52 protein-coding genes and 1 tRNA gene (1 of these 53 running past the window's edge) are annotated in these 56,492 nt (G+C 63.1%); 27 read left to right on the top strand and 26 right to left on the bottom strand.

Annotation, left to right across the window (positions count from 1 at the left end; all coding sequences use genetic code 11):
* Positions 1-459, bottom strand: the 5' portion of a protein-coding gene (gene ugpQ, locus OIN59_RS18695) for a glycerophosphodiester phosphodiesterase (protein WP_274112643.1). 327 nt of this gene lie to the left of the window's left edge; only the first 459 of its 786 coding nucleotides appear in the window; its start codon is at positions 457-459; its stop codon lies off the left edge, out of view.
* A 162-nt stretch (positions 460-621) separates the two neighbouring features.
* Between ugpQ and OIN59_RS18690 the strand changes: the two genes are divergently transcribed.
* A complete protein-coding gene (locus OIN59_RS18690; protein WP_274112641.1) occupies positions 622-1,812 on the top strand; it encodes a GGDEF domain-containing protein in 1,191 nt (396 codons plus the stop codon).
* A 10-nt stretch (positions 1,813-1,822) separates the two neighbouring features.
* Here the strand turns inward: OIN59_RS18690 and OIN59_RS18685 are convergent, their stop codons facing one another.
* From OIN59_RS18685 to ugpB, 4 genes are all read right to left on the bottom strand, one after another.
* Positions 1,823-2,836: a sn-glycerol-3-phosphate import ATP-binding protein UgpC gene (locus OIN59_RS18685; RefSeq protein ID WP_274112639.1), complete on the bottom strand. Its 1,014-nt coding sequence runs from the start codon at positions 2,834-2,836 to the stop codon at positions 1,823-1,825.
* A 61-nt stretch (positions 2,837-2,897) separates the two neighbouring features.
* Positions 2,898-3,749 carry a sn-glycerol-3-phosphate ABC transporter permease UgpE gene (gene ugpE / locus OIN59_RS18680; RefSeq protein WP_274112637.1) on the bottom strand — a complete coding sequence of 284 codons (852 nt, stop codon included), beginning with the start codon at positions 3,747-3,749 and terminating at the stop codon, positions 2,898-2,900.
* A 1-nt stretch (position 3,750) separates the two neighbouring features.
* The gene (ugpA, locus tag OIN59_RS18675) at positions 3,751-4,632 is read right to left on the bottom strand and encodes a sn-glycerol-3-phosphate ABC transporter permease UgpA (protein WP_274112635.1); all 882 of its coding nucleotides are present in this window, start codon (positions 4,630-4,632) and stop codon (positions 3,751-3,753) included.
* 120 nt (positions 4,633-4,752) lie between these two features.
* Complete coding sequence (ugpB, locus tag OIN59_RS18670; protein ID WP_274112633.1) at positions 4,753-6,066, bottom strand: sn-glycerol-3-phosphate ABC transporter substrate-binding protein UgpB; 1,314 nt, start codon at positions 6,064-6,066, stop codon at positions 4,753-4,755.
* Positions 6,067-6,373: 307 nt separating this feature from the next.
* On the opposite strand from ugpB, the gene serA reads away from it, so the two are divergent.
* The 14 genes from serA to nudB all read left to right on the top strand — a co-directional run bounded on the left by serA (position 6,374) and on the right by nudB (position 23,145).
* On the top strand, positions 6,374-7,603 hold the full coding sequence (gene serA / locus OIN59_RS18665) for a phosphoglycerate dehydrogenase (protein ID WP_274112631.1): 1,230 nt from the start codon (positions 6,374-6,376) through the stop codon (positions 7,601-7,603).
* Positions 7,604-7,702: 99 nt separating this feature from the next.
* Positions 7,703-11,620 carry an FAD/FMN-binding oxidoreductase gene (locus OIN59_RS18660; RefSeq protein WP_274112629.1) on the top strand — a complete coding sequence of 1,306 codons (3,918 nt, stop codon included), beginning with the start codon at positions 7,703-7,705 and terminating at the stop codon, positions 11,618-11,620.
* Positions 11,620-12,051 (top strand): HIT family protein, encoded by a 432-nt coding sequence (locus OIN59_RS18655; protein ID WP_274112628.1) that lies wholly within the window; start codon positions 11,620-11,622, stop codon positions 12,049-12,051. The genes OIN59_RS18660 and OIN59_RS18655 overlap by 1 nt, the downstream gene beginning before the upstream one ends.
* Before the next feature lie 82 nt (positions 12,052-12,133).
* On the top strand, positions 12,134-12,556 hold the full coding sequence (locus OIN59_RS18650) for a DUF971 domain-containing protein (RefSeq protein ID WP_274112626.1): 423 nt from the start codon (positions 12,134-12,136) through the stop codon (positions 12,554-12,556).
* 218 nt (positions 12,557-12,774) lie between these two features.
* On the top strand, positions 12,775-13,506 hold the full coding sequence (ubiE, locus tag OIN59_RS18645) for a bifunctional demethylmenaquinone methyltransferase/2-methoxy-6-polyprenyl-1,4-benzoquinol methylase UbiE (protein WP_274112624.1): 732 nt from the start codon (positions 12,775-12,777) through the stop codon (positions 13,504-13,506).
* 36 nt (positions 13,507-13,542) lie between these two features.
* On the top strand, positions 13,543-14,580 hold the full coding sequence (locus OIN59_RS18640; protein ID WP_274112622.1) for a Tim44 domain-containing protein: 1,038 nt from the start codon (positions 13,543-13,545) through the stop codon (positions 14,578-14,580).
* 60 nt (positions 14,581-14,640) lie between these two features.
* Positions 14,641-15,297 (top strand): hypothetical protein, encoded by a 657-nt coding sequence (locus OIN59_RS18635; RefSeq protein ID WP_274112620.1) that lies wholly within the window; start codon positions 14,641-14,643, stop codon positions 15,295-15,297.
* The gene (gene ubiB, locus OIN59_RS18630) at positions 15,294-16,859 is read left to right on the top strand and encodes a ubiquinone biosynthesis regulatory protein kinase UbiB (protein WP_274112617.1); all 1,566 of its coding nucleotides are present in this window, start codon (positions 15,294-15,296) and stop codon (positions 16,857-16,859) included. Before OIN59_RS18635 ends, ubiB begins: the two co-directional genes overlap by 4 nt.
* 166 nt (positions 16,860-17,025) lie before the next feature.
* Positions 17,026-18,477: a sodium:solute symporter family protein gene (locus OIN59_RS18625; protein ID WP_274112615.1), complete on the top strand. Its 1,452-nt coding sequence runs from the start codon at positions 17,026-17,028 to the stop codon at positions 18,475-18,477.
* Between the two features lie 87 nt (positions 18,478-18,564).
* Positions 18,565-18,915, top strand: coding sequence for an FmdB family zinc ribbon protein (locus OIN59_RS18620; protein WP_274112613.1), 351 nt, complete (start codon positions 18,565-18,567; stop codon positions 18,913-18,915).
* Positions 18,916-18,923: 8 nt separating this feature from the next.
* Positions 18,924-19,544, top strand: coding sequence for a DUF502 domain-containing protein (locus OIN59_RS18615; RefSeq protein WP_274112610.1), 621 nt, complete (start codon positions 18,924-18,926; stop codon positions 19,542-19,544).
* Positions 19,545-19,589: 45 nt separating this feature from the next.
* Complete coding sequence (aspS, locus tag OIN59_RS18610) at positions 19,590-21,407, top strand: aspartate--tRNA ligase (RefSeq protein ID WP_274112609.1); 1,818 nt, start codon at positions 19,590-19,592, stop codon at positions 21,405-21,407.
* Positions 21,408-21,549: 142 nt separating this feature from the next.
* Entirely contained in the window at positions 21,550-22,380 is an 831-nt protein-coding gene (locus tag OIN59_RS18605; protein ID WP_274112607.1) for a CsgG/HfaB family protein, read from the top strand.
* Between the two features lie 291 nt (positions 22,381-22,671).
* Positions 22,672-23,145 (top strand): dihydroneopterin triphosphate diphosphatase, encoded by a 474-nt coding sequence (gene nudB, locus OIN59_RS18600; RefSeq protein ID WP_274112605.1) that lies wholly within the window; start codon positions 22,672-22,674, stop codon positions 23,143-23,145.
* Positions 23,146-23,208: 63 nt separating this feature from the next.
* On the opposite strand, the gene OIN59_RS18595 is transcribed toward nudB, so the two are convergent.
* The gene (locus OIN59_RS18595; protein ID WP_274112603.1) at positions 23,209-24,978 is read right to left on the bottom strand and encodes a response regulator; all 1,770 of its coding nucleotides are present in this window, start codon (positions 24,976-24,978) and stop codon (positions 23,209-23,211) included.
* Between the two features lie 355 nt (positions 24,979-25,333).
* Between OIN59_RS18595 and OIN59_RS18590 the strand changes: the two genes are divergently transcribed.
* The 8 genes from OIN59_RS18590 to OIN59_RS18555 all read left to right on the top strand — a co-directional run bounded on the left by OIN59_RS18590 (position 25,334) and on the right by OIN59_RS18555 (position 31,659).
* Complete coding sequence (locus tag OIN59_RS18590) at positions 25,334-26,071, top strand: endonuclease/exonuclease/phosphatase family protein (protein ID WP_274112602.1); 738 nt, start codon at positions 25,334-25,336, stop codon at positions 26,069-26,071.
* A 58-nt stretch (positions 26,072-26,129) separates the two neighbouring features.
* Positions 26,130-27,362, top strand: a complete 1,233-nt coding sequence (gene clsB / locus OIN59_RS18585; protein WP_274112782.1) for a cardiolipin synthase ClsB — start codon at positions 26,130-26,132, stop codon at positions 27,360-27,362.
* 116 nt (positions 27,363-27,478) lie between these two features.
* On the top strand, positions 27,479-28,204 hold the full coding sequence (gene folE, locus OIN59_RS18580; protein WP_274112601.1) for a GTP cyclohydrolase I: 726 nt from the start codon (positions 27,479-27,481) through the stop codon (positions 28,202-28,204).
* 3 nt (positions 28,205-28,207) lie between these two features.
* Complete coding sequence (locus tag OIN59_RS18575; RefSeq protein ID WP_274112599.1) at positions 28,208-28,630, top strand: BLUF domain-containing protein; 423 nt, start codon at positions 28,208-28,210, stop codon at positions 28,628-28,630.
* A 203-nt stretch (positions 28,631-28,833) separates the two neighbouring features.
* Positions 28,834-29,715: a DMT family transporter gene (locus OIN59_RS18570; RefSeq protein WP_274112597.1), complete on the top strand. Its 882-nt coding sequence runs from the start codon at positions 28,834-28,836 to the stop codon at positions 29,713-29,715.
* A complete protein-coding gene (locus tag OIN59_RS18565; protein WP_274112595.1) occupies positions 29,712-30,560 on the top strand; it encodes a DUF429 domain-containing protein in 849 nt (282 codons plus the stop codon). The genes OIN59_RS18570 and OIN59_RS18565 overlap by 4 nt, the downstream gene beginning before the upstream one ends.
* Positions 30,561-30,644: 84 nt before the next feature.
* Complete coding sequence (locus OIN59_RS18560) at positions 30,645-30,863, top strand: hypothetical protein (RefSeq protein ID WP_274112593.1); 219 nt, start codon at positions 30,645-30,647, stop codon at positions 30,861-30,863.
* A gap of 124 nt (positions 30,864-30,987) precedes the next feature.
* Entirely contained in the window at positions 30,988-31,659 is a 672-nt protein-coding gene (locus tag OIN59_RS18555; RefSeq protein ID WP_274112591.1) for a histidine phosphatase family protein, read from the top strand.
* Positions 31,660-31,799: 140 nt separating this feature from the next.
* On the opposite strand, the gene OIN59_RS18550 is transcribed toward OIN59_RS18555, so the two are convergent.
* The 10 genes from OIN59_RS18550 to OIN59_RS18505 all read right to left on the bottom strand — a co-directional run bounded on the left by OIN59_RS18550 (position 31,800) and on the right by OIN59_RS18505 (position 42,224).
* The gene (locus tag OIN59_RS18550) at positions 31,800-32,273 is read right to left on the bottom strand and encodes a hypothetical protein (protein ID WP_274112589.1); all 474 of its coding nucleotides are present in this window, start codon (positions 32,271-32,273) and stop codon (positions 31,800-31,802) included.
* A gap of 269 nt (positions 32,274-32,542) precedes the next feature.
* Entirely contained in the window at positions 32,543-33,115 is a 573-nt protein-coding gene (locus OIN59_RS18545) for a hypothetical protein (RefSeq protein WP_274112587.1), read from the bottom strand.
* 90 nt (positions 33,116-33,205) lie between these two features.
* A complete protein-coding gene (locus OIN59_RS18540) occupies positions 33,206-34,555 on the bottom strand; it encodes a tetratricopeptide repeat protein (RefSeq protein WP_274112585.1) in 1,350 nt (449 codons plus the stop codon).
* 23 nt (positions 34,556-34,578) lie between these two features.
* Complete coding sequence (locus tag OIN59_RS18535) at positions 34,579-35,187, bottom strand: hypothetical protein (protein ID WP_274112583.1); 609 nt, start codon at positions 35,185-35,187, stop codon at positions 34,579-34,581.
* Between the two features lie 127 nt (positions 35,188-35,314).
* Positions 35,315-36,718 carry an amidase gene (locus tag OIN59_RS18530; protein ID WP_274112581.1) on the bottom strand — a complete coding sequence of 468 codons (1,404 nt, stop codon included), beginning with the start codon at positions 36,716-36,718 and terminating at the stop codon, positions 35,315-35,317.
* 116 nt (positions 36,719-36,834) lie between these two features.
* Complete coding sequence (locus tag OIN59_RS18525; RefSeq protein ID WP_274112579.1) at positions 36,835-38,325, bottom strand: ABC transporter substrate-binding protein; 1,491 nt, start codon at positions 38,323-38,325, stop codon at positions 36,835-36,837.
* Between the two features lie 105 nt (positions 38,326-38,430).
* Entirely contained in the window at positions 38,431-39,318 is an 888-nt protein-coding gene (locus tag OIN59_RS18520; protein WP_274112577.1) for an ATP-binding cassette domain-containing protein, read from the bottom strand.
* Complete coding sequence (locus OIN59_RS18515) at positions 39,315-40,352, bottom strand: ABC transporter ATP-binding protein (RefSeq protein WP_274112574.1); 1,038 nt, start codon at positions 40,350-40,352, stop codon at positions 39,315-39,317. The genes OIN59_RS18520 and OIN59_RS18515 overlap by 4 nt, the downstream gene beginning before the upstream one ends.
* Before the next feature lie 29 nt (positions 40,353-40,381).
* Positions 40,382-41,254 carry an ABC transporter permease gene (locus OIN59_RS18510; protein WP_274112572.1) on the bottom strand — a complete coding sequence of 291 codons (873 nt, stop codon included), beginning with the start codon at positions 41,252-41,254 and terminating at the stop codon, positions 40,382-40,384.
* Between the two features lie 7 nt (positions 41,255-41,261).
* Positions 41,262-42,224: an ABC transporter permease gene (locus OIN59_RS18505; RefSeq protein WP_274112570.1), complete on the bottom strand. Its 963-nt coding sequence runs from the start codon at positions 42,222-42,224 to the stop codon at positions 41,262-41,264.
* A 208-nt stretch (positions 42,225-42,432) separates the two neighbouring features.
* Here OIN59_RS18505 and OIN59_RS18500 point away from each other — a divergent pair, with 208 nt between their 5' ends.
* Positions 42,433-42,690 carry a YfhL family 4Fe-4S dicluster ferredoxin gene (locus OIN59_RS18500; RefSeq protein WP_274112568.1) on the top strand — a complete coding sequence of 86 codons (258 nt, stop codon included), beginning with the start codon at positions 42,433-42,435 and terminating at the stop codon, positions 42,688-42,690.
* A gap of 103 nt (positions 42,691-42,793) precedes the next feature.
* Here OIN59_RS18500 and pth read toward each other — a convergent pair whose 3' ends face one another.
* From pth to OIN59_RS18465, 7 genes are all read right to left on the bottom strand, one after another.
* On the bottom strand, positions 42,794-43,402 hold the full coding sequence (gene pth, locus OIN59_RS18495; RefSeq protein ID WP_274112566.1) for an aminoacyl-tRNA hydrolase: 609 nt from the start codon (positions 43,400-43,402) through the stop codon (positions 42,794-42,796).
* A 200-nt stretch (positions 43,403-43,602) separates the two neighbouring features.
* Positions 43,603-44,238 carry a 50S ribosomal protein L25/general stress protein Ctc gene (locus OIN59_RS18490; RefSeq protein ID WP_274112564.1) on the bottom strand — a complete coding sequence of 212 codons (636 nt, stop codon included), beginning with the start codon at positions 44,236-44,238 and terminating at the stop codon, positions 43,603-43,605.
* A 160-nt stretch (positions 44,239-44,398) separates the two neighbouring features.
* Positions 44,399-45,373: a ribose-phosphate pyrophosphokinase gene (locus tag OIN59_RS18485; protein WP_274112562.1), complete on the bottom strand. Its 975-nt coding sequence runs from the start codon at positions 45,371-45,373 to the stop codon at positions 44,399-44,401.
* Between the two features lie 46 nt (positions 45,374-45,419).
* Positions 45,420-45,496, bottom strand: a tRNA-Gln gene (locus OIN59_RS18480).
* Positions 45,497-45,526: 30 nt separating this feature from the next.
* Complete coding sequence (gene ispE, locus OIN59_RS18475) at positions 45,527-46,384, bottom strand: 4-(cytidine 5'-diphospho)-2-C-methyl-D-erythritol kinase (RefSeq protein WP_274112560.1); 858 nt, start codon at positions 46,382-46,384, stop codon at positions 45,527-45,529.
* A 72-nt stretch (positions 46,385-46,456) separates the two neighbouring features.
* Positions 46,457-46,858, bottom strand: a complete 402-nt coding sequence (locus OIN59_RS18470; protein ID WP_274112558.1) for a lipoprotein insertase outer membrane protein LolB — start codon at positions 46,856-46,858, stop codon at positions 46,457-46,459.
* Positions 46,859-46,983: 125 nt separating this feature from the next.
* A complete protein-coding gene (locus OIN59_RS18465; protein ID WP_274112556.1) occupies positions 46,984-48,762 on the bottom strand; it encodes a tetratricopeptide repeat protein in 1,779 nt (592 codons plus the stop codon).
* Positions 48,763-48,791: 29 nt separating this feature from the next.
* Between OIN59_RS18465 and mutM the strand changes: the two genes are divergently transcribed.
* From mutM to mutY, 3 genes are all read left to right on the top strand, one after another.
* Positions 48,792-49,607 (top strand): bifunctional DNA-formamidopyrimidine glycosylase/DNA-(apurinic or apyrimidinic site) lyase, encoded by an 816-nt coding sequence (gene mutM / locus OIN59_RS18460; protein WP_274112554.1) that lies wholly within the window; start codon positions 48,792-48,794, stop codon positions 49,605-49,607.
* A gap of 99 nt (positions 49,608-49,706) precedes the next feature.
* Positions 49,707-51,662 carry a dynamin family protein gene (locus OIN59_RS18455; protein WP_274112552.1) on the top strand — a complete coding sequence of 652 codons (1,956 nt, stop codon included), beginning with the start codon at positions 49,707-49,709 and terminating at the stop codon, positions 51,660-51,662.
* A complete protein-coding gene (gene mutY, locus OIN59_RS18450; RefSeq protein ID WP_274112550.1) occupies positions 51,659-52,735 on the top strand; it encodes an A/G-specific adenine glycosylase in 1,077 nt (358 codons plus the stop codon). Before OIN59_RS18455 ends, mutY begins: the two co-directional genes overlap by 4 nt.
* A gap of 110 nt (positions 52,736-52,845) precedes the next feature.
* On the opposite strand, the gene rapZ is transcribed toward mutY, so the two are convergent.
* From rapZ to OIN59_RS18435, 3 genes are read right to left on the bottom strand one after another with little or no spacing between them, the layout of a single operon-like run.
* Entirely contained in the window at positions 52,846-53,709 is an 864-nt protein-coding gene (gene rapZ / locus OIN59_RS18445) for an RNase adapter RapZ (RefSeq protein WP_274112548.1), read from the bottom strand.
* Positions 53,709-55,418, bottom strand: a complete 1,710-nt coding sequence (gene recN, locus OIN59_RS18440) for a DNA repair protein RecN (RefSeq protein WP_274112546.1) — start codon at positions 55,416-55,418, stop codon at positions 53,709-53,711. Before recN ends, rapZ begins: the two co-directional genes overlap by 1 nt.
* Position 55,419: 1 nt before the next feature.
* On the bottom strand, positions 55,420-56,316 hold the full coding sequence (locus tag OIN59_RS18435) for an NAD kinase (RefSeq protein ID WP_056060503.1): 897 nt from the start codon (positions 56,314-56,316) through the stop codon (positions 55,420-55,422).
* Positions 56,317-56,492: the final 176 nt, after the last annotated feature.

Raw genomic sequence — 56,492 nt, 5'->3', positions numbered from 1 at the left:
TTGCCACAGTCGCGCAGCGTATTCGCCTACTACCCGGCCCGTGACTTCTTCCTGGCCCGGCGTGGGCTTGATCTCGATGTTGAGGAAGTAGCCGTTGGCGATGCAGTAGCGCGCCAGGTTCTCCAGGGTGGGCAGCGGCTCGCCCGCATGGCTGCGCGAATGCCAGGCCCCCGCATCCAGCTGCGACAAAACCGCCCAGGGGTGGTCGCTCCCCGTGGCGCTGGCCGCTGCGCCCAGCGCCTGCGCGCCGTTGGTCGTGCGGCCCAACGTGGCGTCGTGCATCAGAAACGGCACGCCGTCGGCACTCAGCTTGGCGTCGCACTCGAACATGCGGTAACCATAGTGGGCGCCCAGCCGAAAGGCGGCCAGGGTGTTCTCGGGGGCCAGCTTGCCGGCGCCGCGGTGGGCGATCCAGCGGGGGTAGGGCCAGGGCGGAAGGTTTGTGGTGGTGCGGTTCATGGGCATGGGGGTCGGCAGGCGGCGATCTTGGCAGATTACAGCCCGCGTTGCGATGAAGCCAGAGTGTGAATGGTCCGTAAGGACTCTGATTGCGCTTTGTGGCCGCCCCCGCTACCCTGAAACCCCATGCATGGTGGGTGTACCGGTCAACGGGAGTTATGAATGCGCGAAGCAAAAAGCCATGCTGCCAGCGAGATCGTGCTGGACGAGAGGGACAGAGATGCCATCGAAATAGGCTTGCTTCAAGTGCTGATCAAGCGGCAGCGTTTTTCGTCTTCCACCGCCTTTCTGGGTTTTGGCTTCTTGGCTTGGTTGATGAGCAAGACGGTTCCTGCGCCCTGCCTGGCAGGCTGGGTGGGTGGCCTGGCGCTGTTGGAGTTGCTGAATCTGAGTCTCCTGGGGCGTTTGCAAAAAGGCCTTGATGCTCTGGCGCGACCGCAGCGGTGGCGTTGGCTGCGCGGGCTGACCGTGTTGTTCTTTTTCTACGGTGCTGCCTGGGGCAGCGCAACCGCCTTGCCTGGGTTGTGGCTTGATGCGCAGCTGCTGCAGGTCATATTGGTGGGCTCGGTGGCGGTGGCGATGTTCAGCATCCATAACCTCAGCGCGCACTGGCCCATGCTGTCGAGTTTTTGCATGGGGATGGCCGCCCCGCTGTGGGTGATGGGCGTGCTGTCAGCGCCGGGCGCGCCGCAGTCCCTATGGGCGCTGGGCGCCACCGTGCTGACGGCGATGATTTTGCTTTATGGGTTCTCGTCGTACACCGTGCATCGCCATGACGTCGAGGGCAGTGTGATGACGCGCAAGCTGGCGCAGCGGTTGAAGCAAAGCAACCAGGAGCTGACGGAGGCTCTGCAGCATGTCCAGCAGCTGGCAACGCTCGACCCCTTGACCCATTGCCTGAACCGGCGCGCCTTGCTGGATGCCTTGCAGCAGGAGGAGCGGCGCCGTAGCCGCTGTCCGGTGGCACTGGGCATCGTGATGCTGGATCTGGACCATTTCAAGTTGATCAACGACACCCATGGCCACGCGGTGGGGGATGCGGTCCTGGTAGCCACAGTCGCCCGGGTGAAGGCGCGGCTGCGCGAGACGGACCTGTTGGCGCGGTGGGGCGGAGAGGAGTTTGTGTGCGTGCTGATGCAAGTGCACGAAGAGAGCCTGATGGCCAAAACCCAGGACTTGTGCACCCATCTGGCCTCGGCCCCCCTGGTGCATCAGCCCGAAGGGCTGACCGTGACGGCCTCATGGGGCGTCGCGCTGTGGGGAGAGGGCGAGTCGGTACAGTCCTGCATTGACCGTGCCGACGCCGCCTTGTACCGGGCCAAACGCGCGGGGCGCAACCGGGTCTCCCGGTAGGCAGGGCGGGTTATGGCGCCGGGATGCGCTTTCCGGTGGCCGCGTCGAAACTGTGCAGGCGGTCGTTGCGCGGCACCACGTGGATCACCGAGTCAGGCGCGGGCGCATGGGTGCCTTCTTCTACGCGCACGATGATCTGCTCGCCGTTGATGCGGCCGTAGATCAGGCGCTCGGCGCCCAGCAGCTCCACGGTCTCGACCTTGACTGCCCAGCCCTCGCTGCGCACGTCCAGGTGCTCCGGGCGGATACCCAGAATGGTGCCGGGCTTGGCGCTGGGGGCGTTCTTGAGCAGGTTCATCGGCGGCGAGCCGATGAAGCTGGCCACGAAAGTGGTGGCTGGCGTGTGGTAGACCTCTTCGGGCGTGCCGAACTGTTCCATGTTGCCCGCGTTCATCACGATCATGCGCTGCGCCAGCGTCATGGCCTCGACCTGGTCGTGCGTGACGAACAGGCTGGTGATGCCCAGCTCGCGGTGCAGCTTCTGGATTTCGAGGCGCGTTTGCGCGCGCAGCTTGGCGTCAAGGTTGGACAGCGGCTCGTCAAACAAAAACACCTGCGGCTGGCGCACGATGGCGCGGCCCATGGCTACGCGCTGGCGTTGGCCGCCCGACAGCTCGCGCGGCTTGCGTTCGAGCAGGTGGCCCAGTTCGAGAATCTTGGCGGCCTTGTCCACGCGCGCCTTGATCTCTTCCTTGGGCACCTTGGCGATCTTCAGGCCATAGGCCATGTTCTCGAAGTTCGTCATGTGGGGGTAGAGCGCGTAGTTCTGGAACACCATCGCGATGTCGCGCTGGGCGGGCTCCAGGTTGTTCACCACACGGTCGCCAATGCGCAGCTCGCCGCCGGAGATTTCTTCCAGGCCCGCCACCATGCGCAGCAGGGTGGACTTGCCGCAGCCGGAGGGGCCCACGATGACGACGAATTCGCCGTCCTTGACCTCGGCGTTCACGCCGTGGATGACCTGGTTGGCCTTGGGGCCGACGCCGTAGCGCTTGACGATATTGCGAAGAGAGAGGGATGCCATATGTGCAATGAATTTGATAGCTACAGGTGCTTATTGAATAAGCGCTAGCAGGGGTTTTGTCTTATTTTTCGGTATCCACCAGGCCCTTGACGAACCAGCGCTGCATGACCACCACCACAAAGGCCGGGGGCAGCATGGCCAGGAGGGCCGTGGCCATCACGATGTTCCACTCGTTGCCCGCGTCGCCGCCAGCCAGCATGCGCTTGATGCCGATCACCACGGGGTACATGTCCTCGGATGTGGTCACCAGCAGCGGCCACAGGTACTGGTTCCAGCCGTAGATGAACTGGATCACGAACAGCGCGGCAATCGAGGTGCGCGACAGCGGCACCAGGATGTCCTTGAAAAAGCGCATGGGGCCTGCGCCGTCCACGCGCGCGGCTTCCACCAGCTCATCGGGCACCGTCAGGAAGAACTGCCGGAACAGGAAGGTGGCGGTGGCCGAAGCGATCAGTGGCACCGTGAGGCCCGCATAGGTGTTGAGCATGCCCAGGTTGGACACCACTTGGTAGGTGGGGCCGATGCGCACTTCTACCGGCAGCATCAGCGTGATGAAGATCAGCCAGAAGCAGATGCCCTTGAAGGGAAAGCGGAAGTACACGATGGCAAACGCCGACAGCAGCGAGATCGCGATCTTGCCCACGGTGATGACCATGGCGGTGACAAAACTCACCCACATCATGCGGGCCACGGGGGCTGTGGAGCCAGCGCCGGAGCCGCCGCCAAACAGGGCGTCGTGGTAGGTCTGCCAGAAGTTGCCACCGGGCACCAGGGGCATGGGCACCTGCACGATGTCCTGCGCCGTGTGGGTGGAGGCCACGAAGGCCAGGTACAGCGGAAAGCCGACGATGATCACGCCCAGCACCATGATGAGGTGCGAGAACGCGGTGAGATAGGGGCTGCGTTCAACCATATCAGTATTGGACTTTCTTTTCGACGTAGCGGAATTGGATGACCGTCAGCACGACGACGATGGCCATCAGCACCACCGACTGCGCGGCCGAGCCGCCCATGTCCATGGCCTTGAAACCATCGTGGTACACCTTGTAGACCAGGATGGAGGTATCGCGCCCCGGGCCGCCCTGGGTGGTCGAGTCCACGATGGCAAACGTGTCGAAGAATGCATACACCACATTGATCACGAGCAGGAAGAACGTGGTGGGCGACAGCAGCGGGAACTGGATGCTCCAGAACCGGCGCCAGGGGCCTGCGCCGTCGATGGCGGCAGCCTCGATCAGCGACTTGGGGATGGACTGCAACCCCGCCAGGAAGAACAGGAAGTTGTAGGAGATCTGCTTCCACACCGCAGCAATCACGATCAGCGCCATGGCGTGGTCGGAGTTGAGCATGTGGTTCCAGTCAAAGCCCGACTGGCGCAGCATGTAGGCCACCACACCCAGCGATGGCGAGAACATGAACATCCACAGCACGCCGGCCACGGCCGGTGCCACGGCGTAGGGCAGCAGCAGTGCGGTTTTGTAAACGATGGCGCCTTTGATGATGCGGTCGGCAAAGATCGCGAGCATCAGCGACAGGCAGATGCCCACCGCCGCCACCAGGATCGAGAAGAAGGCTGTGGTCTTGAACGAGGCCAGGTAGCCCGGGTCTTCAAACAAGGTCTTGAAGTTGTCCAGCCCCACCCATTCGGTGGACATGCCGAAGCTGTCCTGCATCTGAAACGATTGCACCAGGGCCTGGCCTGCGGGCCAGAAGAAGAACACGCTGATGATGACCAGCTGAGGCGCCAGAAGCACCCAGGGTAGCCACGCAGAGCGGAAAAGTACGCGTTTTTCCATGACGAAACTCTCAAAAAGAAAACCCCGCCGCCCCGTGAACCATGCTGGTTGACGGGGCGGCGGGTTTTCGATGCCACCCGGCCGGGTGGCGGGGCGGCATCGACAGATGGTGGACCGTGCTTACTTGTTGGCGCGTGCGAAGCGGGCCAACTGTTCGTTGCCACGTGTCACTGCAGTGTCCAGGGCTTCCTTGGGCGACTTCTTGCCCGACCAGACCTGTTCGGTTTCCTCGTCGATGATCGAGCGAATCTGCACGAAGTTGCCCAGGCGGATACCGCGCGACTTGTCGGTGGCCTTGCGGATCATCTGCGTCACTGCCACATCGGTGCCGGGTTTCGCGTCATAGAAGCCAGAAGCCTCGGTGAGCTTGTAGGCACCCATGGTCACAGGCAGGTAGCCTGTGCGTTGGTGGCTGGCGGCTTGCACCTTGGTGTCGTTCAGGAAGTTCAGGAAGCTGGCAACGCCCTTGTATTCCTCAGACTTCTTGCCGGCCATCACCCACAGGCTGGCGCCGCCGATGGCGGTGTTTTGTGGGGCTCCCTTCACGTCGGCGTAGTAGGGCAGGGTGGAGATGCCGTACGCGAACTTGGCTTCCTTGGCCACGCGGGCGTACAGGCCCGACGAGCCTGTGATCATGGCGCACTCACCCGAGGGGAAGGAGGCGTCTGCCGTGTTGTTGCGGCCCTTGTAAACGAAGCTGCCTTCCTTGGATGCCTTGGCTAGGTTCTCGAAATGGCGCACATGTAGCGGCGAGTTGATCTGCAGCTGGGCATCGTTGCCGTCAAAGCCGTTGTTCTTGGACGCGAACAGCGTGTTGTGCCACAGCGAGAAGCTCTCCAGCTGCGTCCAGCTGATCCAGCTGGTGGTGAAGGGGCAGCTGTGGCCGCTGGCCTTGAGCTTGGACGCGGCAGCAAACACTTCGGGCCAGGTCTTGGGCGGCTTGTCGGCGTCCAGGCCCGCCTTTTTGAAGGCGTCCTTGTTGTAATAGAACACTGTTGTGGAGCTGTTGAGCGGGTAGCTCAGCATCTGGCCATTGGGTGCGGTGTAGTAGCCGGCCACTGCGGACACGTACTGCGTGGGGTCGAACTTGAACCCGGCATCGCTCATCACCTTGCCAGCTGGCACGATGGCGCCCTTGCTGGCCATCATGGTGGCGGTGCCCACCTCGAACACTTGCAGGATGTGGGGTGCATTGCCAGCGCGGAAGGCGGCGATGGCACCGGTCATCGATTCGTCATACTGGCCCTTGTATGTGGGCACGACCTTGTATTGGGACTGGCTGGCGTTGTATTGCTTTGCCAGGTCGTTGACCCAGTCGCCCAGCGCTGCACTCATCGAGTGCCACCATTGGATCTCAATGGGTGCCTGTGCTTGCGCAGGTGCGCAGACCGACAGGGCAACAGCAGCGCAGACCGCCAGAAGCTTCGTTTGCATGAATATTTCCTCCGAGGATGACGAAAAGCACAAGGGCTGGATGCTATGCAGCCTTTGTGACATTGATATGTCGTTGTCGCATGACCTCGCGCCCTGCAACAACCGGGGAAACCCCTTGGGTTACCCGTGAGGGGTGCGATTGTGACCTTTTTGTGACAAGGTGTGGCGCATTTGCCGAGGCTTGCAAGGTTTTGTGCAATGCACCATGCTGGTGACTGTTTGCACGTTTGTGCAGCACCGGTTCGTTCGCGTCGTCGCGCGCCGGACCTTTTCTTCCTCCACTCCCCATCACTTCTCTTTCATCGCCATGGCCACCAACTCGCTCGACAAGAACAAGATCAAGTTTCTGCTGCTCGAAGGCATTCACTCCTCTGCGGTGGATGTGATCCGGGCGGCAGGCTATACCCAGATCGAAACCGTGTCCGGCGCGCTGGAGGGCGACGAGCTCAAGCGCAAGATCGCAGACGTGCACTTTGTGGGCATCCGCTCGCGCACCCAGCTCACCGAAGAGGTGTTTGCCCACGCGCACAAGCTGGTTGCGGTGGGCTGTTTTTGTATTGGCACCAACCAGGTGGACCTGAACGCGGCGCGCGAGCGCGGCATTGCCGTGTTCAACGCGCCGTATTCCAACACCCGCTCAGTGGCCGAGCTGGTGCTGGCCGAGGCCATCCTGCTGCTGCGGGGCATCCCGGAGAAGAATGCGGTGGCGCACCGGGGCGGCTGGCTCAAGTCGGCCGACAACGCCTACGAGATCCGGGGCAAGACGCTGGGCATCGTGGGCTATGGCTCCATCGGCACGCAGCTGTCGGTGCTGGCCGAGGCCCTGGGCATGCAGGTGGCGTTCTTCGACGTGGTCAACAAGCTGCCTTTGGGCAATGCCCGTCAGGTGCAGCATCTGCACGACCTGCTGGGCCAGAGCGACATCGTGAGCCTGCACGTGCCCGAGCTGCCGTCCACCGAGGGCATGATCGGTGCAGCCGAAATCGCGGCCATGAAGCCCGGCGGCATCCTCATCAATGCCGCGCGAGGCACGGTGGTGGATATCGAGGCCCTGGCCGATGCGCTCAAGGCCAAAAAACTGCTGGGCGCCGCCATTGATGTGTTCCCGGTGGAGCCACGCTCCAACAAGGACGAGTTCCAGTCGCCCCTGCGCGGGTTGGACAACGTGATCCTGACCCCCCACATCGGCGGCTCCACCATGGAGGCGCAGGCCAACATCGGCCTCGAGGTGGCAGAAAAGCTGGTGAAGTACAGCGACAACGGCACCAGCACCTCATCTGTCAACTTCCCCGAAGTGGCGCTGCCCGCCCACCCTGGCAAGCACCGCCTGCTGCACATCCACCGCAACGTGCCGGGCGTGCTGTCCGAGATCAATCGCATTTTCTCGGACAACCAGATCAATATCTCGGCCCAGTACCTGCAGACCAACGAGAAGATCGGCTACGTGGTGATTGATATCGACGCAGCGTCGTCCGACCTGGCGCTGGAAAAGCTGGCCCAGGTCAGTGGCACCCTGCGCAGCCGCGTGCTGTTCTGACCCCGTTGCGGGGCCGCTTTGGCTCTGCAAGGCGGCCCTGGCCCGGTAAGACGGAGGCCGGTGGCTTAAAATCGCGCCCCCACCCCAGGTAGAGCCCCCATGAATGTTCCGATAGCGTTGGCTGCCTTGCAGACGCAGGCCGCCGAGCCTGTGCGTCTGCGCGAGATTCCCTATAACTACACCTCGTTCTCCGACCGGGAGATCGTGATCCGCCTGCTGGGGTCTCCGGCCTGGGACGTGCTGGACCAGCTGCGCAAGGAGCGCCGCACCGGGCGATCAGCCCGCATGCTGTATGAGGTGCTGGGCGATATCTGGGTGGTGCAGCGCAACCCCTACCTGCAGGACGACCTGCTGGACAACCCCGCGCGTCGCAAACTCTTGGTCGATGCCTTGCAGCACCGCCTGGGCGAGATCGAAAAGCGCCGGACCCCCGCTGACGATGCCGAGCGCGACCGCCTGGTGGGCGAGCTGGTCGTCGCCGCGCGCCGCGCCGTGGCTGAGTTCAACGCCACCTTCGAGCAGGCCGCGCAGTTGCGCCGCCAGATCCAGAAGACCCTGGGTCGCCTGACGGCCAAGGACAACATCAAGTTTGACGGCCTCTCGCGTGTGAGCCACGTGACCGACGCCACCGACTGGCGCGTCGAATACCCGTTCGTCGTGCTCACCCCCGACACCGAGGTTGAGATGGCTGGCCTGGTGAAGGGCTGCATCGAACTGGGCCTGACCATCATTCCCCGTGGGGGCGGCACCGGCTACACCGGCGGCGCCATTCCGTTGACGTGGAAGAGCGTGGTCATCAACACCGAAAAGCTCGAAGCCATGACCGAGGTCGAGATGCGCCGCCTGCCGGGCCTGGACCGCGAGGTGGGCACGGTGTGGACCGAAGCCGGCGTGGTCACCCAGCGTGTGGCCGATGCGGCCGAGCGCGCAGGTTTTGTGTTCGCGGTGGACCCGACCAGCGCCGAGGCCAGTTGCATCGGCGGCAACATCGCCATGAACGCAGGCGGCAAGAAGGCCGTGCTGTGGGGCACGGCGCTGGACAACCTGGCCAGCTGGCGCATGGTCACGCCCGACGCCCAGTGGCTCGAAGTGACCCGCCTGGACCACAACATGGGCAAGATCCATGACGTGGAGACGGCCACCTTCGAGCTGCAGTATTTCGAAGCCGACGGCAAGACACCCGTGCGCACCGAGCGCCTGAGCATTCCGGGCCGCACCTTCCGCAAGGAAGGCCTGGGCAAGGACGTGACGGACAAGTTCCTGGCGGGCCTGCCCGGCATCCAGAAGGAAGGCTGTGACGGCCTCATCACCAGCGCGCGCTGGGTGGTGCACCGCATGCCCGAGCACACGCGCACCGTGTGCCTGGAGTTCTTCGGCAACGCCAAGGACGCCGTGCCCTCCATCGTCGAGATCAAGGACTTCATGTTCGCCGAGCAAAAGCGCAGTGGCGTGTTGCTGGCGGGCCTGGAGCACCTGGACGACCGTTACCTGAAGGCCGTGGGTTACGCCACCAAGAGCAAGAAGGGCAATGGTGGCCTGCCCAAGATGGTGCTGATCGGTGACATCGCGGGCGACAACGCCGACGACGTGGCCCGCGTGACCAGCGAGGTCGTGCGCCTGGCCAACACCCGCAGTGGCGAAGGTTTTGTGGCTATCACGGCCGAAGCGCGCAAGAAGTTCTGGGCCGACCGCAAGAAGACGGCCGCCATCAGCCGCCACACCAACGCCTTCAAGATCAACGAAGACGTGGTGATTCCGCTGCCGCGCATGGCCGAGTACACCGACGGCATCGAGCGCATCAACATCGAGCTGTCCCTGCGCAACAAGCTCAAGCTGTGCGACGCGCTGACCGAGTTCTTTGAGCGCGGCAACCTGCCCCTGGGCAAGCATGACGCCGACGACGAAGTGCCCTCGCCCGAGCTGCTGCAAGAGCGCGTGGCCCAGGCCGTCGCCCTGGTGGAAGAGGTACGTGCGCTGTGGCAAGGCTGGCTGCACGACGTGGAAACGCTGTTCCCCCAGCTGCAGGACCACACGCTGCGCGCCAGCTGGAAGACCCAGCTGCGGGCGCCGCTGCAAGGCATCTTCACCGGCGCGGCGTTCAAGCCCATCCTGGACGAAGCCGTGGCCATCCACAAGCGCGTGCTCAAGGGCCGCGTGTGGGTCGCGCTGCACATGCATGCGGGCGACGGCAATGTGCACACCAACATCCCCGTCAACAGCGACGACTACGAGATGCTGCAGACCGCACACGAGGCGGTTGCACGCATCATGGTGCTGGCGCGCAGCTTGAACGGCGTGATCTCGGGTGAACACGGCATTGGCATCACCAAGCTGGAGTTTCTGACCGACGACGAACTGCGTCCCTTTGCAGAATACAAGCGCAAGGTGGACCCGGAAGGCCGCTTCAACAAGGGCAAGTTGCTACGAAATCAGGAGCTGGTGGCGCTTGATGGACAAGCGTCAGAGGCCAAAAATGCTTCAAATGCCGCGTTGATGCACGCCGATTTGACGAATGCCTACACGCCCAGCTTCGGGCTGATGGGGCACGAGTCGCTGATCATGCAGCAGAGCGACATCGGCGCCATTGCCGATTCGGTCAAGGACTGCCTGCGCTGCGGCAAGTGCAAACCCGTGTGCTCCACGCACGTGCCACGCGCCAACCTGCTCTACAGCCCGCGCAACAAGATCCTGGCAACGTCGCTGCTGGTCGAGGCGTTTTTGTACGAAGAGCAGACCCGCCGGGGCGTGAGCATCAAACACTGGCAGGAGTTTGAGGATGTGGCCGACCACTGCACGGTGTGCCACAAGTGCGAGAGCCCCTGCCCGGTGAAGATCGACTTCGGCGATGTCACCATGAACATGCGCAACCTGCTGCGCAAGATGGGCAAGAAGACCTTCCGCCCCGGCAACGCGCTGGCGATGACCATGCTCAACGCCACCAACCCGGACACCATCAAGTTCATGCGCTCGGCCATGGTGGACGTGGGCTTCAAGGCCCAGCGCCTGGCCGTGGACCTGCTGCGCAAGGTGGGCCGCAAGCAGACGGCCAAGCCACCGGCCACGGTGGGCACGGCTCCGATCAAGGAGCAGGTGATCCACTTCATCAACAAGAAGCTGCCGGGCGGCTTGCCCAAGAAGACGGCGCGCGCGCTGCTCGACATCGAGGACAAGGACTACGTGCCGATCATCCGCAACCCGCAGGCCACCACGGCCGAGACGGAGGCGGTGTTCTACTTCCCCGGCTGCGGGTCGGAGCGTTTGTTCTCGCAGGTGGGTCTGGCCACCCAGGCCATGCTGTGGCACGCCGGTGTGCAGACGGTGCTGCCACCGGGCTACCTGTGCTGCGGCTACCCCCAGCGCGGCTCGGGCCAGTTCGACAAGGCCGAGAAGATGATCACGGACAACCGCGTGCTCTTCCACCGTGTGGCGAACACGCTCAACTACCTCGACATCAAGACCGTGGTGGTGAGCTGTGGCACCTGCTACGACCAGCTGCAGGGCTACGAGTTTGACAAGATCTTCCCAGGCAGCCGCATCATCGACATCCACGAATACCTGCTGGAAAAGGGTGTGAGCCTGCAAGGCAAGGGCGCCTACCTGTACCACGAGCCCTGCCACAACCCCATGAAGCTGCAGGACTCGATGAAGACCGTGAAGGCGCTGGTGGGCGAGCAGGTCTTGAAGAGCGAGCGCTGCTGCGGCGAGTCCGGCACGCTGGGTGTGACCCGGCCCGACGTGTCCACGCAGGTACGCTTCCGCAAGGAAGAAGAAATCAAGAAGGGCGAGGCCCAGCTGCGCGAAAGCGGTGCTGTGGGCGCGCAGGACAACGTGAAGATCCTCACCAGCTGCCCCAGCTGCCTGCAGGGCCTGAACCGCTATGAAGGCGACCTGAACAACGGGCTGCTCGAAGCCGACTACATCGTGGTCGAGATGGCGCGCGAGATCCTGGGCGAGAACTGGATGCCTGACTACGTACACCGTGCCAACAACGGCGGCATTGAGCGGGTTCTTGTCTGATGGTCTGCCCTTTGTGCTCCGAAGACGGTGGCGCATTGGTCTGGCGCGGTGAGCGCCTGCGTGTCATCCGCGCGCAGGAGGCGGGCTTCCCCGCCTTCTATCGCGTGGTCTGGAACGCGCATGTGGCCGAGTTCTCGGACCTTGCAGCCGCCGACCGTGTGCACTGCATGGAGGCGGTGACCCTGGTGGAACATGCGCTGCGCCAGCACCTGTCGCCCACCAAGGTCAACATCGCCGCGCTGGGCAACATGGTGCCCCACCTGCACTGGCATGTGATTGCGCGGTTTGACTGGGACAGCCACTTTCCGGCGCCCGTGTGGGCAGCGGCGCAGCGGCCCAGCCCGGTGGCGCAAGAGGCCGCTGTTCAGGCGCTGCTGCCAGCTCTGGAGGCGCACTTGCAATCCCAGCTGGCGCAGTGGGCCACCCGGTAACCCTGCTGCATGCGGCGTGTGCCCGGGCGGGTGGGACAATGGCAGCCGTCGTTCCTGACAACTGTTTTCTCAAGGTGATTCCATGGCAGGTTTGAAAGCGGGCGCGCCCACGCCGCAGGCCATTACGGTGCACGAGGCATCGCGCGTGCTGGAGGTGGGCTTTTCGGATGGCGCCACATTCCGCATTCCGTTCGAGCTGATGCGCGTGTACTCGCCCTCGGCCGAGGTGCAGGGCCATGGGCCGGGGCAAGAGGTGCTGCAGACCGGCAAGCGCCATGTGGCGCTGGTCAACCTGGAGTCCGTGGGCAACTATGCCGTCAAGCCCACGTTCTCCGACGGGCATGACAGCGGCATCTTCACTTGGGACTATCTCTACGAACTGGGCCAGAAGCAGGACGCGCTGTGGGCCGAGTACGCCGAGCGGCTGGCGGCGGTCGGCGCCGATCGCGATGCACCCATGGCGCCCAAGGGTGGGGCAGGGGGGCATGCCTGCGGCAGCCACTGAGGCTTTCTTCTCACAGGCTCGGCCAGGTTGCTGGCACGGGACGTCGCTGAAGCCCCTGCATATCAAGGTGCTATTGAAATCGTAGCTATCGGCGCAATATGTATATGCGCTAGCGGCTGGTTTTGTTTCAATAGCGTTGTCCAAATTGCGACAGATGCCCCAATTCAGTGCGGGGTTGTCGCTGTACCTCTGGCGTTCACGCGCCTAGCATGATTCTTATGAGCACCACGCATTTCGGTTTTCAGTCGGTGGACGAGCAGGACAAGGCACGCCGCGTGCGCGGTGTGTTTGATTCCGTGGCCTCCAAATACGACGTGATGAACGACCTCATGTCGGCGGGCCTGCACCGCGCCTGGAAGGCCTATACCGTGATGGTGGCCAACCTGCGCGAAGGCAGTCAGGTGCTGGACATTGCGGGTGGCACTGGTGACCTGGCGCTGGCGTTCTCCAAAAAGGTAGGTGCGTCGGGCCGTGTGGTGCACACGGACATCAACGAAGCCATGCTGCGCGTGGGCCGCGACCGGCTCATCAACGAAGGCGTGATGCTGCCCACGCTGGTCTGCGACGCCGAAAAGCTGCCGTTCCCCGACGCGCATTTCGATGTGGTGAGCGTGGCCTTTGGCCTGCGCAACATGACGCACAAGGACCAGGCCTTGGCCGAGATGTGCCGTGTGCTCAAGCCCGGTGGCAAGTTGCTGGTGCTCGAATTTTCCAAAGTGGCGCAGCCGCTGACCAAGGTGTACGACTGGTACTCGTTCAAGGTGCTGCCCCAGTTGGGCAAGCTGGTGGCGGGCGATGACGCAAGCTACCGGTATCTGGCGGAGTCCATCCGCATGCACCCGGGGCAGGAAGAACTCAAAAGCCTCATGCAGAAAAGTGGTTTTGGGCATGTGGACTATCACAACATGACTGGGGGCATAGTGGCCCTCCATGTTGGAATCAAGTGCTGAGCGGTTTGCTCGGTCGATAACGGAGACGGAGAAGTCATGATGAAACTGTGGTCTGTGGTGTTGGTCGCGATGCTGGCGTTTGCGCACGCCGATGCCGACGCCGCGCGGCGACTGGGTGGTGGCAAATCGGTGGGCAAGCAGTCCAGCAACGTGACGCAGCGCGAGTCGGCCACGCCGCCTGCCACGCCGGGCGCACCCGCACAGAGTGCAACCAACACGGCTGCGGCGGCCAAGCCTGCCACCGCCACACCGGCGGCGGCTCCGGCTGCACCGGCCAAGAAACCCTGGGGCGCCATGCTGGGCGGCCTGGCGGCGGGCTTGGGCCTGGCCTGGCTGGCGCACTCGCTGGGCCTGGGCGCGGGCTTTGGCAACATCCTGATGATTGCGCTGCTGGCACTGGCGGCATTTGCCATCTTCAAGATGGTGATGCGGTCCCGCAGTGGCGGTGGGAATGGCTCGGGCAATGCTGCGGGTGGTGCTCCGTTCGCTTTCCAGGGCGCGGGGGCTGCAACGCCCGCCACGGCTCAGGTGCCGCCGCAGTACAGCCCCAACAATGTGGGCAACGACGCATCGGCCCGTCCCTGGGAGCGCAGCAGCATGGCGTTTGACGCCTCGCGTGCCGGGCAAGGTGGCGTGGGTTCGGGTGTGGTGATCGGTTCGGGTCTGTCGGGCTCGCAAAACTGGGGTGTGCCCTCCGATTTCGACACCGAGGGTTTCCTGGCGGCCGCCAAGCGTAACTTCGTGACCTTGCAGGGCGCGTGGGATCGTTCGGACATCGCCACCCTGCGGTCCATGATGACGGACAGCATGCTCGACGAGATCCGCACCCAGCTGGCCGAGCGCGAAGCCCACCGTGGCACGCAGCCCAACCACACCGATGTGGTCATGATTGAGGCGCAACTGCTGGGCATCGAAGACCTGGGCGACGGCTATATGGCCAGCGTCGAGTTCTCGGGCATGATCCGCGAAGAACTCTCGGCCGGGCCCAGCCCCTTCCGCGAGGTCTGGAACATGACCAAGCCCAAAGCGGGCAACACCGGCTGGCTGGTGGCAGGCGTGCAGGCCCTGCAGTAATCGCAGCCCATGGAGCCCCTCGCGCGAGGGGCATCCCAGTTCAGGGAATAATTGGGGACTATGGCAACACCACAGTCCCCTTTTCCTTTTCTGGACGGCCTCTTTGAGCGCCTGGCAGCCGGTCCGCAGCCTCCGCAATGGCTGGTCCACGAGGTGCAGCAGCGCCTGGTGCTGTTTCTCAACCATGTGCTGATGCAGGAGAAAGAGGCCACGGACCGGCTGGTGCGCCAAAAGGGCCGCATCGCACGGGTGCAGTGGCGGGCTTACTCCCTGTCGTTGGTCATCACTCCGGCAGGCCTGTTCAACCTGGCGCCCGAATCCGCGGTGCCAGACCTGCGTCTGGAAGTGACCGATACCTCCCCCATTGCCTTGGCCCAGGCCGCGTTGCGTGGCGACAAGCCCTCCATCCGCATTGAAGGGGATGTGCAACTGGCGGCCGAGATCAACTGGCTGGTGGACCATGTGCGCTGGGATGTGGAAGAAGACCTGGCCCGTGTGATCGGAGATACCCCTGCGCACACGTTGGCACAGTTTGCTGGCCGGGCCGCGCAGGCCCTGCACCAGTTTGTGGGTTCGCGCATGGCTGCTGCGGGTGGGGTGCCATCGTCGGCTGTTGCTCCGATGGCATCAGCGGCTACGGCGTCTACGGCGGCACATGGTGCTCCGGCAGCTGCGCCGCTGTCGCCCTCGGGTGGTTCCGACCGGGCTGACGCATGAAGCGCTTCTTGCGGGGGGCTGCCATCCTGTGGGTGGTGTTCCGCTTCGGCCTGGACGGCCTGGTGCTCGACAGCTTTCAAAAGCCGTGGCTGCGCATGATCTCGCGCATCGTGTCCATCGGGCGCAACCTGGATGCTCCGCGCGGCCAGCGCCTGCGCGAGGCGCTGGAGAGTCTGGGCCCTATCTTCGTCAAGTTTGGCCAGGTGCTTTCCACCCGCCGCGATCTGCTGCCTGCCGACATCGCCGACGAACTGGCCCGCCTGCAGGACCGGGTGCCGCCGTTCGACCCTGACATAGCCATCGCCACCATCGAGCGCGCCTTCCGCCGTCCGGTGGGCGAGGTGTTTACCTCCTTTGACCGCACACCGGTGGCCAGCGCGTCCATTGCCCAGGTGCATTTCGCCACGCTGCGTGACCGCCAGGGCATTGAGCGCGAGGCGGCCGTCAAGGTACTGCGGCCTGGCATGCTGCCGTTGATCGAGAAAGACCTGAGCCTCATGCGCATGATGGCGGGCTGGGTCGAGAGTTTGTCGGCTGACGGCAAGCGCCTCAAGCCCCGTGAGGTGGTGGCCGAGTTCGACAACTACCTGCACGATGAGCTGGACCTGGTGCGCGAGGCCGCCAACGCCGCGCAACTGCGCCGCAACATGACGGGGCTGGACCTGGTGCTGATTCCCGAAATTTTCTGGGATTTTTGCCACCCCGAGGTCATGGTGATGCAGCGCATGAACGGTGTGCCCATCAGCCAAGTCGACCGTCTGCGCGAGGCCGGTGTGGACATCCCCAAACTGGCGCGCGACGGAGTCACCATCTTCTTCACCCAGGTGTTCCGCGACGGGTTTTTCCATGCCGACATGCACCCCGGCAATATCCAGGTGAGCTTGGAGCCCGCTACGTTCGGCCGCTACATCTCGCTGGACTTCGGCATCGTTGGCACGCTGACTGAAGTGGACAAGGAGTACCTGGCGCAGAATTTTGTGGCCTTCTTTCGGCGCGACTACAAGCGGGTGGCTGAGCTGCACATCGAAAGCGGCTGGGTGCCGCCCGAGACGCGGGTCAACGACCTCGAATCGGCCATTCGCGCCGTGTGCGAGCCGTACTTTGACCGCCCACTCAAGGAAATCTCGCTGGGCATGGTGCTGATGCGCTTGTTCCAGACCTCGCGCCGTTTCCATGTCGAGATCCAGCCTCAGCTGGTGCTGCTGCAAAAAACCTTGCTCAACATTGAAGGACTGGGCCGAGAGTTGGACCCGGAACTGGACCTGTGGAGCACGGCCAAGCCCTTCCTGGAGAAGTGGATGCTGGAGCAGATGGGCCCCCAGCGCCTGTGGCGCGAGCTGCGGGCCGAGGCTCCGCACTATGCCAAGCTGCTTCCCGAGCTGCCGCGCCTGATCTACGACGCGTTGCGCCAGCGCCCGGCAGACCATCAATCTGCACTGCGTGAACTGCTGGACGCGCAAAAACGCACCAACCGTCTGTTGCAGTCCATCATTTATGGCGGGGTGGGGTTTGTGCTGGGGCTGCTTGCCATGCAGCTGTTCATGCGCATCCGGGTTTTTTAGTGTTTGCGGCACAAAAGTTGCCTTCATAATCCGCAGCAAATTTGTAACGTGTTTGTAAGTGGGGCTGCGGCCCCATGGTCGTCAGGCGCCGCAGTGTTGCCACCCGGGGCACTTTGCGTGCGCGCTGTCTTTTTCGCTACCACCCCTGGAGTTTTGGAGCGGCGCCATGCTGTTGTCATTCATCGTTCTGTACCTGCTGGTTTCGATTGGTGTGGGCCTGTATGCCGCTACCCGCGTGCACAACACGGCCGACTATGCGGTGGCCGGGCGCAGCCTGCCGCTGGCCGTGGTGATCGCCACCACGTTTGCCACCTGGTTTGGCTCGGAAACCGTGCTGGGCGTGTCGGCCCGGTTTGTGGACGGAGGCCTGGGGGCGGTAGTGGAAGACCCGTTCGGTGCGTCCATGTGCCTGGTGCTGGTGGGGCTGTTTTTTGCCTACAAGCTTTACCAAAAGAACCTCATCACCCTGGGTGACTATTACCGCCAGCGTTATGGCCGCGTGATCGAGGTGGCCTGCTCGGCCATCATCATCTTCAGCTATCTGGGCTGGGTCGCTGCCCAGATCACGGCCCTGGGCCTGGTGTTCAACCTGCTCACGCAAGGGACGGTGTCTGTCACCATGGGCATGATCATTGGCACGCTGATCGTGCTGGTGTACACCCTGTACGGCGGAATGTGGTCGGTGGCCATGACCGATTTTGTGCAGATGATCGTGATCGGCGTGGGCCTGCTGGCCATCGCTTGGTATGCGGCCGACCTCGCAGGCGGTGCAGGCAAAGTGGTGGAATTTGCGGCGCGCGAAGGCAAGTTTCATTTTTTCCCATCCGGTGGCGTCAAGGAGTGGACATTTTTCATCGCTGCGGCCATCACCATGATGCTGGGCTCCATTCCGCAGCAGGATGTGTTTCAGCGCGTCATGTCTTCCAACAGTGCGGCGACTGCGCGCAAAGGCCCTGTGATCGGTGGTTTGCTGTACCTGCTGTTTGCTTTCATTCCGATGTTTGTGGTCACTGCCGCAGTGCTGGTTATGCCTGAGACAGCGCAGGCCCTGCTCAAGGAAGACCCGCAGAAAGTGCTGCCCACCCTGGTGATGGAGCGCATGCCGCTGATGCTGCAGGTGGCGTTTTTTGGCGCGCTGCTCTCGGCCATCATGTCCACGGCTTCGGCGACCTTGTTGGCACCGTCTACCACTTTTGTGGAGAACATCCTGCACAACCTGCGTCCCGGCATGACCGATCAGCAGACCCTCAAGGCCATGCGCATTTCTGTGCTGGTGTTCACGGGCTGCGTGTTGACCTACGCCGTCACCATGCAGGGCACCTCTATCTATGAGCTGGTGTCGGGCGCTTACCAGGTGCCACTGGTGGGGGCGTTTGTGCCACTGGTGTTTGGCCTGTACTGGAAACGTGCCACCACCCAGGGGGCCCTGCTGGCGGTGGCCATGGGGCTGGGGGTCTGGCTGCTGTTCGTGGCCAGCCCCATGTTGTCGGAGGCTTTCCCGCAGCAACTGGCCGGAGTGCTGGCCGCTCTGGTGGGCATGCTGGGTGGCTCGCTGGCACCCCAGTGGATCGACGATCACAAGGGGCATGTCACCCATTACGAAGGCAGTGCGAGCTGAATGCCCCGCCCAGCGCTTGGCGCCGGGCTTGCGAACAGGCATGCCGCCTATAATTGAGGGTTTTGCACTTTCCCTCAACTCACTGACATGCCTATTTACGCCTACAAATGCGGCTCCTGTGGCCATGCCAAGGATGTGCTGCAAAAAATCTCCGACGCACCGCTGACGGTATGCCCCGCCTGTGGCGCCGAAGCCTTTTCCAAGCAGGTCACGGCGGCGGGTTTTCAGCTCAAGGGCTCGGGCTGGTATGTGACCGATTTTCGTGGGGGCAATGGGGGTAGTTCCGCCCCGGCCACCGAGGCCAAGTCGGAGTCCAAGACCGAATCAACGGCACCCGCAAGCGGTGGCGATGCTCCTAAAAAGGACGCGACCAGTGCCAGCAGCATTGGCACCACTAGCGCTAGCGGCACTAGTGGCACTTCTTCCTCTTCGAGCTGAGGACCTGCATGGCCTCCCTGCGCAAATGGCTGTTGACAGGCCTTCTGGTCATCGTGCCCGGTGTCATCACGGCCTGGGTGCTCAACTGGATTGTGAGCACGCTCGACCAGACCCTGCAGATCCTGCCGGGCGCGTGGCAGCCAGACAAGCTGCTCGGGGTGCATGTCCCGGGCTTTGGCGTGGTCCTCACGCTGGCCATCTTGCTGGTGGTGGGCGCCATTGCCAGCAACTTCGCGGGCCGCAAGCTCGTGCAGTGGGGCGATGCGCTGGTGCACCGCATTCCGGTGGTGCGCTCCATCTACTCCAGCGTCAAGCAGGTGTCGGACACGCTGTTTTCCGAGAGCGGCAATGCCTTTCGCAAGGCCGTGCTCGTGCAGTGGCCCCGCGAGGGGGTCTGGACCGTGGCGTTTGTCACGGGTGCCCCCAACGGTGAAGTGGCTGCGTACTTGCGCGACGAGTTCGTCAGCGTGTATGTGCCCACCACCCCCAACCCCACCGGTGGATATTTTGTGATGGTGCGCAAGAGCGATTGCGTCGAGCTCGACATGAGCGTGGACGCCGCCCTCAAGTACATCGTCTCGATGGGCGTGGTCGCTCCGACAGACCCCACGCTCGTTCCTCCGAAGTAAATCTCTTTCAACGTCAACGCGCCCTGCGGCGCCGGAAGTTTTGTCATGGCTATGCGTTCCCACTATTGCGGTCTTGTGACCGAAGCCCTGTTGGGCCAAACCGTTACCCTGTCGGGCTGGGTGAACCGCCGCCGTGACCATGGTGGCGTGATCTTCATCGACCTGCGCGACCGCGAAGGCTACGTGCAGGTGGTGTGCGATCCCGACCGTGCCGAGATGTTCAAGGTTGCCGAAGGCGTGCGCAATGAGTTCTGCGTGCAGGTCAAGGGCGTGGTGCGCGCGCGCCCTGAGGGCACCACCAACGACAAGCTCAAGACCGGCCAGATCGAAGTGCTGTGCCACGAGCTGAACGTGCTGAACCCCTCGGTCACGCCCCCGTTCCAGATCGATGAGGAAAACCTGTCGGAAACCACGCGCCTCACGCACCGCGTGCTGGACCTGCGCCGCCCTTACATGCAGAACAACCTGATGCTGCGCTACAAGGTGGCCATGGAGGTGCGCAAGTTCCTCGATGCCAACGGCTTCATCGACATCGAAACCCCTATGCTCACCAAGAGCACGCCCGAAGGCGCGCGCGACTACCTCGTGCCCAGCCGCGTGCACGACGGCCATTTCTTCGCGCTGCCCCAGTCGCCTCAGCTGTTCAAGCAACTGCTGATGGTGGCGGGCTTTGACCGTTACTACCAGATCACCAAGTGCTTCCGCGACGAAGACCTGCGTGCTGACCGCCAGCCCGAGTTCACCCAGATCGATATCGAAACATCGTTCATGGAAGAGCAGGACATCCGCGACATGTTCCAGGGCATGATCAAGACGGTGTTCCAGAACACGCTGGGCGTGGATCTGGGCGAGTTCCCCGTCATGACGTACCAAGATGCCGCGCGCCTGTATGGCTCTGACAAGCCCGACCTGCGTGTGAAGCTCGAATTCACCGAGCTGACCGACGTGATGAAGGACGTGGACTTCAAGGTGTTCTCGGGCGCCGCCAACATGAAGAATGGCCGCGTTGTGGGTCTGCGCGTGCCCGGTGGCTCGGTCGAAGGCGGCGGCATCAGCCGTGGCGAGATCGACGCCTACACCGAGTTCGTCAAGATCTACGGCGCCAAGGGCCTGGCCTACATCCGCGTCAACGAGCTGGCCAAGGGCCGTGACGGTCTGCAGTCACCGATCGTGAAGAACCTCCACGACGCGGCCCTGCAAGCCGTACTGGAGCGCACCGGTGCGCAGGACGGCGACCTGATCTTCTTCGGCGCCGACAAGGAAAAGATCGTCAACGACGCCATTGGCGCGCTGCGTATCAAGATCGGCCACAGCGAGTTCGGCAAGAAGAACGGCCTGTTCGAGAGCCGCTGGGCCCCGCTGTGGGTGGTGGACTTTCCGATGTTCGAGTACGACGAGGAAAACCAGCGCTGGAACTCGGTGCACCACCCCTTCACCAGCCCCAAGGATGGCCACGAAGACTGGATGGTCACTGCGCCCGAGAAGTGCATCTCCAAGGGCTACGACATGGTGCTCAACGGCTGGGAAATGGGTGGCGGTTCCGTCCGTATCCACCGCGCCGATGTGCAGCAGAAGGTGTTTGACGCCCTCAACATCACGCCAGAAGAAGCCCAGCTCAAGTTCGGCTTCCTGCTGGACGCGCTCCAGTACGGCGCGCCCCCACACGGCGGCCTGGCCTTCGGCCTGGATCGCATCGTGACGCTGATGACCGGTGCCGAGTCGATCCGCGACGTGATCGCCTTCCCCAAGACCCAGCGCGCCCAGTGTCTGCTCACGCAGGCGCCAAGCCCTGTGGACGAAAAGCAGTTGCGCGAGCTGCACATCCGCTTGCGCAACCCCGACGCGGCCAAGACGGCGGTCTGATCCCGGACGCATCACCTACGTCCCTGGCGAATGCATGTAGGCATCGCACACCAAGCGGCTCGGGCCTTGTGCCCGGGCCGCTTTTTTCATGCGCGGCGGGTCAAGTATTGACCGCTGGGCGCGGACCGAAAGAGGCACTCCCATGCGTTTGTTGACAAGCTCCCGTCTGCTGCTGGTGGCAGTCGCCTGTATCGCCCTGGCTGGCTGCGGCGAGAAGAAGACTGAACTGGGCCAAGGGGGCTCGGTGGTCACAGGCTCGGCCGGGCCGCAGGGCGCGCAGAACGCCGCCCGTGAGCTGGTGCGTTGTGATGCGCCGGTGGCCACGCTGGCGCTGGCCGAGAACCCCAATGGCTACATCATGGGCTCGGGCTACCAGCTGCCCGCGTCACCGGTGCCGCTGGTCAAGCTGCTGGCCCAGCAGAGTGGGTGCTTCCGGGTGGTGGACCGGGCGGCGGGCCTGCGGGGCACCGTGCAGGAGCAGGAGCTGAAGGACGCAGGCATCCTGCGCAAGAACAACTCCACCGTGGCCAAGGGCAAGGGGTATGAGGCGCAGTACACGCTCACGCCCAGCCTCACGTTCAGCGAGCAGGATGCAGGCCGGGGCCTGGCCGGGGTGATTGCCATGATCCCGGTGCTGCGCGACATCGCCGGGCTGGCCGGGCTGGTGGAGCAGGTCAAGTTCAAGGAGGCGCAAACGGCACTGCTGCTGTCCGACAACGAAACCACCGAGCAGGTGGCGGCAGCCACGGGCTCCGCGCGCACCACCGACCTGGGCGTGGGTGGCCTGGTGTTTGGCAAGCTGGGGGGCGCTGCAGGCGCTGGCTGGAGCAATACCAACGAGGGCAAGGTCATTGCGGCAGCCTTTCTGGACGCGCACAACCAGTTGGTGGTGCAGGCTCGCGCGCTGCAGGCCAAGGAGTTGCCTCCGCCCGTGCCCACCACCACGGCAGCCCAGCGCCCCAAGGGCGGTTGAAGGCCAAGAACGTGTTTACGATCTTTTCAGGGCCGCGCAAGTACCTTGCCGGGATGGGGTGCAAGGCGCGGTGCGCTGCTGATAGCCTGTGCTATCGGCAAGCGCCGCAACGCAGTAGACCGCTCGGCAAGACACTTGCCCGAAGGGCTGGAGTGAAATCGGGCGATTGGACGCCCCGGCTGCTTGCATGGGCACGGGCCCATGCGGCGCACCCGGAGCATCCATTCACTCCGATTGCACTCCAGCGCGGCCCCGAAAAGATCGCAAACACGTTCTAAGGGCCGCCGAGCCATGGCACCCGCACCACAGCGGCCTTACAAGCTCCCGGAGTCGGTGCTGGTGGTCATCCACACCCCGGCCCTGGAGGTGTTGCTGATCCGCCGTACCGGGGGCGAGGGGCACTGGCAGTCGGTCACGGGCAGCAAGGATGCGCTGGACGAACCCTTTGCAGAAACGGCCCGCCGCGAGGTGGCCGAAGAAACCGGCATCGATACCCAGGCACCGGGTTGTCTGCTGACCGACTGGGCGCTGGAGAACGTGTACGACATCTGGCCCCAGTGGCTGCACCGTTATGCCCCCGGCGTGGTGCGCAACCGCGAGCGCGTGTTTGGCTTGTGTGTGCCCCTTGGCACGCCCGTGGTGCTGAGCCCGCGCGAGCACGATGCGTATGAATGGCTGCCCTGGCAGCAGGCGGCGGACCGGTGTTTTTCGGCATCCAATGCCGAGGCGTGTTTGCTGCTTCCCCGGTTTGTGCACCCCAGATGAGTGGGGCCCGTGTGGGCCGGTTTACAGCAGGGGGCTGAGGGCCGGACGGCGTTGCCTGTTGCCTCAAGAGGAGGCGTCTGGGGGGGGCAGTTGCGCGGCGGCGGCGGGGCCTTCAGCATCGTCCGCGGGTGCTGGGCTTTGTGCCATGCTGTCCTGCGATGACGGCGCAATGCGCTTGGGTGTTTTGTCGCTGCTGCCCCGCACGCGCAACGCCACACCGCCGGGGTGGCGCTCACTGTCTTGTCCCAGGATGGCCCGTGCCGGGGTGCTGCCCATGCGGGTGCGCAGTGCGTCGATGGCCTCCTGCAGCGGCTCGGGTGCGGTCATGCGTGCGCTGTGGCGCAGCAGCACCTGCTGCGCCATATCGAGCAGTTTGGAGTTGAGGGTGCGCTCGGCCTCGGTCAGCAGGTTCTGCACTGCACCGCTGGGGTTGCCCCCCAGGCTCTGCGCCATGGCGACTTCGGCCGTCTTGTTGACGCGTTGCAGGCAGTCACGCACCAGCTCGCTGTAGGGCGCATGCAGATTGCAGGCGTTGGCCATCAGCTCGGTCAGGCCGCGTGTGTTGGCATAGCGCATGCCCAGGGCAAGCACCCAGCTGTCGCCCTCGGGCAGCTCGATCGACGTGACGGCCAATACGGCCAGCAGGCTGCCCAGGTTGCAGGCGGCCTCAAAGTCGAAGGTGCTGGACGTGATCTCGCGGGCCATGCCACGCACCGATTCAACCGCTTGCGAGAACTGCCGCTGCTGGATGAGCTGCAGCGCGCGAGCCACCTCGGCAAAACGCCGGATGCGTGCGCTGCCGTAGTGGCGCTCCAGGATGCGCGCAAAGTCAGCCATGCAGCGCTCAATGCCCTTGCGGTCGTTTTCGGCGTAGTACGCAAACGTCAGCAGCACCAGCGACTGGTAGTCAAACAGCTTGGAATCAATGCCCAGTATCGTGGCGCGCGCCAGCACCTTGGTGGCGGTGGCGCGGTCGCCCATGTAGTACGACATCATCCCCAGCTTCTGCAGCCGCACCACCGAGTCGGGTGTGAGGGTGCTGGCCGTGCGGTAGGTCTCGATGGCCTGCGCGAAGTTGCCCATCTCCACCTGTGCGCGGCCCAGCACGTCGTAGGCGTCGGCAAACGAGGCGTCTTCGCCAATCAGCTCCTGCAAGGTGGTGACGGCGCGTGCCGCCTGGCCCGATTCGATCTGCGCGCGGGCCACGCCCAGCTTAGCCCAGGGCAGGGCACGCGCGGCGATCACGGCCTCGAACAGGGTGCGCGCCTCGTCGTGCCGCCCCAGGCGCAGCAGCAGTTCCGATCCAATGCGTGCTGCATACAGCCAGTAGGGCTGGCGAGCCTCAAAGCGCTCCACGCACAGCGCGGCGGCCTGCTCGAAGTCTTCGGCCTCGATGGCGTCGAAGATGGGCTTGAGATGGATCTTGCGCAAGCGCGCCAGGCTCAGGCGCTCGAACAGCGCGCTGGGCGTGAAGGGCTTGAGCAGGTAGCCGTCCAGAGCCGACTCGGCCGCCTCGGCCACGGCCGCGTACGACGCCTCGGCCGTGACCATGAAAAACACGGTGGAAAACGGCAGCAACTGCGCGCGCCGCAGGTCGTCCAACAGGGTCTGGCCCGAGTAGTTGGCATCGCCAAAAAATTGGTCGCACAGCACGTAGTCGAACACCGTGTGCTCCAGCCGACTGCGTGCGTCCTGCACACGCGAACACTGCACGATGCGGGTCACGCCGTATTCGCGCAATTGCCCCACCAGGATGCTGCGCGACGTGGCATTGCTGTCCACGATCAGCGCCTGGGTCTGTGGGGTGGGATTGGGGCCGCTCTCGGTAGCCATCAGGTGTGGGCCGTCCCTGCGTGCTCAAAATGTTGGGGCCCCCAGTGTAAGGCGCTGCAGCCCACCGCCTGCGTCGGGCAAACCCGCTGCCCGCGCGGCTTGCGACACAATCTCAAGTCCTAGAAGCGGTAGTTGATCGCTTGCCATATTCAAGAGAGCCCGATGGATACATACTTTCGCTGCTTCGTTGACGTTCGCTTGTCGAGTGGGCACGCTACACCCTCGCCTGCATCGCGCTCGGCGCGCCATGCAGCGTTACTCCTCCTTGTGGGCATGAGCCCGCCGCGTCCTCGCGTCTTGCCTGGCGCGCCCATCGCGGCACTGGCGGGTGCGTTCAACTACTGCTTCTAGGACCATGCAACACGAAGACATCCTGCGCGTAGCCACCTACAACATCCACAAGGGGGTGCAAGGCATAGGCCCCGCGCGGCGGCTGGAGATCCACAACCTGGGCCTGGCGGTGGAGCAACTCGATGCCGACATCGTCTGCCTGCAGGAGGTGCGCAAGCTGCACCGGCGCGAGGCGGCGTACTTTCAGCGCTGGCCCGATCTGCCTCAGGCCGAGTTTCTGGCGCCCGAAGGCTATGAGGCGGTGTATCGCACCAACGCGGTCACCAAACACGGCGAACATGGCAATGCGTTGCTGACCCGCTGGCCGGTGATTGGGCACCAGCATGAAGACATCTCGGACCACCGCTTTGAGCAGCGCGGCCTGCTGCATGTGGAGGTGGACGTGCAGGGCCGCAGCGTGCATGTCATCGTGGTGCACCTGGGCCTCATCCCCGGCAGCCGCATCCGCCAGGTCGAGCGTCTGCAGGCCTTCATCGAGCGTGAGGTGCCGCCCGGTACGCCGTTGGTGGTGGCGGGCGACTTCAACGACTGGGGACAATTGCTCAAGCACATGCTGGCGGGCTTTGGCCTGTATGAGTGGGACGCCCCGCGCACCTTCACCTACCCGGCACGATTGCCGCTGGCGCAGCTGGACCATGTGTATGCGCGCGGGCTCACGCCGCTGTCGCTGCAGGTGCCACGTGGCCGCATCTGGTGGCGCATGTCCGACCATCTGCCCCTGATCGCGGAGTTCCGGCTGTGAGGCTTTGCTGTGCCGTGTGGGGTGGCGGGGTGACAGGATGAGGCGCAAGTTGTCCGCGATGCGAGGCGGGTTTGAACTCGCCGACGACCACCAGGTGCGCCTGCTGCAAGGTGCCGAAGAGCTGTTTCCCGCGCTCATCAAGGCCATGGATGCCGCGATGGCAGACATCCAGTTCGAAACCTACATCTTTGACTTCACCGGCGCTGGAGCCTCGGTGGCGCAGGCGCTGATGCGCGCTGCGGCGCGGGGGGTGCGCACCCAGCTGGTGGTCGATGGCGTGGGCACCGGCGCCTTGCCCAAGGCCTGGGCCGAGCAGCTGCACGCCGCCGGCGTGTTGTGCAGCGTGTATTCGCCGCTGGGGCCGCTGGGGCTGCTGCTGCCCCACCGCTGGCGGCGGCTGCACCGCAAGCTGTGCGTGGTGGATGGGCGCGTGCTGTTTTGCGGCGGCATCAACGTGCTGGACGACTTTCACGACCCCAACCACGGCACGCTGGATGCCCCCCGGTTTGACTTTGCCGTGCGCGCCACGGGCAGCCTGGTGGCGCAGGCCAGCGACACCATGGACCAGCTGTGGTGGCGCATGCAGGCCGTGCGCGACGCGCGCCAGCGCCGCCTGCCCGAGGCGCTGCAGGCCCTGCGCGCCGCCAGCGCAGCGCGGAACGCAGAGCAGGCCGCGCAGGGCACCGACCCCAACGCCGGGCCACCCGTGCGCGCCACCCTGGTGCTGCGCGACAACGTGCGCAACCGCAGCCGCATCGAGAAGGCCTACCTCCGCGCCATTGGCGCGGCGCGGCATGAAGTCATCATTGCCAACGCCTACTTCATGCCCGGCGGCAAGCTGCGCCGCGCGCTGGTCATGGCGGCCCGCCGGGGCGTGCGGGTGCGCCTGCTGCTGCAGGGGCGGTACGAATACTTCATGCAGTACCACGCGGCCCGGCCGGTGTATGGCGCGCTGCTGGAGGCGGGGGTCGAGATCTACGAGTACGCGCCGAGCTTTCTGCACGCCAAGGTGGCCGTCATCGACGCGCATAGCGACCGGCCCTGGGCCACGGTGGGCTCGTCCAACCTCGACCCGCTCTCCCTGCTGCTGGCGCGGGAGGCCAATGTGGTGGTGGAAGACGCAGCCTTTGCCATCGACCTGCGCCAGCGCCTGGTGCACGCCATGCAGCACGCGGGTCGCCGCATGGACCCAGCACGCTACGCGGGCCGCCCGTTGCGCCAGCGGGTGCTGGACCGCGTGGCCTTTGGCCTCATGCGCCTGGCGTTATGGGTAACGGGCAAACGGTATTGACGGGGGTTGGTTGAGATTGCTATTAATATGGTAGCTGTTCAGGCATATTGCATAAGCGCTTGGTGCCTAAAACCCTTGCGATCGGTCGAAGCGCGTTCGCTGGTAGGATGCCACCCATGTCCAGCCAACCTGCCGCCGATATGACGCCCACCTCACCGGACGAAGGCACGCCCGTTTCCGTCAAGATCCGAGAGCGCCTTGCCGCCGCGCGCAAGCGCTTTCACGCCAACGACAACATTGCCGAATTCATCGAGCCCGGCGAGCTGGAGAAGCTGCTCGACGAGGTTGAAGTCAAGATGCAGGGCGTGCTCGACAGCCTGGTCATCAACACCGACGGCGACCACAACACCAACAACACCGCGCGCCGCGTGGCCAAGATGTACCTCAACGAGGTGTTCAAGGGCCGCTACGTGACGCAGCCGCCCATCACCGAGTTCCCCAACGCCGAGCACCTCAACGAGCTGATGATCGTCGGGCCTATTACCGTGCGCAGCGCCTGCAGCCACCATTTCTGCCCCGTCATCGGCAAGATCTGGATCGGTGTGATGCCCAATGAGCACACCAACGTGATCGGCCTCAGCAAATACGCGCGCCTGGTGGACTGGGTCATGGGCCGTCCCCAGATCCAGGAAGAAGCCGTGGTGCAACTGGCCGATCTCATTATGGAAAAGACCCAGCCCGATGGCCTGGCCATCGTGATGGAGGCCAGCCACTTCTGCATGTCCTGGCGCGGCGTGCGCGAGATGGACAGCAAGATGATCAACTCCGTGATGCGTGGCGTGTTCCTCAAGGATTCCGCCCTGCGCCGCGAATTTTTGTCCCTCATTCCTGGAAAGAACTGACCTATGTTGGTACGCCTGCTTTACGCCAGTCGCGCGGTCGATACCTCGCCCGCCGCCATCGAAGCCATCCTGACGCAGTCGCGCCAGCACAACCCCGGCAGCGGCATCACCGGCGTGCTGTGCTACGGCGGCGGCGTGTTCTTGCAAGCCATCGAGGGCGGGCGCTCTGCAGTGAGCGAGCTGTATGGCCACATCCAGAAAGACCCGCGCCACAAGGACGTGGAGCTGCTGCACTACGAAGAAATCGCCGAACGCCGTTTTGGCGGCTGGACCATGGGGCAGGTCAACCTGTCCAAGATCAACCACTCCATCTTGCTCAAATACTCCGAAAAGCCCGAGCTGGACCCGTACGCGGTGTCGGGCAAGGTGTCGTTTGCGCTGCTTGAAGAGTTGATGGCCACGGCCTCCATCATCGGAAGGGCCTGAAAAGCGGGGCGCTTGGCTACTGCGCGGCCTGATCCAGGGCCTGCGGTACTCACCGCACGGGAGTGCGGCTGCGTTCCTCAACCCAGGCTGAGGCCGCTCGCTACGCCAATCACCCCACTTTTCGTTGTTGTCCTGGACTCGTCATTGCAGCCGCAGCCCACAGGGGTTGCGGCTTTTTGCATTCAAGCTGCTCCTTTTTACCCGTGACCTTCACCGCCTTCGCCCTCATCATCCTCGCCGGCCTCATCCACGCGTGCTGGAACATCGTGGCCAAGAAGGCCGGGGGCGATTCGCGGTTTGCGTTCTTCACCTCGGTGCTGATGATGCTGTTCTGGGCGCCGCTGGGCTGGTACCTGGGGCGCGACGCGGTGCCGCTGTGGGGTGCCGTGGAATGGGGCTTTGTCGCCGCCAGTGGGCTGCTGCATGTGGCTTATTTCGTCATCCTGCTGCGCGGCTACCGCGTGGCTGACCTCACTGTGGTGTACCCGCTGGCGCGCGGCTCGGGGCCGCTGCTGTCGTCGCTGGTGGCCATCACGCTGTTGGGCGAGCAGATCTCTGCGCTGGGTGCCTTGGGCATCGTGGGCGTGGTGGGGGGCGTGTTTCTGATCGCGGGTGGCCCCGGCCTGCTGCGCGCGGCGCACGACCCGGCTGCGCGGGCGCGTGTGCACAAGGGCATGTTGTATGGCCTGCTCACGGGCGCGTTCATCGCAAGCTACACCGTGGTCGATGGCTATGCGGTCAAGTTTCTGCTGATGTCGCCCATCCTGGTGGACTACATGGGCAACTTTGTGCGCGTGGGCCTGCTGGCGCCCGTGGTGCTGCGTGATCTGCCCACGGCCCGCACGCTCTGGCTGACGCAGTGGCGTTTTGCGCTGCTGGTGGCGGTGGTCAGCCCCGTGGCTTATGTGCTGGTGCTTTATGCCATGCAACAGGCGCCCCTGTCGCACGTGGCACCGGCGCGCGAGGTATCCATGCTGTTTGCCGCGCTGATCGGCGGGCACCTGCTGGGCGAGGGCGACCGTGTGGCGCGCATCTTTGGTGCGCTGTGTATTGCGGCGGGTGTGACAGCGTTGGCTTTGGGATGACGGCCACGGCACCACAACCCCTTCTGCTGGGCTGCGACTTCTCCAGCAGCCCCACCCGGCGCAAGCCCATCGTGCTCGCGCTGGGCCAGTGCCAGGGTGCACGCGTGCAGCTCACGGCGCTGAAGCGTTTCGACACCCTGGCTGCGTTTGGCCAATGGTTGGCGCAACCCGGCGACTGGGTGGGCGGCTTTGACCTGCCTTTTGGCCTGCCGCGCGAGCTGGTACGGGCGCTGGGTTGGCCCACCGACTGGCTGGCGTGCATGCAGCATTACCGCCGCCTCAGCCGCGCGCAGATCCGCGACCAGTTCGCTGCGTTCTGCGACGCCCGCCCCGTGGGCGGCAAGTTTGCCCACCGCGCCACCGACGGCCCCGCTGGCTCCAGCCCGTCGATGAAATGGGTGAACCCACCCGTCGCCTACATGCTGCACGCGGGCCTGCCACTGCTGCTCGATGCCGGTGTGCATCTGCCCGGCCTGCACCCTGGCGACCCCCGCCGCGTGGCGCTGGAGGCCTACCCCGGCCTGCTCGCGCGCGAGGTGCTGCGGCGCCGCAGCTACAAAAGCGACGACCGCGCCAAGCAGACCCCTGACCGCCTCATCGCCCGCAAGGACCTGGTGAACGCGTTGGAGATGGGGCAGAACCAACTGGGCCTGCGCCTCAAGCTCAGCCACGCCCAGCGCGATGCCTTGGTCGATGACGCCAGCGGCGACAGCCTGGACGCCGTGTTGTGCCTGCTGCAAGCCGCCTGGGCCGAGCAGCGCCATGCCGAAGGCGATGCGCTCTATGGCCTGCCGCCGGGGCTCGACCCGCTGGAAGGCTGGATCGTCACGGCTGACAAGCCCTGACCAACGATTCCACCGCTTTTCCGGGCATCGGCCCGCCGCAGGCTGCGTAGCATGGGCGGGACACGCTGGATGCTTTGTTTGCCCATGCCTTTCGCCCCCCGTCATTGGTTCGCGCTGGTTTTGCTGGCCCCGCTGCTGGTGCAGGCCGCCCCCGCGCCCTGGTACTACTGGCGCAGCCTGGTCGATGGTCAGCGTGTGTGCGCCCAGGCGTCGCCCGGCCAGGGGTGGGAGCGCGACAGTGCCGCCTACGAAGGCCCGGGCTGCCAGCCGCGCCGGAAGGTGCTCATCGTGCCCATGCGGTGACGGGCCGCACGGTGGTGGGCTGACGCGCTGCTGTTATAAAAAACATAGCTATCAGCGCTTATTGCATAAGCGCTTGCGGGCAAAAGAGCTTGCAATGCTGTGTGTACATTCGATAATGGCACGCATGACCGAACTCATCCTGATCCGCCACGGAGAGACCGACTGGAACCGCGAGCTGCGCTTTCAGGGCCACGTGGATGTACCCCTCAACGCCACTGGTCACGAACAGGCCCGCCGCCTGGCCGAGCGCCTGGCTGCAGAGCGCCCCGTGGTGCACCACCTCATCTGCAGCGACCTCATCCGCACCCAGCAGACCGCCGCGCCCAGCCTGCAAGTGCTGTTCCCCCAGGCCCGCATCGACACCCTCACCGACAGCGCCCTGCGCGAGCAAAACTTTGGCGTGGTGGACGGCAAGCGCGTGGACGACGTCAAACAGGAACACGCCGACGCATGGAACCAGTGGCTGCGCTTTGAAGCCGACTACGGTATGCCCGGCGGCGAGACCACCCGCCAGTTCCATACCCGCGTGATGGACGCTGTCTACCGCATCGCCCAGCAGCACAGCGGCCAGACCGTGATGGTCGTCACCCACGGCGGCGTGCTCGACATGATCTGGCGCACGGCACGTGGCACGGGGCTGGACGGCCCCCGCCAGAGCGACATCCCCAACGCGGGACTCAACCGCGTGCGGGTGAACGGCGAGGCAGTGGAGGTGCTGGACTGGGCCGACGTGCGGCACCTGGCGGATTTGCCAGAGCAGCCGGTGTATGACCAGACGAAGTTGGTGGTGCGTTGACTATGTTGTACCTATTGGTGCGTAAGTCAGTAGTGTTTGCAGTGACGGGTGATTCGTGCTTAGTAAGCATACGGCTGCTTTCCCTTTTTTTGAGATTAAGCCGTTGAGATCACAAAAATCCAATCTGGGGATCTGTTTGGCTATGTTGGAGTTGGAAATAATTCAATGGCTAATTCTTTGTATCTGGAAAACTTATCAACTCCGCACCAGTTTTTTGGCATCTTGTCGTATAGTCCGTTCTCCCGTAGTAGTTCGTGTTCCTTGTGTGTTATGAGTGCCAATATTGTCCATTCGTGGACAATGTTAATAATATTGATTTCAATTGGATTGTTCAATTCAAAAATTTTTTTGCTGATTATGCTTACGGGTACTACGTGTTCCCGCACTAAGCCGGAGGCATCGCCGTAGGTCAACTGGTCTCGCGCCGCCGTACTATAAAAGTCAACATTTTTGGGAAATTTTTGATGTTTCCCTCTGATTGCAACTGACGCTTCGCGGATAGCGCTGCGTATATGATGGTTTGTATGTGGATTGGATGGCAGTTCGCGAAGTAGCAAAGCAGCAACCCGGCAATGCCAAACTAGCCCATTTTCATCTTTTTCAATATTTAACATCTATTGATCTGAATAGTTTCTGAGAATCGATGGTTTTCAACCTGTTTGCGATCTCTTGGGGCCCGCAACGGTCTTTGCGGGACGAGATGCAAGCGCAGCAACGCTGCAGACCACCCCGCTAAGGCATCTGTTCAAAGGGTTGGGGCGGGAATCGGGCGATTAGACGCCCTGACTGCTTGCATGGGCGAGAGCCCATGCAGTGCGCTCGAGGCACCCACTGCTCCTAGTTATGCTTCAACGCAAGTCCCTGCGAAATAATAAACAGGCTCTTAATGTCTTGCTTGTGAAAATGCCTCTTCAGGACTGAGGCCTTCCATTATTAGTTCTAAAATCTGCTCTCTGCTTTCACGAATTGATTTTGGTAGATCTTTCTTATTTTCTTGGTAGTAAGAAGACATGAGTTCTAGTGCCTTGGTTTCTTTTACTGGTATTCGCGGTTTGATGGATTTTTTTGTAATTTCTAAGAATCCATCGAAATCGGTTGTTACTATGCTCCAATCGAATGCGAAAACTTTGTCTCGCGAAGTTTTGGGGTCAAAGTTGCGAGTAAATCCAACCCCGCATTCACCAGATCCTTTGCTGATAATTAGCGAAGTCAGATCTGGAAGGTCATGCTCAGAGGTAAACATGCGGACTACGTCCAATCTGCGTCCTGTTGAAACTGCGATGGCATTTTGTACCTCCGGTCGATTCGGGTACTCCTCTTTTGCTTTGGTGACAAGCTCCCCGTATGTAAGGCAATGCTTGTGTTTTGCTAGGTCAACCAAGAGAGGGTAGTAGGCTGATGCGAGTTGGATATCTACTAGCGTGACGCCATCATACTGTTTTTCAATTTTTATCATAATATAATATTAATGGTGTGAAATATAAATTAAAGGTAATTTTTGAAAAATTGAGAGCCTGAAACTAGTTAATTCAAGTTAATTTGTCACTCAATTTTCTACCTTCAAATTCAAAAAATTATTCACCACCCCCACCTGCCGCGCCAGCCTCACCGACTCCGGCTGCCCATTCACCATCGGCTGCAACACGTTTTGCACCGCCGCCCACTGCCCGTTGCGCTGCAGCGCATCCACCCAGATCTGGTGAAACAAATCGCGCTGCGCATGGCTGCCGCCAATCTCCACCAGCCGGGGCAGGGCCACGCCCAGCTTCTCTGCTGCCGTCGCCCAGTCGCCCTGCGCATGCGCCAGCAGGCCGTGGGCGGCAGGCACACACACTTGTTGCCACACGGTGCGCTCCTGCGCCTCGGTGCGGGTGGCGGCGTGGGCCTCGATGTTTTGTTGCAGCGTGCGTGCTGCCTCCGTGCGGTTAGCGCGGGCCAGGCCGTAGAGGTATTGCAGGTCCAGAAAGGGCAGCACATGGTCGGCCAGGCGCAGTGCCAGGTGGTCGGCCACGTCGGTCCAGCGGTCGCCGACATCCACGCCTGCCAACTCCAGCCGGGCGAGCAGTGACACAGCGTTGATCTGGTCCTGCGTGTATTCCTTGACCACGCCCCAGACTTGGCTGTCGTAGAGCGCCAGCACCTCGGCGTGCCGGTCTTGCTCCAGCAAAAACAGCGCCTGGTGCCACCAGTTGTGCGTGACCATGAAGGAGTTCAGGCCCGTCCAGGTGCCGCTCACGCTGGCCATGAAGTCGCCGCCTTCGCGGATGCGGCCCTGGGTCAGCATGACGTGGGCCAGGGCGTGGTGGGCCCAGGGCTCTTTGCGGCACAGGGCGATGGCTTGGCGGGCGGCGGCCTCGGCCTCCGGCAGGCGATGGCATTGCTCCCAGCCAAAGGCCAGCATGCCGTGCAGGTAGGGCACCTCGGCCGCTGCGGGTAGGGCCTGCAGCGCCAGGCGCAGCATGCCGGGCGAGTCGCCCCGGTTGAACAGGTGGTACTGGCCGAGCTTGACGGAGGCGAGGTCGCGTGGGAACAGGCGGGCCTGTTCCTCATGCAGCGCGATGGCGCGGGGCAGATTGCCATCCACCCAGGCGGCGATGGCGGCCACAAACCGTTGTTCGCGCTCGCTGGCCTCTGTGGCGTGGGCCAGCGCCTGGTCGATGAAGGGGCGCGCGTTGCGCGGTGCATCGGCCGACTCGGCAAACATGTGCAGTGCGGCGCAGCTGGCTTGCACGATGGGGCTGGTGTCGGACGCCGCGTTCAGCACGTTCACCGCGCGGGCCTCGCAGGCGATGAAGCCTTCTACAAAGTCATTCAGCGCTGTCGCGCTGGCCTCGTCGTGCAGCGTGATGGGGTTGCCCAGGCTGTCGGTCATGCGGGTGTGCGTGGAGGATGGCATGGGGCATTGTTGGGTCGCTGGGCTCAGCCGCCGTTGATCAAGGTCAGGTAGGCGTTGCGGGTTTCGGCTGAAACGGAAGCGACGAGCTGTTCGTGCGGTGTCTGGTGCCGCGCCAGCATGCGGGCGGTGGCCACGGTTTTGGACTTGCAGTACCAGTGGCAGGTGTGCTGCATCAGAAACAGTTCGGCCGTCATCATGTAGGCGCGGTCTTTGGGCGACAGGTGGCTGGTGTTCTGCACCACATGGGCAATGCCACGGGCATGGATGGCGAGCGCGCGGCGCACGTCAAAGGTCATGGCGGGCAGCAGCTTGTCGGCAAACGGGATCGGCACGGAGAGTCGGCTGACGCGGGCGTGGGCTTCGTCCACCTTGGCAAAGTCGGCGGCAAAGCGGCTGAATTGCTCGCTCAGCTGCGACTCGGTGGTGCTCAGCAGGCTCCAGATCTGGCTGCGGCGCTCGTCGGTGCTTTCACCCAGGGCGCGCAGGTAGCCGTCGGTCAGCGCCTCCATCAGCTTTTCGATCTGGTAGTTGGCCAGGTGTTTGCCCAGCAGTGCAATGCGTTTGCGCTGCTCCTTGGCGTTGAGCATGAAGGTGCCGGTGGCGATCAGGATCGCCAGGATGATGATGTCCATGCGGTGATTGGGTGGTGGTTTGTAAGTAAGGTAGGGCTCCAGAGGGGCGTCAACGTTGGCGGGTGACGCACACGCGCTGGAGCGTGTCCCCCTAGGTTACCAACAACCACGCACGACCAACGCAGGGTTATGCCGCAGGCGGCTGGGGCCATGCCCGCTGGGGTTCGCGGATCAGCTCGAAGGCGTGCGCCACCTGCAGCACGCCCAGGTCGTCAAAGCGTGGGCCCGCAATCTGCAGGCCGATGGGCAAACCAGCGCTGGTGTAGCCGCAGTTGACCGAGGCCGCAGGCTGCTCGGACATGTTGAACGGCACGGTAAAGCCGATGTGTTCCAGTGGGTGCAGCGGGTCGTTGGTGGGCGAGGGCAGCTCGGCCTGGAAGGCGGGCATGGGGGCCACGGGCGAGATCACGTAGTCAAACGCGCTGCAGGCCTTGACGGTGGCCACGCGCGTCAGGTGGAACTGGTGGCTGGCGTTGAAGACTTCGGTGCCGCTCATGCCAGCGGCGCTGTCGGCCCAGGCGCGGATGTAGGGCAGCACCTTGTCGCGCCGCGCCGCAGGCAGGGCTTGCAGGTCGATGTGGGAACGCATGCGCCAGAAGTGGTCCATGCCGTCGAGCATGGCTTGCGTCATGAAGGGCGCCATGGGCACGATGGTGGCGCCGGCTGCCTCCATGAGTTGGGCCGCGCGCTCCACGGCGGCCTTCACTTCGGGCTCCACGGGCAGGCCGCAGCCGGCATCCAACAGCAGGCCGATGCGCAGGCCGCGCAGGCGTTCGACGCCCTTGTTGAACTGGCTCCATGCGATGTCCTGGTAGGGCAGGCTCATGCTGTCGCGCGCGTCGGGCAGGCTCAGCACTTGCATCATCAGCGCGGCGTCGGCCACGGTGCGGGTCATGGGGCCGGCGGCGCGGCCGGTGTACGGTGGGTCGATCGGGATGCGGCCCAGGCTGGGCTTGAGGCTGAAGATGCCGCACCAGCTGGCGGGCAGGCGCAGCGAGCCACCGATGTCGGTGCCGATGTGCAGCGGGCCGTAGCCAGCAGCGGCTGCGGCGCCACCACCGGCGCTGGAGCCGCCTGGGCCCTTGCTCACGTCCCAGGGGTTGCGCGACAGCGGGTGAAAGGTGGACAGGCCCGAGGACAACATGCCGTAGTCGGGCATGGTGGTCTTGGCGACGATGACGGCACCCGCCTCGCGCATGCGGGCGGCGGGCGGGGCGTCGGCTGCAGCGGGCACCAGCTCGACGGCGGCCGTGCCCAGTGGGGTGGGGTCGCCTTCGGTGGAGATGTTTTCCTTGATGGTGCTGGGCACGCCGTCCAGCGCGCCTTGGGGCTCGCCGCGCAGCCAGCGGGCCTCGGAGGCGCGGGCCTGCGCCAGGGCGGCCTCGGGGCGCAGCAGGTAGGTGGCCTTTATGTGGGGCTCCCACCGTTCGATGTGGGCCAGCACGGCCTGCGTGACCTCGACCGGTGACAGCGTGCGCTGGCGGTAGGCGGCAATCAGGTCGTGGGCGGGCAGGTCGTGCAGTGCGGTCATGGCGGAATGCAGGGGTTATCAATAAAAAAGGCCACTAGCGCTTATGGATAAAGCGCTGGCAGCTATTGTTTTAGGAGTCTTTGCTCCTGCACGCGCCGCGTTGCGGCGCGTGGCTGTCAGGACCAGGACAGCGCGGAGATGTCGTTCACGAACACGGGCATGTCTTTCCACAGGCCCTTGAGGTTCTTGTTGGCCACCGTGATCCACTGGTTGGAGTACAGGAAGCCGTGCACCGCATCGTTGGCCAGCAGGCGCTGCGCTTCGCCCAGCAGGCGGGCGCGGTCGGCGGGGCGGGCCGCGTTCTTGATCTGGTTGAACAGCTCGTTGAACTTGGGCGAGTTGTAGGCCCAGTAGTAGTCGGGCTTGGCGAAGTTGCCCAGGTCGAAGGGCTCCACGTGGCTGATGATGGTCAGGTCGTAGTTCTTGCTGCCGTAGGTGCCGCTGAGCCACTGCGCCCATTCCACGTTCTGGATCTTGGCGATGATGCCAACCTTGGCCAACTGGGCTGCAATCACCTCGCCGCCCTGGCGTGCGTAGGGCGTGGGGGGCAGCGTCATCGTCAGTTCCAACGGTGTCTTGATGCCGGCCTCGGCCAGCAGCTTCTTGGCCTTTTCGGGGTCGTAGGGGTTCACGCCGGTCGTGTCCACATAGCCAAACGCGCCGGGCACATAGTGGCTGCCGATGGGCGCGCCGTAGCCGTCGCCCGCACCTTCGATCACGGCCTTGCGGTCCACAGCGGCGGCGATGGCGCGGCGCACACGCACGTCGTCCAGCGGCTTCTTGCCGTTGTTGATGGCCAGAATGGTCTTGGCACGCGAGCCGCTGACCACCACCTGGAACTTGGGGTTGGCCTTGAACTGCGCCACGCTGCGCGGCGTGACGCGGGGGAATGCGTCCACGTCACCGGCCAGCAGGGCGGCGACCTGGGCGGCCGGGTCGGAGATGAAGCGGAACGTGGCGCGCTTGATCTTGAGCGCCTTGGCATCGCGGTAGCCGTCCCAGGCGGTCAGCACGACCGACGAGCCCTTGTTCCAGGCCTGCAGCTGGTAGGGGCCGGTGCCCACGGGCTTGTTGGCGTTGGTGTCGGCGCTCTTGGGCTCCACGATGATCGAGGTGGCCTGGCCCAGCACGAACAGCAGGTCGGGGTCGATGTCCTTGTTGAGCAGCACCACGGTGTAGTCGTCCACCACCTGGGTGGTGATGCCTGCAAAGGTGCGCTTGTCCTTGTTGGTGCTCTTCTCGCCGCCTGCACGGTCGTACGAGAACTTGACGGCAGCAGCAGTGAAGGGCTCGCCGTTCTGGAACTTCACGCCACGGCGCAGCTTGAAGGTGTAGGTCTTGAGGTCGGGCGAGACCTCCCAGCTTTCGGCCAGCAGGGGCGACACGCTGCCGTCGGGGTTGATCTTGGTGAGCGTCTCGAAGATGTTGTACTGCACGATCTCGGCGATGGCAGACGCCGCACCGGCTGTCGGGTCCAGGCCTGGGGGCTCCAGCGTCATCGCCAGCGTCACCGCATCTTTGCGGCCTTGCGCCAGGGCGCCAAGCGAGGTGGTCAAGGGCACAGCGGCGATGGCGCCAGTGGCAAGGACGGTACGGCGGTTCAGCATGTTCGGACTCTCCAGACAAAAAACCAGACAACAACCATAAAGACCCCGGTGCAATTTGTTACCGGGGAGGAAAGAAGCTTTTTACACCATCACACCTGCATGTGGTTATGCGGTTTTTGCCGTTGCGGCAGCAGCCGCAGCGGCGGCCGCACGGCGCGCCCGTGCGCGGCCGGGCAACACCTGGGGTACGGCACCCACCAGCGACTGCGTGTACGGGTGCTGCGCGTTGCGGAACAGCTCGCCCGGCGAGCCGCGTTCCACGATGCGCCCCTGGTACAGCACCACCACCTCGTCACACAGGTGGTTGACCACCGCGAGGTCGTGGCTGATGAGCATGTAGGTAATGCCGAACTGCTGCTGCAGGTCCTGCATCAGGTTGAGCACCTGGGCCTGCACCGACACGTCAAGCGCGCTCACGGGCTCGTCGGCCACGATGAGGCGGGGCCGCGTGATGAGAGCCCGCGCAATGGCAATGCGCTGGCGCTGGCCGCCCGAGAATTCGTGCGGGTACTTGCCCAGGTCATTGGTGCGCAGGCCCACCTGCGACAGCACCTGGGCGGCCTGCTCGCGCTGCTCGGCGCGCGTGGTCTGTCCTTGCGCCTGCAGTGGCTCGGTCACGATGCGCTCCACGGTCTGGCGCGGGTCCAGTGATCCGTACGGGTCCTGGAACACCATCTGAAAATCGCGCCGCGCCTGGCGCAGCTGTTCGGCAGGCAACTGGTGCAGGTTGCGGCCCCGCAGCTCGACCGTGCCGGAGGTGGGGGCGTCGAGCGCCATCACCAGCCGGGCCAGCGTGGACTTGCCCGAGCCTGATTCGCCAACGATGCCCAGGCTGCGGCCCGAGGCAATGGAGAAGTTCACGCCGTTGAGGGCATGCACTTTGCCGGGCGGCTTGAACAGGTGGTCGCGTGGCAGTGTGTATTCGCGCACCAGGTCTTTGACCTGCAGCAGCGGGGTATCCGCGGGATGGGTGGTGTGGAGCGCCTGGGTCATGCTGCCACCTCGACGATGTTGACCACGCCAGCACTCTGCGCCTCGGCAATGGCCTCACGCCGCAGGCAGCGCACCTGGTGGTCGCCGTCGGCATCGGTGGCCACGAGCGTGGCTTCGGGTTGGTTGTGGTGGCAGGCATCCACCGTGTAGCTGCAGCGCCCTGCAAACGGGCAGCCTGCAGGCAGGTCCACCAACTCGGGCACCGTGCCCGGAATGGTGGACAGGCGAGGGCGCTGGCCGGGCGCGTGCACGGCGCCCAGGTGAGGCCGGGCGGCAAACAGGCCGCGTGTGTAGGGGTGGGCCATGGCCGAGAAGACCGAGGCGGTGGAGCCGCTTTCGACCACGCTGCCGCCGTACATGACCATCATGCGGTCCACGTTCTGCGAGATCACGCCCAGGTCGTGCGAGATCAGGATGAGCGCCATGTTGCGCTCGGCCACCAGATCGCTGATGAGGTCCAGGATCTGCTGCTGGATGGTCACATCGAGCGCCGTGGTGGGCTCGTCGGCAATCAGCAGGTCGGGCCCGCAGGCCAGCGCCATCGCAATGGTGATGCGCTGGCGCTGCCCGCCGGAGAACTGGTGCGGATAGGCGTCAAAGCGCTGCGCGGCGTTGGGGATGCCCACGCGGTCCAGCAGGGCAATGGCTTCGGTGCGTGCGGCTGCCGCATTCATGCCCCGGTGCAGGCGCAGCGGCTCTGCCACCTGGCGGCCAATGGTGTGCACGGGGTTCAGGGCGGTCATGGGCTCCTGGAACACCATGCCAATGCGGTTGCCGCGCATCTTGCACATCTGCGCATCGGTGCGGCCCACCAGCTCTTGCCCATCAAAGCGGATGCTGCCCGTGACCTGCGCGCTGTCAGGCAGCAGGCCCATGAGCGACATGGCGGTGATGGACTTGCCACAGCCCGATTCACCAATCAGGCCCAGGGTTTCACCGCGCGCCAGCGAAAAGCTCACGCCGCGTACGGCATCGGCGGGGCCCCGGTGCGTCTGCAGGCGGATGCGGAGGTTGGAGACTTCTAACAGAGACATCGTGGGGTCTGGGGGGCTTCTTGGCGGGGTCAACGCTTGCGCGATAGGCGGGGGTCGAGGAGGTCGCGCAGGCCGTCGCCTAAGAGGTTCAAGCCCAGCACGGCCAGTGCAATCGCCACGCCGGGCCACACCGCCAGCAGCGGGGCCTGGAACATCAGCGTCTGTGCTTCGCTCAGCATGCGGCCCCAGGAGGGTTGGGGCGGCTGGGTGCCCAGGCCCAGGTAGGACAGGGCGGCCTCGGCCAGGATGGCGATGGCGAACTGGATGGTGGCCTGCACGATGAGCACCGACAGGATGTTGGGCAGCACGTGCTCCAGCGTGATGCGCAAGCTGCCCTTGCCGCAGGCGCGCGACGCCAGGATGTACTCGCGCGACCACACCGCGTTGGCCGACGCCCGGGTGACGCGCGCAAACGTAGGGATGTTGAAAATGCCGATGGCGATGATGGAATTGACGATGCCTGCGCCGAACACAGCGGTGAGCATGATGGCGGACAGGATGGCCGGGAAGGCAAACGTAAAGTCTGCCAGCCGCATGATGAGTTCTTCGACCCAGCCGCGCTTGGCCGCTGCCAGCAGGCCCAGCGCCGTGCCAATGGTCAGCCCGATGCCCACGGCGATCACGCCCACCAGAATGGAATTGCGCGCACCCACCAGCAACAGCGACGCCACATCGCGCCCAAAGGCATCGGTGCCCAGCCAGTGTGTGCCCGTGGGCGGCTGCAGCTTGGAGGCCAGGTCCATCTCGTAGGGTGACCAGGGTGTCCAGACCAGCGACAGTGCAGCGGCCAGCAGGAGCAGCAGCGACAGAACGGCGCCGATCACGAAGCTGCGGTGGCGCAGCGCGCGGTGCAGCCAGCTGGGGGCAGAGGTGACAGAAGGCGAAGGAATGACAGCGTTCATGGGGGGATCAGATGTCGGAGGCCTTCACGCGCGGGTCGATCACGGCGTAAAGGATGTCCACCACGAAATTCACGATGACCACCATGGCGGCGAGCAGCATCACGCAGTTGCGCACCACGATCAGGTCGCGGTTTGAGATGGACTGGAAGATCAGCCGCCCCAGGCCGGGCAGGTAGAACACGTTCTCCACCACGATGGTGCCCGCCAGCAGGTTGGCAAACTGCAGCCCCATCACTGTGATGACCGGGATCATGGCGTTGCGCAGCACATGGCCCCACAACGCTGCGCGCTGCGTGAGGCCCTTGGCGCGGGCCGTGCGTACAAAGTCTTCACGCAGCACCTCCAGCACGGCCGAGCGGGTGATGCGCGCGAGGATGGCGGCCTGCACCACGGCCAGCGCAATAGCGGGCAGCAGCAGGGCCTTGAGGGCTTCGAGCGGGCTGCCGCCAGCGTCTTCGGTCCAGCCCGGAAATCCACCGGCCGAGAACCACTGCAACTTCACCGAGAACAGCAGGATCAGCAGGATGGCGAACCAGAAGTTGGGGATGGCAATGCCGATCTGCGCCAGGCCCATCACGCCCACATCGCCGACCTTGTTGTGGCGTGCCGCAGCGTAGACACCAGCGGCCAGTGCCAGCACCGTGGTGATCACCATGGCCATCAGGGCCAACGGCACGGTCAGCGCCAGGCGCTCCAGCACCAGGTCGAGCACGGGTGAGCTGTAGGCGTAGCTGTCGCCCATGTTGCCCACCACCAGGCCGCTCACCCATTGCCAGTAGCGCAGGCTGGCGGGCTGGTCCAGCCCCAGCTTGGTGGCCAGAGCGGCCACGGCATCGGGCGACGCATCGGGGCCCATCAGAATCTGCGCGGCATTGCCCGGCAGGATTTCCAGCACCAGAAACACGACGATGGAGGCGCCAATCAACGTGGCCAGGAGGGTGACAAACCGCTTGAGAAAAAACAGGCCCATGGGTGGGGTACGTTGGCAGGTGGGTCAGACGCAGGAGCGTCAAAATTAATGTGTATACACAGCATAACGGTAAAAACGTCCCCGTCAGCGGTGGTGGGTTGCAGTGTGGCACGCAAGGTACATGCCACGGGCGCGGGATAATACGGAGCATGAACCGCGCCGCTTGCTCCCTTGTCACCATTTTTGGCCCCGTGCACTGGGAGGCTGTATGGCGCTGATGATCACGGACGAGTGCATCAACTGCGATGTGTGCGAGCCCGAATGCCCCAACCAGGCGATCTACCTGGGGCAGGAGATCTACGAGATCGACCCGAACAAGTGCACGGAATGTGTGGGGCATTTTGACGAGCCCCAATGCGTGCAGGTCTGCCCGGTGGCGTGTATTCCCGTGAACCCACAGCATGTGGAAAACCGCGAAACACTCTGGCAGAAGTTCCAGCGGCTCCAGGCAGGCACGCCCACCTAATTTTTTGATAAAATTGGCCGTTTGCGCCAGTGGATCATGTGTTCAATGCTATTGAATAGATAGCATTTCCCACTGCGTAACCGCTGGGCGGACTTGTAGCCCTTCAGTCCTCAACGGGCCGAGGAGGCTTGGGGCGGGGCGGTTTGGTGGTGTGGATGAGCAGCGTGGCCTTGTCCATGTCGCCAGCCAACAGGGCCGGGTAGGCCTTGAGCGAATGGGCGATGCTGTCTTCGATCAGCGTGCGTTGGTCTGGAGACGGTTTCTTGAGCACCCAGTTGGCGACTTCACTTTTGACGCCCGGATGACCGATGCCAATGCGCAGGCGCCAGTAGTCGGGCGAGCCCAATTGCCCATGGATATCGCGCAGGCCGTTGTGCCCGGCATGGCTGCCGCCGCGCTTGAGCTTGACCTGGCCGGGTGTAATGTCCAGCTCATCGTGCACCACCAGGATTTCCTCGGGAAGGATCTTGAAAAAGCGCGCCAGCGAGGCCACGGATTTGCCCGAAAGGTTCATGAAGGTCTGCGGCTGCAGCAGCCAGACGTTCTGGCCATGCACTGTCGTGCGCGCCACCAGGCCGTGGTAACTGCGCTCGGGCACCAGCGTGGTTTTGAGTTCGCGTGCGAGGGCGTCAATCCACCAGAAACCGGCGTTGTGCCGCGTGTCCTCGTAGTCTGGCCCGGGGTTCCCCAGGCCTACAAACAGCTTGATCATGTGCGGGATTATCGGTGGCTGGTAGGGGGCCAGACAGTCGGCGTTGCTGCCGCGTCTGAAGGTGCGGTCAGGAGGAGTGTTGCGCAGCTCGCAAAGTGTGCCGCACCAATGAAAACGGCCCACACGAAGTGGGCCGTTTTGTGGTCAACACCGCAAAGCGGGTTGACCGGGTGAAGTGATCGAGGTCGTTGACCGATGGATTACTTCTTGCCCTTGCCCTTGCCCTTGGCGTCGGCAGCAGGAGCGGCTTCAGCAGGGGTCTCAACGACCACCACTGGAGGCACCACGGACACCAACACGGGGTTGTTGTTCTGGCCACCACGGACCTTGGCCACCACGCCCTTGGGCAGCTTGATGTCCTTCAGGTGCAGGGAAGCACCCTTTTCCAGCTTGGACAGGTCCACAGCGATGAATTCGGGCAGGTCCGAAGGCATGCAGGTCACGTCCAGTTCGTTCACGACTGGGTTGACCATGCACTTGTCCACCTTGACGGCGTTGGACTCTTCTGCACCGCTGTAGTGCAGTGGCACCTTCAGGTGCAGCTTGGTCTTGTCGTCCACGCGCTGGAAGTCGATGTGCAGCACCAGTTGCTTGTAGGGGTGGTATTGCACGTCGCGCAGCACGACCTTGGAGGTGGTGCCAGCCACTTCCATGTCCAGCACGCTGGAGTGGAATGCTTCTTTCTTGAGTGCGTGCCACAGTGCGTTGTGGTCCACCTCGATCAGTTGGGATTCGGTAGAACCGCCATACACGATGCCAGGCGTCTTGCCCGAATTGCGGAGACGGCGGCTCGCACCCGTACCCTGCTTGGCGCGCTCAAAAGCGACGAAGTTCATAGTTAGCTCCTGAAAAGGGTAGACCGCGACCAGTCGTACCCCGATTAAAAAAGACCTGTGACGCCTTCATGGCGGCAGGCCTGCGCATTGCTCTCGAACAGACAAGCCTCCCGAAGGAGGCCTGCGTGCAATCCGACTGCAACGCCCCCGCGGGAGCGTGTCAGAACAGGTTGTCCTGGTCCGAGAACAGACTCATGACCGACTCACCCTTGGCAATGCGCTGGATCGTCTCAGCGATCAGCGGGGCCACGGAGAGTTGGCGAATCTTGGAACATCCCTTGGCGTTGTCGCTCAGCGGGATGGTGTTGGTTACCACGACCTCATCAAGGGCCGAGCCCTTGGCGATGCGTTCGATGGCAGGGCCCGAGAAAATGGGGTGTGTGCAGTAGGCGTACACCTTCTTGGCACCGCGCTCCTTGAGCACCTCGGCCGCCTTCACCAGCGTACCTGCGGTGTCGATCATGTCGTCCATGATCACGCAGTTGCGGCCTTCGATTTCACCGATCACGTGCATCACTTCCGACACATTGGCCTTGGGGCGGCGCTTGTCGATGATGGCCAGATCACAGTTCAGTTGCTTGGCCAGGGCGCGTGCGCGCACCACACCACCCACGTCGGGGGAGACGACGATCAGGTCTTCGTAGTTCTTCTGGCGCAGGTCACCCAGCAGCACCGGCGACGCATAGATGTTGTCCACGGGGATATCGAAGAACCCCTGGATCTGGTCAGCGTGCAGGTCCATGGTCAGCACGCGGGCCACGCCCACGGCTTGCAGCATGTTGGCCACCACCTTGGCGGTGATAGGCACACGGGTAGAGCGGGGGCGGCGGTCCTGGCGGGCGTAGCCGAAATAGGGGATCACGGCGCTGATGCGCTCGGCCGACGCACGCTTGAGCGCATCGACCATGATCAGCAGTTCCATGAGGTTTTCGTTGGTGGGTGCGCAGGTGGACTGCACCACGAAAACATCCCGTGCACGCACGTTTTGTTTGATTTCAACGGTGACTTCACCGTCGGAGAAGCGACCCACGTCAGCCGCACCGAGGGTGGTGCCGAGGTGTTGAGCAATTTCAGCTGCCATGCCAGGATTGGCATTGCCGGTGAAAACCATGAAGTCGGGGTGGTTGGCTTGCATGAGCGTCCCAGCAGTCTGAAAAAAAAGCCCGTACGCGTAAAGCGTTTGGCAGGGGAAGAAGGATTCGAACCTTCGCATGCCGGAATCAAAATCCGGTGCCTTAACCAGCTTGGCGACTCCCCTACACAGGTCAGTTGCCGAGGGCAACCAACCTTAAATTTCTCCTGATGCCCAACCTGCCAGAGGATGAATCATCAGATTCTCACATGTCTTCACTTGCCAGCCCTCAGGGGCCCCGCTCAAATCGACTGCATGTGACATTTGCGCAAACACTGCACTGCCTGAGCCTGTCATCCTGCCTTTGAGGCCGCGTGCCTTAAGCCATTCAATGGCTTGCAAAACATCGGGGCAAAGAGCCTGAGCAACTGGCTGCAAGTCGTTTCGACCGAAGTCAAAGTGTGCTGCAGCAAAGCCTAAGATTGTAGCACTATCTGAATCGCGTTTCAAACTTGGTGACGAAAAAATTTCTTTTGTCTCCAAACCTGCTGCGGGCTTCACGATCACAAAGCTCGCTTGCGGTAGCTGGTGCGCTTTCTCAAGCGGCATGATTGTCTCACCAATTCCCTCCACCCAAGCGTTGTGGCTGCATAAAAAAAACGGGACGTCCGCGCCCAGTTGCAAACCGATCTTTGCCAATGCGTGTCGTGGCAGGTTCAGCCCCCACAGCCGGTTCAAAGCCAGCAGCGTGGTGGCCGCGTCTGACGAGCCGCCTCCCATGCCTGCCTGAGCAGGCACTCGCTTCAGAACACCGATGTGAGCGCCCTCGCTGCAGCCCGTCGCAGCTTGCAGTGCGCGAGCTGCGCGAACCGAAAGGTCTACTTCTGGCAGCGCTGTAGACAGGTCTTCTCGCGAGATCAATCCATCCGCTCGGCGTTCGAAGTGCAGGGTGTCGCACCAGTCCACGAGCATGAATACGGATTGCAGCAGATGGTAGCCATCGGCACGCCGCCCGGTGATGTGCAGAAAAAGATTGAGCTTGGCCGGGGCTGGCACGTCATACAAGGCTTGCATGGAGGGCGGAAAAGTGAAACGCGAGTTTTTGCGGTACGAATGGCCCCGCTGGCAGCAGCAGGTTGCAGTCCGTCAGGGGGTCAATGCAATGCGCAGAGTCGCAGTGGGCTCTGGATCACTGCGGCGTGCCGTTACCCGTCCATTGGCAATGCCGGAGAGGTCCGCTTGCCACCCTGTTGCACTGACCTGGATGCCCTTGAGCCAGCTGAACAAGGCGGTCACGGGAAGGCGGGCGCCGGTCACGTCCTGGAGCAGTGCATCCAGGGAGTCCGACGTGCGCGTGTCTTGGCCGCTGATCAGTTGCGCGTGACCATCTTTCCAGTCGAGTTGTGCAATGCGATTGCCGAAGGGGCTGAGCAAAACGAGTCCGCCGGCCTGGGGGGTGCCGCGCAGTTCGAACAAGGCAGAAAAAGACTGTGAGGCCTGTCCGTCGATCTGCAGGGCGATGCGTCCACTCCAGCTGTCTTCGTCCAAAGGGGCTTTGGTGACTGGCTGCGCGCAGCCAGCGAGCCACAGCGCGCACACCACCAGCCACCATGTCCATCGTTGAGGAAGAGTCCGCAACCGAGTGCTTAAGGCAGCACTGAAAAGGACTGGCATCAGAGAGCGGCTCCGAGGCGTTTCAGGGTCTCTTTGAGGGTGTCGTTGTCAGGGCTGGCGCGCTGCCCTTCTTTCCAGACACGTGTCGCACCATCCCTGTCGCCCATGCTCCAGAGCACTTCGCCCAGATGTGCGGCGATCTCCACATCGGGCCGGGCCTTGAAGGCTGCTTCGAGGTGCTTGCGGGCGTCTGCCTTGTTACCCAGGCGAAACTCCACCCAGCCGAGGCTGTCCATGATGAATGGGTCATTGGGTGCGAATTTCAATGCCTTCAGGATGAGCTGTTTGGCCTCGTCCAGCTGCACACCGCGGTCCGCCAGCGAATAGCCGAGGGCATTGTAGGCGTGGTGATATTCCGGCTGGCGCGCGATCACCTGGCGCAGCAGCTTTTCCATGGTGTCGGGTTGGCCCGCCTTTTCGGCCAGCATGGCCTGGTCGTAGACCAGCTCCGCATCGTCCGGTGCCAAGGCTACCAGTTCAACCTGTACCTTGTACGCCTCTTGGTATAGGCGCTGATCACGCAGCAGCTGCACTTCGGCCATCAGCTTCATGCGTTGGCTGTCTGCTGAATTGCCAGGCAGGTTGCGCAACAAGGCCCGTGCTTGGGCGAGTTTGCCCTGGCGTGCCAGCAGTGATGCGCGGCGCGTCTGAGCGCCAAAAACCTCCTCTGCGTTGTCGATACGTGCGAGCCACGCTTCTGCGCCCGCAAAGTCTTTCTTCTTCTCGGCGATTTGGGCGTGCAGCAGGTACGCTTGCGTGAGGCTCTTTTGCCGCAGATCGGCATCACCAGGCGCAGATGCCAGTTCAAGGAACCGCTGCAGCGACGTCTCTGCGGCGGGCAAGCGGTTGTCCTGGTATTGCAGGGTGGCGGCCACCAGCCATGCCTCCGCCAGATCGGGCTTTTCCTTGGTGACCGTCTCTAGCTGGCGACTGGCCTCCTGGTAGCGCTGCAGGCCTAACAATACTCTGGCATACGCCATGCGCAGGTCCGGGATGGGTTGCTTGGACAGCGTTTGCGTCACGATGGGTTCCGCGTCCAGAAGACCTTCGTCCATCAACTCCAGCGCCAGCCTTGCCGCGCTTTCGCTGGCATTGTCCAAGGCCTGTGCTCTGCGCGCAGCGTCTAGCGCACCCACCTTGTCGCCTGCAGCAAGCCTCAAGCGGCCCAGCGACACCCAGGCCTCTGGTCCGGTGGCAGGATTGGTGAGTTCGTTCACCAGGGCTTGTTCTACCACTTTGGCGGCCAGCGCTTTGTCACTTGCTCGTCCATATAGCTGCGGCAGGGCCGTCAGGGCAGAGGCCTTGGACCGAGGAGAGGCTTGCGCGAGTTCTTGGCGCAGCAATTCGGGCGTCTCGCCGATGCGGTTCAAGGCGATCAGAATCTGCAACTCATATTGGTTGGCCTCGCGCGATTGCGGCAGGGCATCCTTCCACGCTTTGGCGGCCGCCAGGGCGTACTCGCCCGATCGTGATTGCAAGGCAATGTCTGCAGCTCTTTGGTAGAGCTGGCCATCAGCGCTTCTGCGGGCCGCCTCCAGCATGAATGCGTATCCCGCCCCCGGATCGCCGGTGCGCGCACTAATCTCGCCCAGGAAAATTTCGTAGAACAGATCTGCGTCCAGGGCTGGGTTGGACACCACAGGTGGCTCCTGGGCGGCGGGACGGCTTTCACCGCCGGGCTTTTGCGCCCAGGCAACGTGGGCGGCCGTCGCAATTACGGAGGCCAATGCGACGGTACGAAAGCTGTGGAATAACACCATCGGGCCATAATAATCCATGCCTGTGAAGCCGTTGCCCGGTTGTTTGTATGCCTGAGTTGCCCGAAGTGGAAGTGACGCGGCGCAGCTTCGCCGATGCGATCGCCGGAGCCCGGATCGAGGCGGTGGTGATGGGCAAGGCTTTGCGTTGGCCTCTGGGTTGTGACCCGCAGATACTGATCGGCCAGCAAGTGGTCGGATTGCGTCGCCGGGGTAAATATCTGTTGCTCGATATGACCCAAGGCCTGCTGCTTCTGCATCTGGGTATGTCGGGGAGCTTGCGCTTCGCTTCTGGCATGCCACAAGCGGGCGTTCACGACCATTTTGACCTCGTCACCAACCAGGGAACGCTGCGCCTGCATGACCCGCGTCGGTTTGGTGCGGTGGTCTATGCGCAGGCAGAGCATTCGCCGGTGGCCACCAAGTTGTTGGGAGGGTTGGGCATGGAGCCCTTGTCAGACGGGTTCTTGCTCCCGGATTTTCAGGCAGGGCTCAAGAAGAGCCGGATGCCTATCAAGCAGCTGCTTCTGGCGGGGCGCTTGGTAGTGGGGGTCGGAAATATTTATGCCTCTGAGGTGCTCTTTTTGTCTGGCATCCGTCCAACTACCGTTGCATCACGCATCGGTGCTGCACGGGTGCACAAGCTGCACCAGGCCATTCGCTCGGTGTTGGCCCGAGCGGTGGAGATGGGCGGTAGTACGCTGCGCGATTTTTCCAACGCGGAGGGAATGGCAGGCCACTTTCAGACCGCCGCGAACGTGTATGGCCGCGATGGCCAGCCTTGCCAAGCATGCGGTACGGCCATCGAGCTGATTCGCCAGGGCCAGAGAAGCACTTACTTCTGCCGCCTGTGCCAGCGGCCCTAGGCCCCATCCGATCAGCGATTCGTGACAGCCGGTGTACGGTCGATGCTATATTTTGTATATACCTGCCTCGCGGGCCATCCATAGATCTCTGGGAGCAAAGTGGGACCTTCATTCAACGAACAGTTTGACCAGCATGGCGTCTGGCGACGGGAGTTCGCCCAGCAGCTCAAGCGGCTGGCCGATTGGATGGCCACGCACGACCTCATGGATGCAGCGGTGCAAGAGCGCCTGCAGCGGCTGGAGGAGCAGGTCCGCAGCGACAAGGTCATGGTGGCGTTTGTGGCGGAGTTTTCGCGTGGAAAGTCCGAACTGATCAACGCGATCTTTTTTGCTGACTATGGCCGCCGCATCATGCCTGCCAGTGCTGGCCGCACGACCATGTGCCCCACCGAGCTGGGATACGACGCGAATGTCGCGCCCAGCTTGCGGCTATTGCCGATTGAGACCCGACTCCAGATGCAGAGCCTGGCGGAGTGGCGGGTCAAGACCGACCGTTGGCAGGAGATCCCGCTGGATGTTGGCAATGCCGACCAGATTGCCAAAGCCCTGGAAAAAGTGGCCGAGGTGCGCAAGGTCAGTCTGGACAATGCGCGTGCGCTGGGTTTTTGGCATGACGATCTGACGGATGAGAACCCTGTGCCTGACGCGCAGGGCTTGGTGGAGGTGCCCATGTGGCGCCACGCCATCATCAATATCCCGCACCCGCTTCTGAAGCAGGGATTGGTGATTCTGGATACGCCTGGCCTGAACGCAGTGGGGGCAGAGCCCGAGCTGACGGTCAACCTCATCCCCCAGGCGCATGCCGTGGTGTTCATCCTGAGCGCCGACACCGGCGTGACGCGCTCGGATCTGTCGATCTGGCGCGAGCATCTGGCCATCTCGCCCGAAAGCATGGAAGCGCGTTTGGTGGTGTTGAACAAGATCGACACCCTTTGGGACACGCTCAACACCGCCGAGCAGGTCCAGGCGCAAATGGAGCGGCAGTGCGTGACTTCAGCCGAGATGCTCGGCGTGTCTCTGGACCGGGTGGTGCCTGTCTCTGCACAAAAAGGCTTGGTGGCCAAGATCACTGCGGATGACGTGTTGCTGGAAACCAGTGGACTGCCCGCGCTGGAAGAGGCCCTGGCCAAAGGCATCATGGGCAGGCGGCAGTCCATATTGCGAGCCGCAGTGGCGACGGGGGTGGCGAGCCTGCGTACAGAAACGTCGCGGGTCATCAACATCCGGCGCCGCGACCTCGATGACCAGATGGCCGAGTTGCGCAGCCTGCGGGGCAAGAACGCCTCGGTGATCGAATCCATGCGCCATCGCATTGAGCAGGAGCAGCGTGAATTTGACCTCAGCACCTCCAAGATTCAGGCTGTGCGTGCGGTGCACCTCAAGCTGCTGCGCGACGTTTTTCAGCAGCTGGGCGCCAAGGCGCTCAAAGCAGAGCTGGCCGAACTGGCCCAGACACTGCAGCAAAAGGGGCTCAAGCTGGGTGTGAAGAAAATATACGTCCAGACCTTTGACAAGTTGCGAGGCACCTTGGACAAAGCGCAAGCCTCTGGCACTGAGATTCAGGCCATGCTCAGCGGGACATTCCGACAGCTCAATGCAGAGTTCGGTTTTTCTTTGCAGGTGCCCTCGCCGCCACAGCTGGAGCATTTTGCGCAAGACCTGCACCAGATTGAACAGAGCCATCTGCAGTATCTGGGCATGGGCAATGCGCTCAAACTGGCGCAGCCTGAGTTTGCGGAGCGTCTGGTGCGCGCGCTGGCCATGCGTTTGCGCACGGTCTATGAGTCAGCGGCCAATGATCTGGAACTGTGGAGCAAATCAGCCACTGCGCAATTGGATGCGCAGCTGCGAGAGCGGCGCCGCAGCTTTGCTCGCCGCATGGAGGCTGTAGACCGCATACAGCAGGCTGCCAGCGGCTTGGTGGAGCGTATCTCGGAGATTGAGACTGGCGAAGAGGAGCTCGGCCAGTTGGAGCGCAAGCTGCATGAGCTGACCTCCAAGCTGGTGGCTCTGCCGGGGGCTACACCCGCTGACGCACACTCGGTTACCGCATGAGTGGTGCTTCCGGGGCGGTGGAGGGTGTGGCCGAGCGTGTGGTGACTTGGCAGGCAACACATGGGCGCAACCATTTGCCCTGGCAACAAACCCGTGATCCATACCGGGTCTGGCTGTCGGAGATCATGCTGCAGCAGACCCAGGTCACCACCGTGCTGGACTACTACACGCGCTTTCTTGACAGGTTTCCTGATGTCAGTGCCTTGGCTGCTGCACCCCAGGACGAGGTTTTGGGCTTGTGGAGTGGGTTGGGCTACTACAGCCGCGCACGCAATCTGCACCGTTGTGCGCAGCAGATCATGGCCGACCATGGCGGGGCCTTTCCGCGAACGGCAGCGGTATTGTCGTCCTTGCCGGGCATCGGCCGTTCAACTGCGGGGGCCATTGCAGCGTTCTGTTTTTCCGAGCGTGTGCCCATTCTGGATGCCAATGTGCGCCGGGTGCTGACGCGCCTGCTCGGTTTTGATCTTGATCTCGCTTCCGCCAAGAACGAGCGCCTGCTGTGGGACCACGCGGATGCGCAGTTACCGGTGCGCGATCTTGAAGCGGCGATGCCCCGGTATACCCAGGGCTTGATGGACCTGGGGGCGTCCCTGTGTACCCCTCGCTCTCCTCAATGCTCCGATTGCCCGTTGGTGGCCCAATGCGTGGCTTTCAAGAATGGTGATCCCGAACGTTATCCGGTCAAAACCCGCAAATTGGCACGCCGGGCTGAATCCTGGCAATTGGTGATCGTGCGTGATGGACAAAGCCGCATTTGGCTGCAACGCCGCCCCCCGACTGGGATCTGGGCGGGAATGCACTGCGTTCCTGTGTTTACTGACCTTGAGTCCCGAGATACGTTTGTGAGCGCTTTGGGCAGCCCTGTGCAGTGGGTGCAGCAAGAGCTGCAGCCCTTTGTGCACGTGCTGACACATCGGGATCTGCATCTTCACCCCCTGTTGATACAGACCGATGGGGTTGTGTCCCCGGCGGAAGACGGAGAGTGGCTCGGGTCAGATCAATGGTCCTCGGTGGGGTTGCCCGCTCCCATTCGCAAATTGCTGGACACCACGCAATCGACGCTCTGGTGAGCGTACACGGCGCGCCCCTTGAGGCGAGGTAGCTCCGTTTTGCTAGTACCGAAATCTCGTTGCCAGTGCCCCATGTGAGTTAGCGCACAAGGCGCGCTTGCAAAAAAGGGTCAGCGCCCATCCAGTTCCCGGTGCCGTTTCAGCGCAGTCCATCGGTCGCTGAAAGCCTGCGCCAGTTTTTCCACTAGGTAGACAGAGCGGTGTTGTCCGCCGGTACAGCCGATGGCTACCGTGACGTAGCTTCGGTGATTGCGATCCAGCATGTCCAGCCAGTGCGCCAGAAATTGCTCGATGTGATCCCGCATCAGGGCTACGTCAGGCTGCAGGTCCAGAAAGTCAGCCACTGGCTGGTCCAGTCCGGTGAGGTCCCGGAGTGCCGCCTCATAGTGTGGGTTGGGCAGCATGCGTACATCGAAGACATAGTCGGCATCCATGGGAATACCGCGTTTGAAGGCAAATGACTGGAACACCAGGGTCAATTGCCCTTGTGCAGTGGACATCAGGCCTTTGACATAGCTTTGCAGCTGGGAGGCGCGGATGGTACTGGTGTCGATGACATGCGACTGCTCGCGCAGTTCAGCCAGCAATTCACGCTCCAGCTCAATGATCTGTACCAGGGCCCTGCGCCCTTGCTGAAGATCGTCGTGCGACAGGGGATGGCGGCGTCGCGTTTCGGAGAAACGCCGCACCAGGGTGTCAATCGTTGCATCCAGAAAAAGCGATTTCACGGCCACGCCTTGGCTGCGCAAACGGCTCAATTCCTGCGGCACCTGGTGTAACGAGGTGGCGCTGCGGACATCCACTGCAATGGCCACGCGGTTGCCATGGTGCTTGTGTTCGAGTGCCACAAAGGCGGGCAGCAGCTCGGGCGGTAGGTTGTCCACGCAGTAGTAGCCAGCATCTTCCAGGGCGTGCAGGGCGACGGATTTTCCAGAACCCGACATGCCCGTGATGACAACGATTTCGAGGGCCATCAGCGTTTCCTGGCGGAGGTGGATGAATCAAAAGGCGCGGTAGGTGACACGGCCAACATCGGAGCCACAGTGCCCAGCATTTCGCGCGCATGCGCCAGCGTCGTCTCGGTGGCACGCTCACCACCCAGCATGCGGGCGATCTCTGCGACGCGCTCTTCCTGCTGCACAACCAGTACGGCGCTGGTTGTGCCTTCGGCGCTTTTGTTTTTTGCCACCTTGAGGTGGTGGTGCGCACATGCCGCCACTTGAGGCAGGTGCGTTACGGCCAGCACCTGGCGGTCGCGTCCCAACTGTTGCATCAATCGCCCCACGGTTTCGGCGACCGCTCCGCCCACGCCGGAGTCCACCTCGTCAAAAATGAGTGTGGGGGCAGAGCCCAATTCACTGGTCGTAACTGCGATTGCCAGCGAAATGCGAGACAGTTCCCCGCCGGATGCGACTTTGCCGACCGGCTTGGGGGTCATGCCTGGGTGCCCTGCCACCAAAAACACCACATCGTCGATCCCGTCTGGGGCGGGCTCTGACGCCTTGGTCACAGACACCTCGAACTTGCCACCCTCCATTCCAAGGCCCTGCATGGCCTGGGAGATGGACACGGAGAGTTTAGGTGCTGCTTTGGCGCGGGCCAGAGACAGCGTGCGCGCCGCCGCCTGGTATGCCTTGGCGCTGGCTGATTCGTTGGCTTGTAGTCTGTCCAGATCGGTGGCGGCATCAAGCTGGCGCATGGATGCTTTCCAGTCCTTGAGCAGCGCGGGGAGTTCTGCAGGAGGGCGTTTGTACCGCCGCGCCAATCCCATCCATTGGGACATCCGTTCATCCAGTTCTGCCAGGCGTTGCGGGTCGATGTCTGCATGACGCAAATAGGTGTGCAATGAATGCACCACATCGGTCGTCTGTGCCAGACTCGATGCCAGGATATCGGCCAGACTGGCAAACTCCGGCTCAATGTGTTCCTGCGCCTGCAGCAGCGCGTGCGCGCGGGTCAGCGCGGAGACAGCTCCCGCCTCGTCCTCTTGCAAGGCCTGAAGCGCTCCATGCGCCCCGTCCAGCAACGCCTGCGCGTGAGACAGGCGCTTGTGTTGTGTATCGAGATCCACCCACTCTAGGTCGCCTGGCGCAAGTTTGTCCACTTCGCTGATTTGCCACTGCAGGCGCTCGCGCTCTTGCTGTAGCGTTGCCTGCGCTGCGCGTGCCTGTTGCAATGCCTTGAGATCGGCGCGCCATTGCGCCCACCGCGATGCTGTGCCACGAGTATTCACACCGGCAAAAGCGTCCAGCAAGCCGCGCACCGACTCTGGCCGAGTCAGGCTTTGCCATGCGTGCTGACCGTGGATGTCGAGAAGCATCTCTCCCAATGCGCGCAACTGGGAAGCTGTTGCGGGTGTGCCATTGATCCAGGCGCGGCTCTTGCCCTGCGTGTCTACCGTGCGGCGTAGCAGCAGCCATTCATCGATTTCAAACCCCGCTTCTTCTAGCCACGGCTGAGCATGCGCAGGGCAGTCGAATTCCGCGCAAATGTCGGTCTTGCTACATCCCTCTCGTATTACCCCCGCATCTGCGCGTGCACCCAGTGCCAGTTGCAACGCATCGATCAGGATGGACTTGCCCGCACCGGTTTCGCCGGTCAACACTGTGAAGCCACTGCGCAAATCAAGCTCTAGCGTTTGGACGATCACAAAATCCCGCAGAGTTATCCGTCGCAGCGCCATGTCAGGAGCCCCCTTCGTTCCAGCGCAGCTTTTTGCGCAGTGTCGCGAAGTAGTTCCAGCCCTGGGGGTGTAGAAACCTTACGCGGTGCTCTGAGCGTTTGACGAGAATGCGGTCGCCATGCAGCAAGGACGCGAGCGACTGCATGTCAAAGTTCGCGCTGACGTCGCGCCCACTCACCACTTCGACGGCCACTTCCGTCGCGTCGGATAGCACGATGGGGCGGTTGGACAGCGTATGTGGCGCGATAGGAACCAACACCCAGCCCGGGATGGACGGATGAAGCATGGGGCCTCCTGCGGACAGCGAATATGCTGTGGAACCGGTGGGGGATGCAATGATGAGGCCGTCAGCCCTCTGATTGGCCACAAACTGCCCACCGACTTCAACCCGCAACTCCACCATGCCCGAGGTTGCTCCACGGTTAACCACCACATCGTTCATGGCCAATGCTTCAAACACCACACGCTCGTCGCGGACCACCGTGGCGTGCATCAGAGGGCGTTGGTCTTCTTCGTAGGCCCCTCGCAACATCGGCGGCAATGTGGTCTGGTAGGTGTCGAAGGGAATGTCGGTGATGAATCCGAGCCGGCCTTGGTTGATGCCGATCAGGGGCGTTCCAAAACGAGCCAAGCGGCGACCAATGCCTAGCATCGTCCCATCTCCTCCCACCACCAGCCCCAGATCGCACCGTGCGCCGATCTGGTCTACATTCAGCGATGGGTAGTGTGTCAATCCGGTGTTGCTGGCGGTTTCCGCTTCCAGGACCACCTCACATCCCTGGCGCTCCAAGAAATGCGCAATGTCCTCCAAAGCCCGGCGAGAGCCGTCACCGGGGGCGCCTGCAGCTGAAGTCTGGTACTTGCCTATAAGTGCGACATGGCGAAAATTGGACGTCATCGCGAAATTACATCATTAAAAGATGGCCGCCGAGCGCGTGGGGCAGAATTCGGCCAAGAGCAGCCGGTCACCGCAAATGAAAGCGGACGCTCAACGCCGCCGCTCAGCCGACGCCGCAGGCGGTCGGATGCAGCGGCCTGTTAAAGGGAATCTGCGCATAGCTACGAGTACAGAAC

Origin of the sequence: Acidovorax benzenivorans (assembly GCF_028680575.1) — a bacterium.
In the GTDB taxonomy this organism is placed as follows: domain Bacteria; phylum Pseudomonadota; class Gammaproteobacteria; order Burkholderiales; family Burkholderiaceae_C; genus Acidovorax; species Acidovorax benzenivorans.
This window is presented reverse-complemented; position numbering and strand designations above follow the sequence as displayed.

Bases quoted from the DNA above. Each gene is read 5' to 3' on its own strand.
- OIN59_RS18690 (WP_274112641.1), top strand. From the start codon at position 622: ATGCGCGAAGCAAAAAGCCATGCTGCCAGCGAGATCGTGCTGGACGAG.
- OIN59_RS18685 (WP_274112639.1), bottom strand. From the start codon at position 2,836: ATGGCATCCCTCTCTCTTCGCAATATCGTCAAGCGCTACGGCGTCGGC.
- ugpE (WP_274112637.1), bottom strand. From the start codon at position 3,749: ATGGTTGAACGCAGCCCCTATCTCACCGCGTTCTCGCACCTCATCATG.
- ugpA (WP_274112635.1), bottom strand. From the start codon at position 4,632: ATGGAAAAACGCGTACTTTTCCGCTCTGCGTGGCTACCCTGGGTGCTT.
- ugpB (WP_274112633.1), bottom strand. From the start codon at position 6,066: ATGCAAACGAAGCTTCTGGCGGTCTGCGCTGCTGTTGCCCTGTCGGTC.
- serA (WP_274112631.1), top strand. From the start codon at position 6,374: ATGGCCACCAACTCGCTCGACAAGAACAAGATCAAGTTTCTGCTGCTC.
- OIN59_RS18660 (WP_274112629.1), top strand. From the start codon at position 7,703: ATGAATGTTCCGATAGCGTTGGCTGCCTTGCAGACGCAGGCCGCCGAG.
- OIN59_RS18655 (WP_274112628.1), top strand. From the start codon at position 11,620: ATGGTCTGCCCTTTGTGCTCCGAAGACGGTGGCGCATTGGTCTGGCGC.
- OIN59_RS18650 (WP_274112626.1), top strand. From the start codon at position 12,134: ATGGCAGGTTTGAAAGCGGGCGCGCCCACGCCGCAGGCCATTACGGTG.
- ubiE (WP_274112624.1), top strand. From the start codon at position 12,775: ATGAGCACCACGCATTTCGGTTTTCAGTCGGTGGACGAGCAGGACAAG.
- OIN59_RS18640 (WP_274112622.1), top strand. From the start codon at position 13,543: ATGATGAAACTGTGGTCTGTGGTGTTGGTCGCGATGCTGGCGTTTGCG.
- OIN59_RS18635 (WP_274112620.1), top strand. From the start codon at position 14,641: ATGGCAACACCACAGTCCCCTTTTCCTTTTCTGGACGGCCTCTTTGAG.
- ubiB (WP_274112617.1), top strand. From the start codon at position 15,294: ATGAAGCGCTTCTTGCGGGGGGCTGCCATCCTGTGGGTGGTGTTCCGC.
- OIN59_RS18625 (WP_274112615.1), top strand. From the start codon at position 17,026: ATGCTGTTGTCATTCATCGTTCTGTACCTGCTGGTTTCGATTGGTGTG.
- OIN59_RS18620 (WP_274112613.1), top strand. From the start codon at position 18,565: ATGCCTATTTACGCCTACAAATGCGGCTCCTGTGGCCATGCCAAGGAT.
- OIN59_RS18615 (WP_274112610.1), top strand. From the start codon at position 18,924: ATGGCCTCCCTGCGCAAATGGCTGTTGACAGGCCTTCTGGTCATCGTG.
- aspS (WP_274112609.1), top strand. From the start codon at position 19,590: ATGGCTATGCGTTCCCACTATTGCGGTCTTGTGACCGAAGCCCTGTTG.
- OIN59_RS18605 (WP_274112607.1), top strand. From the start codon at position 21,550: ATGCGTTTGTTGACAAGCTCCCGTCTGCTGCTGGTGGCAGTCGCCTGT.
- nudB (WP_274112605.1), top strand. From the start codon at position 22,672: ATGGCACCCGCACCACAGCGGCCTTACAAGCTCCCGGAGTCGGTGCTG.
- OIN59_RS18595 (WP_274112603.1), bottom strand. From the start codon at position 24,978: ATGGCTACCGAGAGCGGCCCCAATCCCACCCCACAGACCCAGGCGCTG.
- OIN59_RS18590 (WP_274112602.1), top strand. From the start codon at position 25,334: ATGCAACACGAAGACATCCTGCGCGTAGCCACCTACAACATCCACAAG.
- clsB (WP_274112782.1), top strand. From the start codon at position 26,130: ATGCGAGGCGGGTTTGAACTCGCCGACGACCACCAGGTGCGCCTGCTG.
- folE (WP_274112601.1), top strand. From the start codon at position 27,479: ATGTCCAGCCAACCTGCCGCCGATATGACGCCCACCTCACCGGACGAA.
- OIN59_RS18575 (WP_274112599.1), top strand. From the start codon at position 28,208: ATGTTGGTACGCCTGCTTTACGCCAGTCGCGCGGTCGATACCTCGCCC.
- OIN59_RS18565 (WP_274112595.1), top strand. From the start codon at position 29,712: ATGACGGCCACGGCACCACAACCCCTTCTGCTGGGCTGCGACTTCTCC.
- OIN59_RS18560 (WP_274112593.1), top strand. From the start codon at position 30,645: ATGCCTTTCGCCCCCCGTCATTGGTTCGCGCTGGTTTTGCTGGCCCCG.
- OIN59_RS18555 (WP_274112591.1), top strand. From the start codon at position 30,988: ATGACCGAACTCATCCTGATCCGCCACGGAGAGACCGACTGGAACCGC.
- OIN59_RS18550 (WP_274112589.1), bottom strand. From the start codon at position 32,273: ATGTTAAATATTGAAAAAGATGAAAATGGGCTAGTTTGGCATTGCCGG.
- OIN59_RS18545 (WP_274112587.1), bottom strand. From the start codon at position 33,115: ATGATAAAAATTGAAAAACAGTATGATGGCGTCACGCTAGTAGATATC.
- OIN59_RS18540 (WP_274112585.1), bottom strand. From the start codon at position 34,555: ATGCCATCCTCCACGCACACCCGCATGACCGACAGCCTGGGCAACCCC.
- OIN59_RS18535 (WP_274112583.1), bottom strand. From the start codon at position 35,187: ATGGACATCATCATCCTGGCGATCCTGATCGCCACCGGCACCTTCATG.
- OIN59_RS18530 (WP_274112581.1), bottom strand. From the start codon at position 36,718: ATGACCGCACTGCACGACCTGCCCGCCCACGACCTGATTGCCGCCTAC.
- OIN59_RS18525 (WP_274112579.1), bottom strand. From the start codon at position 38,325: ATGCTGAACCGCCGTACCGTCCTTGCCACTGGCGCCATCGCCGCTGTG.
- OIN59_RS18520 (WP_274112577.1), bottom strand. From the start codon at position 39,318: ATGACCCAGGCGCTCCACACCACCCATCCCGCGGATACCCCGCTGCTG.
- OIN59_RS18515 (WP_274112574.1), bottom strand. From the start codon at position 40,352: ATGTCTCTGTTAGAAGTCTCCAACCTCCGCATCCGCCTGCAGACGCAC.
- OIN59_RS18510 (WP_274112572.1), bottom strand. From the start codon at position 41,254: ATGAACGCTGTCATTCCTTCGCCTTCTGTCACCTCTGCCCCCAGCTGG.
- OIN59_RS18505 (WP_274112570.1), bottom strand. From the start codon at position 42,224: ATGGGCCTGTTTTTTCTCAAGCGGTTTGTCACCCTCCTGGCCACGTTG.
- OIN59_RS18500 (WP_274112568.1), top strand. From the start codon at position 42,433: ATGGCGCTGATGATCACGGACGAGTGCATCAACTGCGATGTGTGCGAG.
- pth (WP_274112566.1), bottom strand. From the start codon at position 43,402: ATGATCAAGCTGTTTGTAGGCCTGGGGAACCCCGGGCCAGACTACGAG.
- OIN59_RS18490 (WP_274112564.1), bottom strand. From the start codon at position 44,238: ATGAACTTCGTCGCTTTTGAGCGCGCCAAGCAGGGTACGGGTGCGAGC.
- OIN59_RS18485 (WP_274112562.1), bottom strand. From the start codon at position 45,373: ATGCAAGCCAACCACCCCGACTTCATGGTTTTCACCGGCAATGCCAAT.
- ispE (WP_274112560.1), bottom strand. From the start codon at position 46,384: ATGCAAGCCTTGTATGACGTGCCAGCCCCGGCCAAGCTCAATCTTTTT.
- OIN59_RS18465 (WP_274112556.1), bottom strand. From the start codon at position 48,762: ATGGATTATTATGGCCCGATGGTGTTATTCCACAGCTTTCGTACCGTC.
- mutM (WP_274112554.1), top strand. From the start codon at position 48,792: ATGCCTGAGTTGCCCGAAGTGGAAGTGACGCGGCGCAGCTTCGCCGAT.
- mutY (WP_274112550.1), top strand. From the start codon at position 51,659: ATGAGTGGTGCTTCCGGGGCGGTGGAGGGTGTGGCCGAGCGTGTGGTG.
- rapZ (WP_274112548.1), bottom strand. From the start codon at position 53,709: ATGGCCCTCGAAATCGTTGTCATCACGGGCATGTCGGGTTCTGGAAAA.
- recN (WP_274112546.1), bottom strand. From the start codon at position 55,418: ATGGCGCTGCGACGGATAACTCTGCGGGATTTTGTGATCGTCCAAACG.
- OIN59_RS18435 (WP_056060503.1), bottom strand. From the start codon at position 56,316: ATGACGTCCAATTTTCGCCATGTCGCACTTATAGGCAAGTACCAGACT.